The sequence below is a fragment of the Microbacterium aurantiacum genome (assembly GCF_002872075.1).
GTDB lineage: Bacteria > Actinomycetota > Actinomycetes > Actinomycetales > Microbacteriaceae > Microbacterium > Microbacterium aurantiacum_A.
Map to the genome: position 1 here is coordinate 15,804 of NZ_PGGU01000022.1, position 51,939 is coordinate 67,742.

At 68.8% G+C, this 51,939-nt stretch carries 55 protein-coding genes and 1 tRNA gene; 29 read left to right on the forward strand and 27 right to left on the reverse strand.

The window, feature by feature from the left end:
* The coding region (gene serC, locus CUR96_RS15255; RefSeq protein WP_245861349.1) for a phosphoserine transaminase at positions 1-845 on the forward strand (845 nt) is incomplete at its 5' end.
* 99 nt (positions 846-944) lie between these two features.
* Here the strand turns inward: serC and CUR96_RS15260 are convergent.
* Together CUR96_RS15260 and CUR96_RS15265 are read right to left on the reverse strand one after the other, a co-directional pair.
* Positions 945-1,523 (reverse strand): DUF3027 domain-containing protein, encoded by a 579-nt coding sequence (locus CUR96_RS15260; RefSeq protein WP_102194191.1) that lies wholly within the window; start codon positions 1,521-1,523, stop codon positions 945-947.
* Entirely contained in the window at positions 1,507-1,887 is a 381-nt protein-coding gene (locus tag CUR96_RS15265; RefSeq protein ID WP_102194192.1) for a cold-shock protein, read from the reverse strand. The genes CUR96_RS15260 and CUR96_RS15265 overlap by 17 nt, the downstream gene beginning before the upstream one ends.
* Before the next feature lie 110 nt (positions 1,888-1,997).
* On the opposite strand from CUR96_RS15265, the gene CUR96_RS15270 reads away from it, so the two are divergent.
* From CUR96_RS15270 to CUR96_RS15280, 3 genes are all read left to right on the forward strand, one after another.
* Positions 1,998-2,273 carry a multidrug ABC transporter ATPase gene (locus tag CUR96_RS15270; protein ID WP_102194193.1) on the forward strand — a complete coding sequence of 92 codons (276 nt, stop codon included), beginning with the start codon at positions 1,998-2,000 and terminating at the stop codon, positions 2,271-2,273.
* Positions 2,274-2,283: 10 nt separating this feature from the next.
* A complete protein-coding gene (locus CUR96_RS15275; protein ID WP_102194194.1) occupies positions 2,284-3,987 on the forward strand; it encodes a helicase-associated domain-containing protein in 1,704 nt (567 codons plus the stop codon).
* A 78-nt stretch (positions 3,988-4,065) separates the two neighbouring features.
* Positions 4,066-5,706, forward strand: a complete 1,641-nt coding sequence (locus tag CUR96_RS15280) for a DNA repair helicase XPB (RefSeq protein WP_102194195.1) — start codon at positions 4,066-4,068, stop codon at positions 5,704-5,706.
* Here the strand turns inward: CUR96_RS15280 and CUR96_RS15285 are convergent, their stop codons facing one another.
* Positions 5,707-6,618: an alpha/beta fold hydrolase gene (locus CUR96_RS15285; protein ID WP_102194196.1), complete on the reverse strand. Its 912-nt coding sequence runs from the start codon at positions 6,616-6,618 to the stop codon at positions 5,707-5,709.
* A 109-nt stretch (positions 6,619-6,727) separates the two neighbouring features.
* On the opposite strand from CUR96_RS15285, the gene CUR96_RS15290 reads away from it, so the two are divergent.
* From CUR96_RS15290 to CUR96_RS15305, 4 genes are all read left to right on the forward strand, one after another.
* Positions 6,728-7,264: a TetR/AcrR family transcriptional regulator gene (locus CUR96_RS15290; protein ID WP_102194197.1), complete on the forward strand. Its 537-nt coding sequence runs from the start codon at positions 6,728-6,730 to the stop codon at positions 7,262-7,264.
* 57 nt (positions 7,265-7,321) lie between these two features.
* Positions 7,322-8,014, forward strand: a complete 693-nt coding sequence (locus CUR96_RS15295) for a response regulator transcription factor (protein WP_102194198.1) — start codon at positions 7,322-7,324, stop codon at positions 8,012-8,014.
* 80 nt (positions 8,015-8,094) lie between these two features.
* Positions 8,095-9,777, forward strand: a complete 1,683-nt coding sequence (locus CUR96_RS15300; protein WP_102194199.1) for a sensor histidine kinase — start codon at positions 8,095-8,097, stop codon at positions 9,775-9,777.
* A 125-nt stretch (positions 9,778-9,902) separates the two neighbouring features.
* Positions 9,903-10,190: a WXG100 family type VII secretion target gene (locus CUR96_RS15305; protein WP_102194200.1), complete on the forward strand. Its 288-nt coding sequence runs from the start codon at positions 9,903-9,905 to the stop codon at positions 10,188-10,190.
* A 69-nt stretch (positions 10,191-10,259) separates the two neighbouring features.
* Here the strand turns inward: CUR96_RS15305 and groL are convergent, their stop codons facing one another.
* The 4 genes from groL to CUR96_RS15325 form a co-directional block, all read right to left on the reverse strand.
* Entirely contained in the window at positions 10,260-11,879 is a 1,620-nt protein-coding gene (gene groL / locus CUR96_RS15310; RefSeq protein ID WP_102194201.1) for a chaperonin GroEL, read from the reverse strand.
* Between the two features lie 112 nt (positions 11,880-11,991).
* The gene (locus CUR96_RS15315; RefSeq protein ID WP_245861352.1) at positions 11,992-12,567 is read right to left on the reverse strand and encodes a LytR C-terminal domain-containing protein; all 576 of its coding nucleotides are present in this window, start codon (positions 12,565-12,567) and stop codon (positions 11,992-11,994) included.
* Between the two features lie 67 nt (positions 12,568-12,634).
* Positions 12,635-12,892, reverse strand: a complete 258-nt coding sequence (locus CUR96_RS15320; protein WP_102194203.1) for a DUF3263 domain-containing protein — start codon at positions 12,890-12,892, stop codon at positions 12,635-12,637.
* 9 nt (positions 12,893-12,901) lie between these two features.
* Complete coding sequence (locus tag CUR96_RS15325) at positions 12,902-13,894, reverse strand: DUF2332 domain-containing protein (protein WP_102194204.1); 993 nt, start codon at positions 13,892-13,894, stop codon at positions 12,902-12,904.
* Positions 13,895-13,965: 71 nt separating this feature from the next.
* On the opposite strand from CUR96_RS15325, the gene msrB reads away from it, so the two are divergent.
* The gene (gene msrB, locus CUR96_RS15330; protein ID WP_102194205.1) at positions 13,966-14,370 is read left to right on the forward strand and encodes a peptide-methionine (R)-S-oxide reductase MsrB; all 405 of its coding nucleotides are present in this window, start codon (positions 13,966-13,968) and stop codon (positions 14,368-14,370) included.
* On the forward strand, positions 14,367-14,915 hold the full coding sequence (locus CUR96_RS15335) for a nitroreductase family protein (protein ID WP_102194206.1): 549 nt from the start codon (positions 14,367-14,369) through the stop codon (positions 14,913-14,915). The genes msrB and CUR96_RS15335 overlap by 4 nt, the downstream gene beginning before the upstream one ends.
* 18 nt (positions 14,916-14,933) lie before the next feature.
* Here the strand turns inward: CUR96_RS15335 and CUR96_RS15340 are convergent, their stop codons facing one another.
* Entirely contained in the window at positions 14,934-15,848 is a 915-nt protein-coding gene (locus CUR96_RS15340) for a DMT family transporter (protein WP_102194245.1), read from the reverse strand.
* A gap of 81 nt (positions 15,849-15,929) precedes the next feature.
* On the opposite strand from CUR96_RS15340, the gene CUR96_RS15345 reads away from it, so the two are divergent.
* From CUR96_RS15345 to CUR96_RS15370, 6 genes are all read left to right on the forward strand, one after another.
* Positions 15,930-16,583 carry an SOS response-associated peptidase family protein gene (locus CUR96_RS15345; protein ID WP_102194207.1) on the forward strand — a complete coding sequence of 218 codons (654 nt, stop codon included), beginning with the start codon at positions 15,930-15,932 and terminating at the stop codon, positions 16,581-16,583.
* Positions 16,584-16,602: 19 nt separating this feature from the next.
* Positions 16,603-16,986: an MmcQ/YjbR family DNA-binding protein gene (locus tag CUR96_RS15350; RefSeq protein WP_102194208.1), complete on the forward strand. Its 384-nt coding sequence runs from the start codon at positions 16,603-16,605 to the stop codon at positions 16,984-16,986.
* An 86-nt stretch (positions 16,987-17,072) separates the two neighbouring features.
* The gene (locus CUR96_RS15355; RefSeq protein WP_102194209.1) at positions 17,073-18,017 is read left to right on the forward strand and encodes an ABC transporter ATP-binding protein; all 945 of its coding nucleotides are present in this window, start codon (positions 17,073-17,075) and stop codon (positions 18,015-18,017) included.
* A complete protein-coding gene (locus CUR96_RS15360) occupies positions 18,014-18,829 on the forward strand; it encodes an ABC transporter permease subunit (RefSeq protein WP_102194210.1) in 816 nt (271 codons plus the stop codon). Before CUR96_RS15355 ends, CUR96_RS15360 begins: the two co-directional genes overlap by 4 nt.
* A 9-nt stretch (positions 18,830-18,838) precedes the next feature.
* On the forward strand, positions 18,839-20,092 hold the full coding sequence (locus CUR96_RS15365) for a sensor histidine kinase (RefSeq protein ID WP_102194211.1): 1,254 nt from the start codon (positions 18,839-18,841) through the stop codon (positions 20,090-20,092).
* Entirely contained in the window at positions 20,085-20,795 is a 711-nt protein-coding gene (locus tag CUR96_RS15370; RefSeq protein ID WP_102194212.1) for a response regulator transcription factor, read from the forward strand. The genes CUR96_RS15365 and CUR96_RS15370 overlap by 8 nt, the downstream gene beginning before the upstream one ends.
* Here the strand turns inward: CUR96_RS15370 and CUR96_RS15375 are convergent.
* The 3 genes from CUR96_RS15375 to CUR96_RS15385 all read right to left on the reverse strand — a co-directional run bounded on the left by CUR96_RS15375 (position 20,792) and on the right by CUR96_RS15385 (position 22,771).
* Entirely contained in the window at positions 20,792-21,643 is an 852-nt protein-coding gene (locus CUR96_RS15375; RefSeq protein ID WP_102194213.1) for a transposase, read from the reverse strand. The genes CUR96_RS15370 and CUR96_RS15375 overlap by 4 nt on opposite strands.
* 27 nt (positions 21,644-21,670) lie before the next feature.
* Positions 21,671-21,743 (reverse strand) — tRNA-Thr (locus CUR96_RS15380).
* A gap of 68 nt (positions 21,744-21,811) precedes the next feature.
* A complete protein-coding gene (locus tag CUR96_RS15385) occupies positions 21,812-22,771 on the reverse strand; it encodes a DsbA family protein (protein WP_102194214.1) in 960 nt (319 codons plus the stop codon).
* A gap of 224 nt (positions 22,772-22,995) precedes the next feature.
* On the opposite strand from CUR96_RS15385, the gene CUR96_RS15390 reads away from it, so the two are divergent.
* A complete protein-coding gene (locus CUR96_RS15390; protein ID WP_102194215.1) occupies positions 22,996-24,111 on the forward strand; it encodes an ABC transporter ATP-binding protein in 1,116 nt (371 codons plus the stop codon).
* Positions 24,112-24,181: 70 nt separating this feature from the next.
* Positions 24,182-25,483, forward strand: a complete 1,302-nt coding sequence (locus tag CUR96_RS15395) for a DUF4032 domain-containing protein (protein WP_102194216.1) — start codon at positions 24,182-24,184, stop codon at positions 25,481-25,483.
* A 9-nt stretch (positions 25,484-25,492) separates the two neighbouring features.
* On the opposite strand, the gene CUR96_RS15400 is transcribed toward CUR96_RS15395, so the two are convergent.
* The 5 genes from CUR96_RS15400 to CUR96_RS15420 form a co-directional block, all read right to left on the reverse strand.
* Positions 25,493-26,134 (reverse strand): NAD(P)-dependent oxidoreductase, encoded by a 642-nt coding sequence (locus CUR96_RS15400; protein ID WP_102194217.1) that lies wholly within the window; start codon positions 26,132-26,134, stop codon positions 25,493-25,495.
* Between the two features lie 28 nt (positions 26,135-26,162).
* Positions 26,163-27,167: a 23S rRNA (guanosine(2251)-2'-O)-methyltransferase RlmB gene (gene rlmB, locus CUR96_RS15405; RefSeq protein WP_102194218.1), complete on the reverse strand. Its 1,005-nt coding sequence runs from the start codon at positions 27,165-27,167 to the stop codon at positions 26,163-26,165.
* Positions 27,160-28,566 carry a cysteine--tRNA ligase gene (cysS, locus tag CUR96_RS15410; protein WP_102194219.1) on the reverse strand — a complete coding sequence of 469 codons (1,407 nt, stop codon included), beginning with the start codon at positions 28,564-28,566 and terminating at the stop codon, positions 27,160-27,162. The genes rlmB and cysS overlap by 8 nt, the downstream gene beginning before the upstream one ends.
* Before the next feature lie 82 nt (positions 28,567-28,648).
* Positions 28,649-29,857: a 2-C-methyl-D-erythritol 4-phosphate cytidylyltransferase gene (gene ispD / locus CUR96_RS15415; RefSeq protein ID WP_102194220.1), complete on the reverse strand. Its 1,209-nt coding sequence runs from the start codon at positions 29,855-29,857 to the stop codon at positions 28,649-28,651.
* 84 nt (positions 29,858-29,941) lie between these two features.
* Complete coding sequence (locus tag CUR96_RS15420; RefSeq protein ID WP_102194221.1) at positions 29,942-30,424, reverse strand: CarD family transcriptional regulator; 483 nt, start codon at positions 30,422-30,424, stop codon at positions 29,942-29,944.
* 136 nt (positions 30,425-30,560) lie between these two features.
* Between CUR96_RS15420 and CUR96_RS15425 the strand changes: the two genes are divergently transcribed.
* Positions 30,561-31,106 (forward strand): DNA modification methylase, encoded by a 546-nt coding sequence (locus CUR96_RS15425; RefSeq protein WP_102194222.1) that lies wholly within the window; start codon positions 30,561-30,563, stop codon positions 31,104-31,106.
* A gap of 81 nt (positions 31,107-31,187) precedes the next feature.
* On the opposite strand, the gene CUR96_RS15430 is transcribed toward CUR96_RS15425, so the two are convergent.
* Together CUR96_RS15430 and CUR96_RS15435 are read right to left on the reverse strand one after the other, a co-directional pair.
* Positions 31,188-31,871 (reverse strand): response regulator transcription factor, encoded by a 684-nt coding sequence (locus CUR96_RS15430; protein WP_102194223.1) that lies wholly within the window; start codon positions 31,869-31,871, stop codon positions 31,188-31,190.
* The gene (locus tag CUR96_RS15435) at positions 31,868-33,109 is read right to left on the reverse strand and encodes a sensor histidine kinase (protein ID WP_102194224.1); all 1,242 of its coding nucleotides are present in this window, start codon (positions 33,107-33,109) and stop codon (positions 31,868-31,870) included. Before CUR96_RS15435 ends, CUR96_RS15430 begins: the two co-directional genes overlap by 4 nt.
* 198 nt (positions 33,110-33,307) lie before the next feature.
* On the opposite strand from CUR96_RS15435, the gene phoU reads away from it, so the two are divergent.
* Complete coding sequence (gene phoU / locus CUR96_RS15440) at positions 33,308-34,006, forward strand: phosphate signaling complex protein PhoU (protein ID WP_102194225.1); 699 nt, start codon at positions 33,308-33,310, stop codon at positions 34,004-34,006.
* 58 nt (positions 34,007-34,064) lie between these two features.
* Here the strand turns inward: phoU and CUR96_RS15445 are convergent, their stop codons facing one another.
* The gene (locus CUR96_RS15445; RefSeq protein ID WP_102194226.1) at positions 34,065-34,814 is read right to left on the reverse strand and encodes a phosphoglyceromutase; all 750 of its coding nucleotides are present in this window, start codon (positions 34,812-34,814) and stop codon (positions 34,065-34,067) included.
* An 83-nt stretch (positions 34,815-34,897) separates the two neighbouring features.
* Here CUR96_RS15445 and CUR96_RS15450 point away from each other — a divergent pair, with 83 nt between their 5' ends.
* On the forward strand, positions 34,898-35,719 hold the full coding sequence (locus CUR96_RS15450; RefSeq protein ID WP_102194227.1) for a class I SAM-dependent methyltransferase: 822 nt from the start codon (positions 34,898-34,900) through the stop codon (positions 35,717-35,719).
* A 6-nt stretch (positions 35,720-35,725) separates the two neighbouring features.
* Here the strand turns inward: CUR96_RS15450 and CUR96_RS15455 are convergent, their stop codons facing one another.
* The 3 genes from CUR96_RS15455 to CUR96_RS15465 form a co-directional block, all read right to left on the reverse strand.
* Entirely contained in the window at positions 35,726-36,844 is a 1,119-nt protein-coding gene (locus CUR96_RS15455; RefSeq protein WP_245861355.1) for a YgfZ/GcvT domain-containing protein, read from the reverse strand.
* A 1-nt stretch (position 36,845) separates the two neighbouring features.
* Positions 36,846-37,448 carry an FABP family protein gene (locus tag CUR96_RS15460; protein ID WP_102194229.1) on the reverse strand — a complete coding sequence of 201 codons (603 nt, stop codon included), beginning with the start codon at positions 37,446-37,448 and terminating at the stop codon, positions 36,846-36,848.
* 148 nt (positions 37,449-37,596) lie between these two features.
* Positions 37,597-37,887 (reverse strand): hypothetical protein, encoded by a 291-nt coding sequence (locus tag CUR96_RS15465; RefSeq protein ID WP_102194230.1) that lies wholly within the window; start codon positions 37,885-37,887, stop codon positions 37,597-37,599.
* Positions 37,888-37,960: 73 nt separating this feature from the next.
* Here CUR96_RS15465 and CUR96_RS15470 point away from each other — a divergent pair, with 73 nt between their 5' ends.
* The 7 genes from CUR96_RS15470 (at position 37,961) to pstB (ending at position 46,099) form a co-directional block, all read left to right on the forward strand.
* Positions 37,961-38,644, forward strand: coding sequence for a response regulator transcription factor (locus tag CUR96_RS15470; RefSeq protein ID WP_180969063.1), 684 nt, complete (start codon positions 37,961-37,963; stop codon positions 38,642-38,644).
* 52 nt (positions 38,645-38,696) lie between these two features.
* Positions 38,697-40,862 (forward strand): RNA degradosome polyphosphate kinase, encoded by a 2,166-nt coding sequence (locus tag CUR96_RS15475; RefSeq protein ID WP_102194232.1) that lies wholly within the window; start codon positions 38,697-38,699, stop codon positions 40,860-40,862.
* Positions 40,859-41,854 carry an NUDIX hydrolase gene (locus CUR96_RS15480; RefSeq protein ID WP_102194233.1) on the forward strand — a complete coding sequence of 332 codons (996 nt, stop codon included), beginning with the start codon at positions 40,859-40,861 and terminating at the stop codon, positions 41,852-41,854. Before CUR96_RS15475 ends, CUR96_RS15480 begins: the two co-directional genes overlap by 4 nt.
* A gap of 154 nt (positions 41,855-42,008) precedes the next feature.
* Positions 42,009-43,112, forward strand: a complete 1,104-nt coding sequence (locus CUR96_RS15485) for a phosphate ABC transporter substrate-binding protein PstS (RefSeq protein ID WP_102194234.1) — start codon at positions 42,009-42,011, stop codon at positions 43,110-43,112.
* 114 nt (positions 43,113-43,226) lie between these two features.
* The gene (gene pstC / locus CUR96_RS15490; RefSeq protein WP_102194235.1) at positions 43,227-44,204 is read left to right on the forward strand and encodes a phosphate ABC transporter permease subunit PstC; all 978 of its coding nucleotides are present in this window, start codon (positions 43,227-43,229) and stop codon (positions 44,202-44,204) included.
* Between the two features lies 1 nt (position 44,205).
* Positions 44,206-45,288 carry a phosphate ABC transporter permease PstA gene (pstA, locus tag CUR96_RS15495; protein WP_102194236.1) on the forward strand — a complete coding sequence of 361 codons (1,083 nt, stop codon included), beginning with the start codon at positions 44,206-44,208 and terminating at the stop codon, positions 45,286-45,288.
* A 31-nt stretch (positions 45,289-45,319) separates the two neighbouring features.
* The gene (gene pstB / locus CUR96_RS15500) at positions 45,320-46,099 is read left to right on the forward strand and encodes a phosphate ABC transporter ATP-binding protein PstB (protein ID WP_102194237.1); all 780 of its coding nucleotides are present in this window, start codon (positions 45,320-45,322) and stop codon (positions 46,097-46,099) included.
* A 63-nt stretch (positions 46,100-46,162) separates the two neighbouring features.
* Here the strand turns inward: pstB and CUR96_RS15505 are convergent, their stop codons facing one another.
* The 5 genes from CUR96_RS15505 to sigK form a co-directional block, all read right to left on the reverse strand.
* Positions 46,163-47,860: a long-chain-fatty-acid--CoA ligase gene (locus CUR96_RS15505; protein ID WP_102194238.1), complete on the reverse strand. Its 1,698-nt coding sequence runs from the start codon at positions 47,858-47,860 to the stop codon at positions 46,163-46,165.
* Between the two features lie 53 nt (positions 47,861-47,913).
* Positions 47,914-48,798: an aminodeoxychorismate lyase gene (locus CUR96_RS15510; RefSeq protein ID WP_102194239.1), complete on the reverse strand. Its 885-nt coding sequence runs from the start codon at positions 48,796-48,798 to the stop codon at positions 47,914-47,916.
* Positions 48,799-48,954: 156 nt separating this feature from the next.
* Positions 48,955-49,584 (reverse strand): DNA-directed RNA polymerase subunit beta, encoded by a 630-nt coding sequence (locus CUR96_RS15515; RefSeq protein ID WP_102194240.1) that lies wholly within the window; start codon positions 49,582-49,584, stop codon positions 48,955-48,957.
* A 28-nt stretch (positions 49,585-49,612) separates the two neighbouring features.
* Positions 49,613-50,353: an anti-sigma factor gene (locus CUR96_RS15520; protein WP_102194241.1), complete on the reverse strand. Its 741-nt coding sequence runs from the start codon at positions 50,351-50,353 to the stop codon at positions 49,613-49,615.
* Positions 50,350-50,937 carry an ECF RNA polymerase sigma factor SigK gene (gene sigK / locus CUR96_RS15525; protein ID WP_102194246.1) on the reverse strand — a complete coding sequence of 196 codons (588 nt, stop codon included), beginning with the start codon at positions 50,935-50,937 and terminating at the stop codon, positions 50,350-50,352. The genes CUR96_RS15520 and sigK overlap by 4 nt, the downstream gene beginning before the upstream one ends.
* A gap of 209 nt (positions 50,938-51,146) precedes the next feature.
* Here sigK and CUR96_RS15530 point away from each other — a divergent pair, with 209 nt between their 5' ends.
* Positions 51,147-51,809: a fasciclin domain-containing protein gene (locus tag CUR96_RS15530; protein WP_102194242.1), complete on the forward strand. Its 663-nt coding sequence runs from the start codon at positions 51,147-51,149 to the stop codon at positions 51,807-51,809.
* Positions 51,810-51,939 lie beyond the last annotated feature (130 nt).

Sequence of the window (51,939 nt, forward strand, 5' to 3'; positions counted from 1 at the left end):
TCGAACGTCGCAGCCAGAACCTCGTCTTCGGGGAGTTCGGCGGCAAGTTCGCCGCTGCGGCAGGTGCTCCGTGGCTCGAAGCGCCGGATGTGCGCAAGGCGGAACCCGGTTCGCGCGCGTCGGCCGAGATCGCCCAGGGCATCGACGTCTACGCCTGGCCGCACAACGAGACCTCCACCGGAGTGGCGGCTCCCATCGAGCGGGTGCCCGCGGACGGCGCCCTGACGGTCATCGATGCGACGAGCGCCGCGGGCGGCATCGACTTCGACCCGACCCAGGCCGACGTCTACTACTTCGCTCCGCAGAAGAACCTCGGCTCGGACGGCGGCCTGTGGTTCGCGGTCGTGTCGCCGGAGGCCATCGAGCGGATCGAGCGGATCGCCGCATCCGACCGCTACATCCCGGAGTTCCTCAGCCTGAAGAACGCCGTCGACAACTCCCGACTCAACCAGACGCTGAACACCCCGGCGTTGACGACCCTGCACCTGCTGGACAGCCAGCTCGGCTGGATCCTCGCGAACGGCGGTCTGGAGTGGGCATCCGCCCGTACTGCGGAGTCGTCTGCGGTGCTGTACGACTGGGCCGAGGCATCAGCTGTCGCGACCCCGTTCGTCACCGACCCCGCGCACCGCTCCCCCGTCGTCGTCACCATCGACTTCGACGACAGCGTGGACGCTGCGGCCGTCGCGAAGACGCTGCGTGCGAACGGAATCGTCGACACCGAGCCGTACCGCAAGCTCGGCCGCAACCAGCTGCGCGTGGCGACGTTCGTCTCGATCGAGCCGGACGATGTGCGTCAGCTGACGCGGGCGCTGGACTACGTGCTGGCGAACTCCGGGGCGTAACTCCGGTTCACCGGCGTCCGGCGCGTCACCGGTCGAGGACAGCACCGTCACCGGCGCATCGCCGGACGCGAGTCAGCGCGCCGTCACCGGCGCGAGCTGCTATTCCTCGTCGTCGGCGTCCGCGGAGTCATCCGCGTCGTCGTCGTCATCATCGTCGTCCTCGTCGAAGCCGACGGCAGAATCGTCCAACTCATCGATGTCGACGCCGTCGAGGTCTCCGGCGTGCAGGATGTCCGCTTCCTGGTCGTCGTCGAGCTCGTCGTCGTCTTCGAGCTCGTCCTCGACGTCGTCGTCGGCCACGAACTCGTCGACCTCGTCGGCGTCGAGCGCAGCTGCGGCAGCCTGCTCGGCGAGCTCGACCTGGTGCGCACGGTATTCGGCGAGGCGCTCGACCCAGGGCACCCATTCCGGTGCCAGCAGGGCGCCGTCGCCGGGGAGGAGCTCGATCTCCAGGACCGTCGGCTCCGCGTCAGCGACGCGGGCGACCGTGACCGTCCAGTGCCAGCCGGGGTACCCCGGAAGCCGGTTCTCGAAGCGCAGCGAGACCGAGCCGTCGTCCTCGAGGAGGTAGCCCGCCGCGGGGCCGATGGTCGACGCCGGAGTGATCTCGCGCAGGGCATCCAGCGCGAGATCGTGTGCTCCGAGGAGACGCTCGTCGGCGTCAGGCTTCGAGGTCATCGGCTACCTTGCGCAGAACTGCTGCGATCTTGCGGCCGTGGCCGGAGGACGGGTAACGGCCACGACGAAGGTCGCCGCCCATCTCGTCGAGGAGCTTCACGAGATCCTCGACGATGATCGCCATGTCGTCGGCCGGCTTGCGCTGCGCCTTCGCCAGGCTCGGCGGCGCCTCGAGGACGCGCACCGAGAGCGCCTGCAGGCCGCGCTTGCCGTCGGCCACGCCGAACTCCACCCGCGCACCGGCCTTCACGGCAGCACCAGCGGGAAGGGCGGAGGCGTGCAGGAACACGTCCTGGCCGTCATCGCTGGCGATGAAGCCGAAACCCTTGTCGTCGTCGTAGAACCTGACCTTGCCGGTGGGCATGGGAGTACCTCGCTATAGAAATCGAACAGAAGGCGCGCCGAGACGCATCCGCCCTCAGCCTACCGGGACCGCGCGGATCCCGGCACCGCAGTGCGAGTAGGCTGGGGCAGATGAGCACGCATAGTTCCGGACCGGAGGTCTCCGTCCGTCCGGTCGACCGGATCCTGGCATTCAGCGCGCTCGGGCTCGCCGCAGCGTCCGTGCTGTGCTTCTTCGCGATCATCATCGGCAGCGGCATGGGCATGGATCAGGCCGCGTTCGGTGAGGGACTCTGGCCGATCGTCGCAGTCATTCCGCTCCTGGGCCTTCCTGTCGCCTTCGTGATGATCATCTCGCTGCTCGTGATGAGCTTCGTCCGCAAGGGACGCGCGGCTTCGCGGTCCTGAGGCACTCGACATGAGCACTCACGCGCGTCCGCTTGCTGATTGGCTGGCCGCGTCGAGCGATGCGGAGCTGGCAGCGCTGTTCACCGCACGCGGCGTGCGGACGGATGCCGGGTGGAACGACTACTTCGACGCCGCGGAAGCACTGCTCGAGCCGGCATCGCTGGCCCGGATGCTGCCACGGCTGACCCTCCGCGAGGCGGCCGCGCTGCGGATCGCCGTCGACGGCGGCGACGCAGGCGCGGAGCGTGCCGGGCTGACCGCGTTGGGGCTGCTCCGTCCGGACGGCACGCCGTACCCGCCCGTGCTGGCCCTCGTGGCCGGCCGCTCGGTCCCCGACGGCGTCGCGGGAGAGCCGCGCTCGCCCGCATCTGAGGAGAGCGCCGCACGAGCGGCAGAGAGCGCCTTCACGACGGTGACCTCCTTGGCCGATCTGCTGCTGCACGCCCGGGAGACGCCTCTGGCGCTGCTCGCCGGTGGCGGGGTCAGCGCCGGCGAGAAGCGCCTGCTCGCCGAGTCCGGTGTGCCGGCGGAGTCCATCGATTCCCTGCTGGCGATCGCCGTGGACGCGGACCTGGTCAGGGCGGACGGGAGACGGCTCCGCGTCTCCGCCGAGACCGAGCACTGGCTGCACGCCGGCGTCGGCGATCGCTGGGAACGCCTGGCGGAGGGTTTCCTCCAGGCGCTGCCCCGCGGTCTTCGACAGGATGCCGGCGGCTGGCCCGAACTGTCCTCCTGGCCGCAGGCGCATCCATGGGATCCGTCCTGGCCCGAGCGCTGCGCAGCATTGATGGAGCGCGCCCGTCTGCTCGGTCTGGTCGCGGACGACGGCACTGAGCCCGAATGGACAGTGCCACTGCGCGAGGGCGGACAGGTCGACGCCGGCCCGCTGACGGCCCTGCTCCCCGCGGAGGTCGATCGCATCTTCCTGCAGAACGATCTCAGCGCGATCGCGCCCGGCCCGCTCGCTCCGGCACTCGACGTGCGTCTGCGGACCATCGCCGCTCGGGAGTCGGCGGCTCAGGCCTCGTCCTATCGCTTCACGGTGGAGTCGATCGCGCATGCGCTGGCCGCCGGCGAGACCGAGGAATCGATCCTCGAGTTCCTCGGATCGCTTTCGCTCACCGGCATCCCGCAGCCTCTGAGCTACCTCATCGTCCAGACCGCTCAGCGCCACGGGCTGGTGCGGGTGTCGACGGATGCCGAGAGCGGGCGCACCCGCATCGACAGCATCGACCGACACCTGATCGACGCGATCGCCGTCGACCAGGCCCTGCGTCCCCTCGCTCTCAGCCGGATGGAGGCATCGCTGACCTCCCGCGTGGGACGTGACACCGTCTACTGGGCGCTCACCGACGCCCGCTACCCCGCGACGCTCGTCGACGCCGACGGCACGGTCCTCATCGCCGACCGGAACCCGGCGACGACGGGACCCGTCTTCGTGGTCCCGGATTACACGCCGCTGCTGGTGCGTCTGCGCGCGCAGCAGGGGCCGGATGCCGACGCCGCGTGGCTCGATCGAGAACTGGAAGCGGCGGTCCGTGCGAAGGCGGTGCTGCAGGTGACCGTGGGCATGCCGGACGGATCGACCCGCGATCTGCTGCTGGAGGCGACGGGGCTGGGCGGCGGACGACTGCGCGGTCGGGATCGCGCCGCCGATGTCGAGCGGACCCTTCCGGTCTCCAGCATCCGCGCCGCCGTCGTCGTCGAGCAGTGAGCCGGATGCGCGGCGGAGCGCATCGGCCGTCATGCGACCGACCCCCGGTGCGATCGCACGACGATAGACTGGACAGCTATGTCTGATGGCCCCCTGATCGTCCAGAGCGATCGCACCGTGCTCCTCGAGGTCGCCCACGCCGATGCCGAGAGCGCCCGCCACGAACTGGCGATCTTCGCCGAACTCGAGCGCGCACCAGAGCACATCCACACATACCGCATCACCCGTCTGGGCCTGTGGAACGCCCGTGCCGCCGGCCACACGGCCGAGGACATGCTGGAGACGCTCGACCGCTGGTCGCGCTTCCCGGTGCCGCCGTCGGTGGCCGTCGACCTGCGCGAGACCGTGGGCCGATACGGACGGCTGGTCATCGAGCGCGACGACGAGGGCACCCTCATCCTGCGCTCCTCCGACCCTGCTGTGCTCACCCAGGTCGCGAACAACAAGCGCATCCAGCCGCTTCTGATCGGCCACCCCGCTCCCGACACGTTCGTGGTCGACGCGTGGGCGCGCGGTCAGATCAAGCAGGAGCTCCTGAAGATCGGATGGCCGGCCGAAGACCTTGCCGGCTACACGCCGGGAACGCCCCATCCGATCGAACTCGCCGAGGACGGGTGGCAGATCCGCCCGTACCAGCAGGACGCGGTCGACGCGTTCAGCAAGGACGGCTCCGGCGTCGTGGTCCTCCCCTGCGGCGCCGGCAAGACCATCGTCGGCGCCGGGGCGATGGCCGCGACGAAGACCACCACCCTGATCCTGGTCACCAACACCGTCTCGGCGCGGCAGTGGCGCGACGAGCTGCTCAAGCGCACGAGCCTCACCGCCGAGGAGATCGGCGAGTACTCCGGCCAGGCCAAGGAGGTCAAGCCGGTGACGATCGCGACGTACCAGATCCTCACCGCGAAGCGGAAGGGCCAGTACGCCCATCTCGCGCTTCTGGACGCCCTGGACTGGGGCCTCATCGTGTACGACGAGGTGCACCTGCTGCCGGCCCCGGTCTTCAAGCTGACCGCCGATCTGCAGGCTCGACGCAGAGTCGGCCTCACCGCGACCCTGGTGCGCGAGGACGGGCGCGAGGGCGACGTGTTCAGCCTGATCGGTCCGAAGCGATTCGATGCGCCATGGAAGCAGATCGAGGCGCAGGGCTTCATCTCCCCTGCCGCGTGCTACGAGGTGCGGGTCGACCTTCCGCCGAGCGATCGCCTGGAGTACGCCGCAGCGACCGACGACGAGCGCTACCGGCTCGCGGCGTCCGCACCCGCGAAGATCGACGCCGTGAAGGACCTGATCGCCAAGCACCCGGGCGAACGCATCCTCGTGATCGGACAGTACCTGGATCAGCTCGAGACGCTCGCCGAGTCGCTGAACGCGCCGTCGATCACGGGAGCGACGCCGATCGAGGAGCGCGAGGAACTGTACGCGAAGTTCCGCGAGGGCGAGATCTCGCTGCTCGTGGTGTCGAAGGTCGCGAACTTCTCGATCGATCTGCCGGAGGCCTCCGTCGCCATCCAGGTCTCCGGTTCGTTCGGCTCCCGCCAGGAGGAGGCTCAGCGCCTCGGCCGGCTTCTGCGCCCCAAGCAGTCCGGGCACACCGCGAGCTTCTACACGCTCGTCGCCCGCGACACGATCGATCAGGACTACGCGCAGAATCGCCAGCGGTTCCTCGCCGAGCAGGGCTACAGCTACACGATCATGGATGCGGACGCCCTGGCCGCCTGACTAGGCGGCCCCTCCCTCACATTCGAACCAATCGATCGCGAGCCGGACGACGGCATCCGGCGCATCGTCCGTGATGAAGTGAGCCGCATCGTCGACGAATGCGAGTTCGAAACGGTCGGCGTGCTCCGCATGCTTCCGGCAGATGCGGCGGGCCGTCGGCTCGGCGAACGGACCGTCCTCGAGTCCGAAGACGACCAGGGTCGGCGGGTGCAGCCGCATCCGCTTGTAGATCCCCCTCATGATGCGGAAGGAGACGGGGATCACCAGGCCCCGGTACAGCGCCCGCACCGCTTGTTCGACCTCGGGGCGCTGGTGCACGCGAAGGTACGCGTCGATCGTCGCGTCCGTCATCGGGTGCGCCATGTAGCGCGGACTGAAGAGGTAGCGCAGTGACCGGCCCGGGCGATGCCCGAGCAGCGCCGGCATGTGCGCGAAAGCGGGCATGATCTTCGGTGTGAACTCCATGAACCCGGGTGGCACGGCGAGCTCGACCATCGTGCGCACGCGCTCCGGATGCAGGTACGAGAGCTGCATCCCCGAGATCGCCCCCATGTCGTGGCAGACGAAGTGCGCCCGCTGGATGCCGAGTGCGTCGAGCACGGCCACGACGTCGTCCCGCTGCGAGTCCGGACCGAATCGCGGGTCCGCGGCCTCCGTCCACCCGGAGCCGCGCAGATCGGGGCAGATCACCCGATACCCGTGGGCTGCGATCGCCGGCGCGATGACATGCCACTGCCACCAGTGTCCCGGAAAGCAATGCAGCATCACGACGGGATCCCCCTCGCCGATGGACGCGACGTGCGTGCGAAGCCCGGGGGTCTCGATCATCGCGTGCTCGAAGCCGGCGGCCTCGGGAAGCGGAGGGGACCACTCCCTTCGGGAGGATTCCTGAGGGGATGCCGGTATGTCCATGACGAGACCTCCAAGTCGCTGCATTCTCCGGGTCGACTCGGCCCTGCTCACAGATTACTACTTTCATAGTTTCTTGTCACTAAGTTCGTAGTACCTCTAGTCTCGGAGCGTGAGCAGCACTCGAGAACGCGCCCTGGATGCCGCAGTGATCCTCGTAGGGACCGAGGGTGTGCGCGCGCTCACGCATGGACGAGTGGATGCCGCAGCGTCTCTCCCGCCCGGTTCGACCTCGAATCACTTCCGGACCCGAGCAGCTCTGGTCGCCGGCGTGATCGAATGGATCGCCATGCAGGAACGCGCGGACGCGGGCGTCCCCGAGATCCACAGCCGCGCCCAGCTCATCGCGGCGCTGACCCGGATGATCGAAGCGCAGTCCGGTCCGCTCGCTGCTCGCACCCGCGCCCGGTACGCCCTGTTCCTCGAGGCCGATGACGAGGCAGTCGTTCCACTGCGGTTGCAACGCGCGGGCATGGAGCAGTGGGTCCGCAGCATCCTCTTCGACCTCGGCGGCGAGACCGCAGCGGTGCATACCGCGTTCCTGATGGCAACCGGCGACGGGCTGCTGCTGCACCGCATCACGGTGGATCCGGAGGCGCCGATCGAGGGCGCGATCAGCCAGGCGGTCGACGCCGCACTACGGGCGTGAACCGCCGCTCCGGCGGATAATCAGCCTGCTCATCGCGGAAGTCACCATAATGGGGACATGACTGCAGCGCGCATCCTGGTCGTCGATGACGAACCCAACATCCGCGACCTCCTCTCCACGGGGCTGAGCTTCGCCGGATTCTCGGTCAAGACGGTCGCCAACGGCGCCGCCACCATCTCGGCGGTGCTGGAGGAGGAACCCGACCTCATCATCCTCGACGTGATGCTGCCGGACATGAACGGCTTCAGCGTCACCAAGCGCCTCCGCGGTGCGGGTTTCACGGCACCGATCCTGTTCCTCACCGCGAAGGACGGCACCGACGACAAGATCGAGGGCCTGAACGCGGGCGGCGACGACTACGTCACGAAGCCCTTCAGCCTCGATGAGATCGTGGCGAGGGCCCAGGCGATCCTGCGGCGCACGATGCAGGCCGACGAGGAGTCGATCATCCGTGCCGGCGAACTCTCGATGGACCAGGACACGCACGACGTGCACGTCGGCAAGGAGCCGATCGAGCTGAGCCCGACGGAGTTCAAGCTGCTGCGCTACCTGATGCTCAACCCGAACCGCGTGCTCTCCAAGGCGCAGATCCTCGATCACGTCTGGGAGTACGACTTCAACGGCGATGCGGGCATCGTGGAGAGCTACATCTCCTATCTCCGCCGCAAGATCGACCCGCACACCGAGGAGTCGCTCATCCAGACCAAGCGGGGCTTCGGCTACATGCTGAAGGTCGGCAAGTCGATCTGAGGCGATCCCCACCGCCGGCTACTCGGCCGGCGATCCATTCGCCGCCGGGCCGGCGGCACGACGTCGCACGGGAGGACCGCATGGCGCACAAGCCGGATGCGGTCACCCACTGGTGGCGAAGCATCAGCCTGCGTGCGAAGGTCACCGGCGTCACCGTCGCGGTACTCGCCCTGGGACTCCTGATCGCGGGGATCGGGACCGTGCCGATGCTGCGCAACTCCCTCATCGCGAACATCGACGCACAGCTGCCTTCGCTGGTCTCCAGCGATCTCACCGGCCGCTTCTTCGAGATCACCACGCAGGACGGCGTGACCACCTATTCGCAGGTCGAGATGCCGCGGGATTTCTCCTTCGCCGTCTACGATCACCACGGACGACTGGCGGCCACGGCGGGCAGCGGTCCCTCGCCGGACTTCCCCACGAAGTACTCGCTGCAGCGCGCCACGGCGGACCTCGACCTCCGGTTCACCCTCGACGGGGAGGGCGGCAGTTCGTTCCGTGCCGCGGTCGCCGTGGTGGAGGGCGATGACGGCGCCTATCGCGTGCAGCTCGCCGCAATGCCGCTCGACGAGGTGGATCGGATCATCGGGCAGTACTTCGGCATCTACACGACCGTCGCACTGATCACCATCTTCATCGCCGCCCTGCTCACCCGGGGGCTCGTGACGCTCACCTTCCGCAGGCTCGGGCAGGTGGAGTCCACGGCGATGTCGATCGCCGCCGGCGACTTCAGCCAGCGTCTCACCGATCTCGAGCCGACCACGGAGGTCGGCCGGCTCAATTCCGCCATCAACACGATGCTCGACCGCGTCGACGGATCGCTCGCTCAGCGGGATCGAACGGTGCGGCATATGCGCCGCTTCATCGGAGACGCCAGCCACGAGCTGCGCACGCCGCTCGTCAGCGTCCGCGGCTACGCCGAGCTGTATCGCATGGGTGCCATCCGCGGCGACGAGGACACCGCCCGCGCCATGGAGCGCATCGAGAAGGAGGCGATCCGGATGGGCGTGCTCGTCGAGGACCTCCTCGCTCTCGCCCGCCTGGACGAGGAGCGCGAACCCGAGATCGAACCTCTCGACCTCCGCCCGATCGCACGCGACGCCGCGCTCGATCTCCGCGCCGCAGCTCCCGGGCGGACCGTCACCGTGGTCGACCTGACCGGCGAGGCGGCCGCCGCACCGCCCACGTACACCGTCACGGTGCGCACCGACACGCACTCAGCGGCGCCCCGAGGACTCGCCGGAGCCACACTCGCCCGGCTGCGCCGGAAACCGCGCACTCCCTCCGGGGAGGTGCCGGCGATCGACTTCACCGAATCGGCAGACCTCCCCGTGCGCACGCCGCCGATCGTCCTCGGCGAGGAGAACAAGGTGCGCCAAGTGGTGACGAACCTGCTCGGCAACGCTCGCCGGTTCTCCCCGGAAGACAGTCCGATCGAGATCGTCGTCGACGCCGATCGTGTGCGCGGCACCGGGAGCATCGCGGTCGTCGACCACGGCGAGGGCATCCCCCCGCAGATCCGCGAGCAGATCTTCGAACGGTTCTGGCGAGCGGACACGTCTCGCGCCAGGGAGACCGGCGGCTCAGGCCTCGGCCTGGCGATCGTCTCGTCGATCGTGAAGGCGCTGCACGGTTCCGTCGCCGTCACCGAGACCGCGGGCGGCGGCGCCACCTTCACCGTCACATTGCCCCTCGCCCCCTCCCGGGCGACGCCCGCTCACCTGATGGAGGACACGCAGCCCCTCGATCGGCTCGAGCTGTAACGAAGTCGTCCTGCACCGTTCCTCGACTCCGCGGCTTGTGCACAACACGCGGGGACGGCCGCGTCTTCGACCCGACAGCGGACCGGTCGGCGAATAGGTTCGGAACTCCATCGAGAGGAGTTCCCATGTCCGTCTTCACCGTCGACACCGAGGCCGTGCAGGCCGCGAACGGCGCGGCTCACGCCACCATGGCCCGCCTGCAGAGCGAGTCCACCACCCTGATGGCTCAGCTCAACCAGTTGCAGTCGTCCTGGACCGGCAGCGCGTCCACCGCTTTCCAGACCTGCAGCGAGCAGTGGCGCGGCGCGCAGCTGCACGTCGAGCAGGTTCTGGAGTCGATCGGCACGGCCCTCGGCGCTGCCGCCATGCAGTACGCCGACGCCGACCAGTACTCGGCCAGCCTGTTCCGCTGATCCCCCTCCGCGGAACGCAGAAACGCCCCGGCCGAGAGGCCGGGGCGTTTCTGTGCGAGGAAGCGGGACTCAGAAGTCCATGCCACCAGACGGGTCGCCCATCGGAGCGCCGGCCTTCTCAGGCTTGTCGGCGACGACGACCTCGGTGGTGAGGAACAGAGCCGCGATCGAGGCGGCGTTCTGCAGCGCGGAGCGCGTCACCTTGGCCGGGTCGATGATGCCCTGTGCGAACAGGTCACCGTACTCGCCGGTCGCGGCGTTGAGGCCGTGACCTGCAGGCAGGCCGGCGACCTTGTTCGCGACGACACCGGGCTCGAGACCGGCGTTCAGCGCGATCTGCTTGAGCGGAGCCTCGATGGCGACGCGGACGATGTTCGCGCCGGTCGCCTCGTCACCCGTGAGCTCGAGCGTTGCGAGTGCCTTGGTGCCGGCCTGGATCAGCGCGACGCCACCGCCGGGGACGATGCCCTCTTCGACGGCAGCCTTCGCGTTGCGAACGGCGTCCTCGATGCGGTGCTTGCGCTCCTTGAGCTCGACCTCGGTCGCAGCCCCCGCCTTGATGACGGCGACGCCACCGGCGAGCTTGGCGAGACGCTCCTGGAGCTTCTCACGGTCGTAGTCGCTGTCGGTGTTCTCGATCTCGCGACGGATCTGGGTGACGCGACCCTCGATCTGGTCAGCCTCGCCCGCACCCTCGATGATGGTGGTCTCGTCCTTGGTGACGATGACCTTGCGCGCACGGCCGAGCAGGTCGAGCGTGGCGTTCTCCAGCTTGAGGCCGACCTCTTCGGTGATGACCTGAGCGCCGGTGAGGATCGCGATGTCCTGCAGCTGCGCCTTGCGGCGGTCGCCGAAGCCGGGAGCCTTGACGGCGACCGACTTGAAGATGCCCTTGAGCTTGTTCAGCACCAGAGTCGCGAGAGCCTCACCCTCGACGTCCTCGGCGATGATGACGAGCTCCTTGCCGTCCTGGATCACCTTGTCGACGATGGGCAGAAGGTCCTTGATGTTCGAGATCTTCTGGTTCGCGATGAGGATGTACGCGTCCTCGAAGACCGCCTCCTGGCGCTCCGGGTCGGTGACGAAGTACGGGTTCAGGTAGCCCTTGTCGAAGCGCATGCCCTCGGTGAGCTCGAGCTCGGTGCCGAAGGTCTGCGACTCCTCGACGGTGACGACGCCCTCCTTGCCGACCTTGTCGATCGCCTCGGCGATGAGCTCGCCGATCGCGGGGTCGGCGGCGGAGATGGATGCCGTGGCGGCGATCTGCTCCTTCGACTCGATCTCCTTGGCGCTGGAGAGCAGCTCCGCGGTGATCGCGGCGACGGCCTTCTCGATGCCGCGCTTGAGCGAGATCGGGTCTGCGCCGGCTGCGACGTTGCGCAGCCCCTCGCGGACGAGGGCCTGAGCGAGGACGGTGGCGGTGGTGGTTCCGTCACCGGCGACGTCGTCGGTCTTCTTGGCGACCTCCTTGACGAGCTCCGCACCGATCTTCTCGAACGGGTCGTCCAGCTCGATCTCCTTGGCGATGGACACGCCGTCGTTCGTGATCGTGGGGGCGCCCCACTTCTTCTCGAGCACGACGTTGCGGCCGCGCGGGCCGAGGGTCACCTTGACAGCGTCGGCGAGGATGTTCAGGCCACGCTCGAGGCCGCGGCGGGCCTCCTCATCGAAAGCGATGATCTTTGCCATGAGTTTTGTCGTCCCTCCTGGACGTAGACGTTGGGTTTAGCACTCAGACTGAGAGAGTGCTAACGCCATTCTGGCACTCGACCCCTTCGAGTGCAAGCTGCGAGGAGGGGTACTACTCCGCGGGAGTCTCGGTCGGCTCCGGAGCGGTCGTCGACCGATCGAGCCCGATCACCACGGTGAGCTGCTTCTGATCCGTCACCGTCTCGCCGGCATAGAAGTCGCTCTGCTGCACGGCGGCGCCCCCGATCAGGTTCGCCAGCCCGATGGCTGCGAGCTCATCCGCCTCGGCGACGTAATACACCGTGGTCGACGCGAAATCCTGGCTGCTGCTGTCGCCGGCCGAGACGTTCTCGGCGGGCCAGCCGCTGGTCAGCAGCACATCGCGCATCTGCGCGGCCAGGCTCTCCTCTGCGGTGCCGTTGAGGATCATCACCGCGTACGTCGTGTCGACGATCCCGGTCTCCACCGGGGTCGGAGCGACGGTCGGCTCTGGTTCGGGGAACAGGGTGATGCGTCCCATCATGACGAGCGCGACGAAGATGCCGCCGATGATGAGCACCAGTGCGGCGACGAACGACCACAGCAGCACGACCCAGCCGTTCATGCCGGGGGCTTCGGCGCGGTGCGCTCCTACGCGTCCGGAAGAACGGGGGACGTCATCGAAGCGATCTCGAGTGGGCTTGGACACCCCTCGATGCTAGCGGCACCCGTCTGCGAATCCGCATCGTGCCGACCCCGGCCGGGCGACCCGGGCGTCAGCTCACGAAACCGGGAACGCGTGCGGCGCGACGTGCGGCGCGGGAGTCGCGGATGCGACGGAGCCGCCGCACCAGCATCGGGTCGTACTCCAGGGCGATGTCCGAGTCGATCAGTCGCGACAGCAATTGGTAGTACCGGGCCGCGCTCATCCCGAGCTGCGTGCGGATGACCTCTTCCTTCGCACCGCCGTGCCGCGGCCAGGCGGCCTCGAGCGCGAGGATCGCGCGATCGCGCTCCGTCAGGTCTCCGAGCATGGGTCCAGGCTAGGACGGATCGGCCGGATCGCCCGCGCGCCACTCCCACCATCGGCCCAAGGGATCGGCGGACGCACGCACCGCACCGTCGAGGGCGACCACGAAGCCGGGCCACGACTCCGCATCGACGGCCGGTTCCCACACGTCGAGCAGGCCGGGAGGATCGATGGTCACCCACCTCGCTCGCAGCCGGCGGATCTGCCCGACGAGCGCGAGCCGATCGGCACGCGGGATGTGGATGAGAACGCCCGGTGTGGTGATCACCAGCGTCGCGCCGGTCGGGGCCTCGGCCGCGAGCACGTGCAGTCGATCCCGCGCATCACCGGCGACGAGCAGCGCCGGTTCGGACGCGGCGATGTCGAGAGCCGCCGCGATACGCTCCTCCCGCCCCTCTTCCCCCGGCCAGACCAGTCCCCGGAGCCAGCGACGATCGCGATCATCGCCGGCGTCCAGCGGTGCGAGGTCGATTCCCGCACGCCAGACGACCTCCGGCATCCGCAATCCGGGAATCGGGCCGTCGGTGATGCTCTCGAGCACGACGGGCGACGGCCCGTCAACCGGGTCGAGCGCCGCGCGCAAGGAGCCGTTCGAGCCGGAGAAGCGGTAGGAGTAGCGGTCCGGATACAGGCAGAGCCCCGCGGCCGCCCCCACCTCGAGCAGGGCGATGGGGCCGGCGATCTCCGACAGCACGGGCAGCAGCGGGGCGAGCCGGAGCGGCTCGTTGGTCTGGAGCTGCCTCCGCGAGCACTCTGCGACGACCTCGTCGGCGTGTGCGAGTACGAAGGCGCGCCAGAGAGGATAGTCCGCGAGGGCGGCACCGAGCATCCGGGTGACCGCGAAGACCAGCGGCGGCTGACGGCGGGTCTCGGGGATGCGCGCGAGGAGGCTCTGCATCTCCGGGTCGCCGGCGACGCCCGACGCCCACTCGACGTACAGCTCGCTGCGACCGGGAGCCTCCTCCCGCGCGAAGCGCAGGAAGCGCTGGCGCACGGCATCCGTCATGCTCCCATTCTCACCCGCGTGGCCCGCCACGACCGCAGACGCGAGAGAATGGGAGGGACACAGGAGGACTCATGCCGTACAGCGTGGACAAGACCGAAGACGAGTGGCGCCGAGAGCTCGGCGACGAGCAGTACGCGGTGCTGCGTCAGGCCGCGACGGAGCGTGCCTGGACGGGCGAGCTGCTTGACGAGAAGCGCGCGGGTCTCTACACCTGCGGCGCGTGCGGTGCCGAGCTGTTCAAGAGCGGCACCAAGTTCGACTCGGGATGCGGATGGCCGAGCTTCTACGAGTCGATCCGTCCGGACGCGGTCCAGCTGATCGAGGACGCGACCCTCGGAATGGTGCGCACAGAGGTGCGCTGCGCGAACTGCGGATCCCACCTCGGCCACGTGTTCCCGGACGGATTCGGCACGCCGACCGGGGACCGGTACTGCATGAACTCGATCGCGATGAACTTCACGCCGGACGAATCGTGAGCGTGCTGGACGCCGTCCGTTCACGGCAGTCCTGGTCGAAGGTCACCGACGACGCGCCCTCGCACGAGGAGCTGCTGACCCTGGTGTCCGCGGCGGGTCGCGTCGCCGATCATTCGTCGCTGCGCCCGTGGCGACTCATCGAACTGCGCGGCGGCGACCGCGAGGCGCTGGCAGCGGCGATCGCGAAGGCCGAGGGCGACAAGTCGCCGTCTTCGAAGCCGCTGCGCGCCCCGCTGCTGATCGCCGTGGTCGCCAGTTACCGCAAGAGCAAAGTGCCGCGCTGGGAGCAGGAGGCCGTCGCCTCCGGCGTCGCACACACGCTGAGCCTGCTGCTGGACGACGCGGGGTGGGGTGTGTTCTGGCGCACGGGGCACTACACGCGATCGAAGGCGGTCGCCAAGGCGCACGGCCTGACCAAGGACGAGGAACTGCTGGGCTGGCTCTACGTCGGCGGCAAACCGGCGGGGAAGAAGGCGGGGCGGCGCAAGCCCGTCGACGCCCGACGGCTCGTCACGCGGATGCCGAAGAAGGCGAAGAAGAAGTAGCCGACGCCAGGACCCGTATCAACGGCGGCGACGCCACCACGGGATCGCGACGACGACGGATGCCGCTGCCACGGCCACCATCGCGATGAGCTGCCACGGGGCAGGCCCTGCCGTCGCCGGCCAGAGCAGATCGATCACGACCGATGCGCTCAGCTGTCCGAGCACCGAGCCGAGACCCATCAGGAGCACACCCGTGTGCGCGACGATGAACGCACCGAGCAGGATGTAGGCGAAGCCGAGGAGTCCGCCGAGGTACAGCCACGGCTCCGCCGGGAGCGCATTCGGCAGGCCGCGGAAGGCGACGCTGATCGATGCCGCCGCCGCGAGCGCGATCGTCCCCGCGATGAAGCTCATCAGTGTGGCGGCCATGGGCGAGCGCACCCGCTGGGCGAGCCGGCCGTTGGTCGCCGCCTGCCAGGCGATTCCGACGCCGGCGGCGAAGGGCAGCAGCAGCATCCACAGCGGTGCGGTCGCAAGCACGTCACCGCCGAGCGATATACCGACCGCGGCGAGCGCGAGCGCGCCGCCGAGCACACGCCCGGGTGTGACGGCGACCACGCCGGCCGGACCGAAGCCCATCCTGTCCAGGACCAGTCCGTGCAGGGTCTGCCCGGCGACGACCCCGACCGTGAACAGTGACACCCCGAGCACTCCGGCGGTGACGCCCTGGGTGGAGACGGTGAGGGCGCCGCAGGCGCCGCCGAGCAGCATCCAGAACGGGATCTCCTGCCGGCGGATGCCGCTCCACAGCCGCGCGGTGCCTGCACGGGCGGAAGGGATGCACGGGATCACGACGACGAGCACGAGGAGACCGACGGCGAAGGAGAGGAATCCGGCGACGATGCCGTCGTCGACCCGCACCCCGAGGACGCCGTTGATGCGGGCCTGGATCGCGGTCATCGCGCCGATCGCGACGGCTCCGCCGAGCGCCACCGGGGCGGGGAGCGCGCGCTTCTCGGTCACGGGTCCGACCCTACCCGAGCGGATGTCCGGGGTCGGCGCTACCCTGTCTGCATGTGCGCGAGCTACGGTCTGGATCCCCGGTTCACCGATGCGGAGCTCATCTCCGCCGTCGATGAGGAGATCCTCGACGGCCTGCGCGCGTGGGCTCGCGAGAACGCCGGCGAGACGCTGAGACCGACGGGCAAGAACCTCCGCAACCTCAATCCGGTCATCATCGATGCCGACGGCGAGACCGCGGTGGAGCCCGCGTGGTGGGGGTTCCTGATCGACGGCGCCCCCTCGCGGTTCCCCTCGATCAACACGCGCTCGGAACGGCTGCAGGAGCGACCGGGCAGCCTGCGCTCGCGTGCGATCGTCCCGGCGACCGGCTGGTACGAGATGAAGAAGCCCGAGCGGGTATGGCATGAGTTCGGCCTCGACGGCGGCGGCCTCTTCGGCATGGCCGCCGTCACTCAGCGAGGACGCACCGCCGACGGCGAATGGTTCACCTGCTACTCGATCGTCATGCGCCCGGCACCCGCGCACCTGGCCGGCGTCCACGACCGCATGCCCGTGCTGATCCCGACGCCGTTCGCGCGCGACTGGCTGAGGGCGCAGGGCGACCGTGAGCTCATCGACGCGGCGCTGCTGGCCGCGGCATCGCTCGACGAGCGCGTGATCGCCGTACCCCGCGCCGACGACAAGGGCACGGATCGGCTCTTCTGAGCATCATGGATCGAGCACCATGGATGCCGCAGACCTGACCTCGCTCGCCTCGGCACGCGCCGAGGAGCTCCCCGGATCCGAGCGGGAGAACCCGTTCGGCCCTGAATGGGACGTCTTCAAGGTGCGCGGCCGGGTCTTCCTGCTGACGCCTCTGGACGGGACCGGCCGAGTGACCCTCAAGTCACACCCCGACGATGCCGTGGCGCTGCGTGAGACGTTCCCCGACATCGTCCCCGGGTACCACATGAACAAGAAACACTGGATCACCTTGATGCCGGGAAAGACACTCGACGCCGATCTGATCGCAGAGCTCGTGACCGAGTCGTACCTTCTCGTGGTGGAGAATCTCCCCCTCAGGCTGCGCCCGGTCGACCCCGCGCTCTTCGGGCGTCCACCGGCCTGACCGCCCGCCGCAGGAGGAATCCCCGCGGCGAGAAACGGTACCTGCGGAGGACGCGAGGGACCGATGCCCCCTCCTAGCGTGGAAGCATGATCACAGCAAAAGGCCTCACGAAGAGGTTCGGAGACAAGACCGCCGTCCAGGACGTGTCGTTCACCGTCAGACCGGGGAGCGTCACCGGCTTCCTCGGGCCGAACGGTGCCGGGAAGTCCACCACCATGCGCCTGATCGTCGGCCTCGACCGGCCGACCGCCGGTCGCGCCACGATCGGCGGCCGCGAGTATCGCCGCCTGCGCGCGCCCCTCACCGAAGTCGGCGTGCTCCTCGACGCGAAAGCCGTGCACACCGGTCGCACCGCCCGGAACCACCTCCGCGCGATGGCGGCGACTCACGGCATCCCCGCATCCCGCGTCGACGAGGTCATCGACCTCGCCGGCATCGGCTCCGTGGGGAACAAGCGCGCCGGAAAGTTCTCGCTCGGCATGGGCCAGCGTCTCGGCATCGCCGCCGCCCTCCTCGGCGATCCGCACACGCTGATCCTCGACGAGCCGGTCAACGGCCTCGACCCCGAAGGAGTGCTGTGGGTGCGCCAGTTCGTCCGCCAGGCGGCTTCTGAGGGACGCACGGTTCTGCTCTCCAGTCACCTGATGAGCGAGATGGCGCAGACAGCCGATCACGTGATCGTGATGGGCCGCGGCCGGGTGCTCGCCGACGCGCCTCTGGACCAGCTGGTGCACGACTGGACCCGCAGCACGGTGCGCGTGCGCACTCCCCGCCCCGCCGACCTCGCCGCCGCCGTGAACGGTGCCGACGTCGAGATCGTCAGTGTCGAGCCCGACCTGCTCGAGGTCGTCGGGCTCGCCGCCGCGCGCATCGGCGACCTCGCCGCGGATCGCGGCATCCCGCTGCACGAGCTGACCCCGACCAGGGGCTCGCTGGAGGACGCATATCTCGCGCTCACCGGCGACTCCGTCGAATACCGCACCCGCACCGCGCCCGAAGCCGGCGCCCTGCTCGAGGAGGTCGTGGCATGACCGCCGCAGCCCAGCTCACCCGTTCCAGCCACGTGGCAGCCGACCGCCGTCGCGTGACGTTCCTCCGCCTGCTCCGCTCGGAGTGGATCAAGATCGCCACCCTGCGCTCGACCTGGTGGTCGATCGCGATCACCGGCGTGCTCACGGTCGGCATCGCCGCCCTCATCGCGGTCTCCGCCGATGCGCCCGGCTTCGACGCGATCAGAGCCGTGGTCAGCCCGATCCAGTTCACGATGCTGCTGGCCGGGATCCTCGGTTCGATCGCCGTCACCGGCGAGTACTCCACCGGCATGATCCGCTCCACTCTCGCCGCCAATCCGGTGCGCGGAGCCGCGCTCGCGTCCAAGGCGGTCGTGATCGCCGCGTTCCTGCTCGTCGCGTCACTCGTCATCTTCACGATCGCCGCCTTCGTCGTGAGCGCTGTCGGCGCCCCGAACGACATGGTGATCGATTGGTCCGACCCGGAGGCATCGGCGCTGCCGATTCTCGCGGCTTCCCTGGCGATGGCCGTGTTCGCGCTCATCGGCGTCGGGTTCGGGTACATGCTGCGCTCCGGTGCCGGTGCGATCGCAGCCACGGTGGGCGTGCTCTTCGTGCTCCCCATCGTCGCCAGCATGTTCTCGTTCGGCGGCGAGAGCTGGAAGTGGATCACCGACCTCGCGAACTACCTGCCGATGGTCGCAGCGCAGAGCGCGATCCTCCCCGGCGAGGGCGCGGCACTCGACACCCCCGTGGCGTATGTGACCCTCGCCGCCTGGGTCGTCGCCAGCATGGTCGGCGCCTGGGCGGTGCTGCGCACCCGTGACGCGTAGAGTCTCGTCGTGACCTCCCCGCGCAGCCGCAGCGACTCGATCCGTGAGGACGAGGAGCTGCGGCTGCCGCGTACGCCCGGCGTTCTCCGCCGGTTCTGGGCACGCCATCCGCGCCTCGCCGACATCCTGATCGCGCTGTTCTGCCTGCTCGGTCAGCTCGGACCGATCGGGTTCGTGATCCGCGAGACGCCGGTTCCGGCGCCGTTCGTCGTGGCGGCGCTGCTCGTCGCAGCGAACACGACACTGCTGCTGCGGCGCTCGCGTGCCCTGGTTCCGTTCATCGCGGCTTTCACCGCCGAGGCGATCCTGCTCCCGCTCGAGCTGGGCGGCGGATCGCCCCTGGTCGTCGTCGCCTCCTATTCGATCGCCGTTTACGTGTCGAATCGGGCGGCGTGGACGTCCTTCGGCATCGGGCTCGGGGTGCTCGCGGTATATGCGACGGCCCTCGTGCTCAGCGACGGCCTCACCCTGCAGGACGGCATCAACAGCCTGCTGGGGACCACCGTCCTCAGCCTGATCGGCACCCTGATCGGCGCCAACGTCGGCGAGCGCAGACGATACCTCGCCGCCCTCATCGATCGCTCCCGTCAGCTGCTGGTGGAGCGTGACCAGCAGTCGCTGCTCGCGGCAGCCGCCGAACGGGCCCGCATCGCCCGCGAGATGCATGACATCGTGTCGCACTCGCTCACGGTGATCGTGGCGCTGTCGGAGGGCGCGGCCGCCACGCCGGACGCGGAACGCGCCAGGACAGCAGCCGAGGCGACGGCGACGACCGCACGCACCGCGCTCAGCGAGATGCGAGCGATGCTGGGAGTGCTCCGCGACGACTCCGCCGGAGCGTCTCCTCTGCCTCTCGCTCCGCTGCAGGCGCCTTCGCCCCTGGAGACGGTGTCGGCGGCGCAGCGCGCCGGATACCCGGTGACGCTCAGCGTGTCCGGGGCGGCCTCCGAGGGTTCCACCCTCACCCATGCGGTCTCCCGGATCGTGCAGGAGGGCGTCACGAACGCGATGCGCCATGCGCGCCAGGCGACCAGGATCCACGTGCGCATCGACCACGCCGCCGACGAGGTCTCGATCGAGATCACCAACGACGGCGTCTCCCCCACCGACGGCGAGGCCGGCTTCGGACTGCATGGGCTCTCCGAGCGCGTCGCACACGCGGGCGGCCGGCTCGAGTTCGGGCCGACGGCCGGCGGAGGATGGATGCTGCGTGCCGCGCTGCCCGCGCAGACGCCCGATCAGAGAGGGAATACCGATGCCTGAACCGATCAGGGTTCTGCTCGTCGATGACCAGGAACTCATCCGGGTGGGATTCCGCATGGTACTGGAGGCCGAGACCGACATCGCCGTCGTGGGAGAGGCGAATGACGGTACTTCGGCCATCGCGCAGGCCGGGGCGCTGCATCCGGACATCGTCCTGATGGACATCCGGATGCCGGGGCTCGACGGCATCGCCGCCACCGAGGCGATCGTGCGCCGGCATCCGTCCACCCGCGTGCTAGTGCTGACGACGTTCGACCTCGACGAGTACGCCTTCGGTGCGATCCGCGCGGGTGCCAGCGGGTTCCTGCTGAAGGATGCACAGCGCCACGAACTGACCTCTGCGGTGCGGGCCGTGCACCGGGGCGATGCTGCTCTCTCGCCTCGGATCACCCGGATGCTGCTGGAGCACGTCTCTCCCGGCCTGGGATCGCCCGCCTCCGACGCGGTCGTCGATCCCGCCACCGGCCTGATCGCGACTCTCACCGACCGTGAGCGCGACGTCTTCCTCGCGATCGGCCGAGGGCAGACCAACGCCGAGATCGCGGAGACGCTGTACGTGAGCGAGTCCACGGTGAAGACGCACGTCGGACGCGTGCTGGCCAAGCTCGGCGCCCGCGACCGCATCCATGCCGTCATCCTCGCGCATCGTCTGCACTACGTCGGTGACGCCGCCACGCCCGAGCAGGCACCACCCGCGCTCTAGAGCCGATCGAGCGTCTTGCGGGCATCGTCGATCGCACGCCCCGCGGTCACGACGCGCTCCTGCGCGGTGTCCCGTCTCTCCTTCGCGCGGACGATCTCCTCTCGCGCCTTCTCGACCTGATCACGCACACGAGCGAGTTCGGCCTCGAGCTCCGCGACCTGAGCGGTCAGCTGATCGGCGCGCTCCGAGACGTCACGGAACGCGCGGTCGGCCTTCGCGTGGTCGCGTTCGGCGCCTGTAGCCTCCCGCTCTGCGGCCTGGACCGCCTGCACGGCCTGCCGGCGCTCGCGTCGCGCCCTGACCTCGTCGACGGGCAACGGCGGAGCCGGAGGGGAACCGGCCAGTCCACCGGCGACCGACGAGGCCGGATCGATGGGAATAGACGGTTCCAGCTCGCGGATGAGCCGGCCGGAGGCGACGGCGCGCGCCGCATCCTGGTCGAAGAAGGCGGCGGTGATCGTCTGCCGGATGGCCTCGAGGGTGCTCGCGGAGATCTGGGCAGCGCGCGCCGTGGCCAGTTCCGCCGCGCGTTCTGCGAGTCGCCCGGTGAGCGCGCGGCGCTGGCGTCCGAGCATCGCGAGAGCCGATGCATCGAGATCGGCCTGCGCTTCCCGGAGTTCCTCTGCGAGCTGGAGGGCTTCGCCGAGTTCGTCCTTGCGCTCGCCGGCGAAGACGTTCACAGCCCAGGCGGCGATCGACGGCTTGCGCAGCGCACGCACCTGTGCGGCGAGCTCGCCGTCATCGGTCTCGGATGCACGTGAGTTCCGAGCGGCGATGAAATCGGCGGGCGGAACGGCGTAGAGATCGGTCGCGATCCGGGCGAGCGTCGCGTCGGGTTCGGTCTCCATTGCTCCGCTCCTGCCGAGGGATGTCAGAGCCGACTGCGGGGTTCGAACCCGCGACATCCTGTTTACAAGACAGGTGCTCTACCAGCTGAGCTAAGTCGGCGAGCGGCGCGCTGGGCCGTTGCGTCACCGAGTCTACGACAAGCGACGCGGCCCGAGCGGCCGGGGGCGTTACGGCGCGGGGGTCTCCGTCGGGGCCGGTGTCTCGGTCGAATCCGGCGCAGGGGTCGGCGTCGCGTAGTACGCGTCGCTGGCGACGGTGAGGACGAACTGCGAGAACTCGGCAGGGTCCTTGAGCGCTCCGACGTAGGCCTCGCCGTTCGCGACGATCATCGGGGCAGACGTCAGGACGAGATCGTCGGAACCCGCGAGGGGTCCTTCGAGTGCCCGCGCGGTGGCTTCCTTCGCCCAGGTCACGAAGTCCTGGTCCTCGATGCAGGAGCGCACGGCCTTGGCGTTGTCGACCCCGACAGCGCCCGCGAGGTCGGCCAGCTGCACGTCGGAGAGCCCGTCGCTGTCGACCGCCGGCTGGTCGCCCAGCAGTTCGTGGTTGAACGTGTAGAACTGCTCCGGCGAATGGGTGGCCACGCACGCCGCGGCCGCGGCGGCCCGAAGCGAGTACTTGGTGCCGTTCGAACTGGCGGTGAGCAGCGAGACGGGGTGGTAGGTCACGGTCACCGCGCCTTCGGAGATCCAGCTCGCCAACTGCCGGGCGTTCGCACGCTCGAACTCGCCGGCACCCGGGGACAGGTAGTCGACGTAGATGTGGATGTCGACCTGTCCGGAGGCGGACGGGGCCGGAGTGGGCGTCGCGGTCTCTCCCGCTTCGCCGGGCGCGGGCGTCGGCGTCGCCGCCGCATCCGATGCCGAGGAGGCGCTGACCGAGGTGACGGCCACGCCGTCGCCCTCCATGCCGCTCGGGGTCAGTTGCGGCTTGCTCACAGTGGAGTTCACAGCCATCGTGACGGCGGTGCCGATCGCACCGACGGCGACGAGCGCGACGGCACCGATGATGATGCGTCGCATCACGCGCGCCCTGCTCTGCTGGGCGTGCACTTGCTGTGCCTTCTCCCGAACGGCCTCGCGCGAGTTGCGGGTCGTGGGGACGTTCGGCGTTTCGTCGCTCGACATCGTTCCTCTTGAGTCTCGTGGGGGCGGGACCCCGATCGCCGTACGGGGCGGCGATCGCCGCGCGCAGGCGGCCGGTTTCGATGTTAACCAGGCTGGCTGGGAAATACCCAGGTGCGCCGATCCATGTCATACTGATCGCGACCCGAAGAAGGGTCACGGTGGGTCATTCCACCGCTTCCATCACAACGGATCGTCCGGCACGTACCTGCCGGTGAGGAGAAACAATGGCATCTGTAACGTTCGACGACGCGACCCGCCTGTACCCCGGCGGCACCCGTCCCGCAGTCGACAAGCTGAACCTCGAGGTCGGAGACGGCGAGTTCCTCGTTCTCGTCGGCCCCTCGGGTTGCGGTAAGTCCACGTCCCTCCGCATGCTCGCCGGCCTCGAAGAGGTCAACGCCGGCCGCATCCTCATCGGCGACCGCGACGTCACCGATGTGCCCCCGAAGGACCGCGACATCGCGATGGTCTTCCAGAACTACGCTCTGTACCCGCACATGACCGTCGCCGAGAACATGGGCTTCGCGCTCAAGATCGCCGGCGTCAACAAGGACGAGCGCGCGACGCGCGTTCTCGAGGCAGCCAAGCTCCTCGACCTCGAGGACTACCTGACGCGCAAGCCGAAGGCCCTCTCGGGTGGTCAGCGTCAGCGCGTCGCCATGGGCCGCGCGATCGTCCGCCAGCCGCAGGTGTTCCTCATGGACGAGCCGCTGTCGAACCTCGACGCCAAGCTCCGCGTGCAGACGCGCACGCAGATCGCATCGCTCCAGCGCCGTCTCGGCGTCACCACGGTCTACGTCACCCACGACCAGACCGAGGCCCTCACCATGGGCGACCGCATCGCGGTCCTCAAGGACGGTCTGCTCCAGCAGGTCGGCACCCCGCGCGACCTGTACGAGAAGCCGAACAACGTGTTCGTCGCCGGCTTCATCGGCTCGCCCGCGATGAACCTGTTCAGCGCCGACCTCGCCGAGGGCGGCGTGCGCTTCGGAACCGAGGTCGTTCCGCTCGAGCGTGACACCGTCGGCCGTGCGCACGGCAGCCAGGTCACCGTTGGCGTGCGTCCGGAGGACATCGTCGTCGGACCGGCAGACGGCAAGGGCCTGTCCGTCGTCGTCGACCTCGTCGAGGAGCTCGGCGCGGACGGCTACCTCTACGGCCACACCGAGATCAACGGCAAGCGCGCCGACCTCGTCGCTCGCGTCGACGGCCGCAGCCACCCGAACGCAGGCGACACGGTCACGCTGGCCGCGTCCGCAGGGCACGTGCACGCGTTCGACATCGAGACGGGCGAGCGCCTGAACGACAAGCCGATCATCTCTTCGGCTTCGGCTTCCTGAGTTCCACACCCTCGCGGCGCGGGCGACCCTCTGGTCGTCCGCGCCGCGTCGTTTCACCCCGGGAGAGCACATGCAGGACGCGCTGAGGATCACCGCGAGCACCGTCGACCCGGGCCTGCTGGCGCTGCCATGGTCGACAACACTGGCGAAATGGCCCTCCGAGCACATCGTCTCGCTCCCGAAGGGGCTGTCGCGTCACCTTGTGCGGTTCGCCGATCTGTCGGGTCGCGTCATCGCCGTCAAGGAGACGACGGCCGAGATGGCGCAGCGCGAGTACGACATGCTCGGCAACCTGTCCCGCCTCGACGTGCCGTGCGTCGATCGTGTCGCGGTGATCGCCGGCCGGACGGATGCCGGAGGCGAGCCCCTCCCCGCGGCACTGGTCACCTCGCACCTGCGCTTCTCCATGCCGTACCGCGCACTGTTCACCCGCGTGCTCCGTCCCGACACCGCGACCCGGCTCGTCGACGCTCTCGCACTGCTCCTCGTCCGCCTGCACAACGTCGGTTTCTACTGGGGCGACGTGTCGCTGTCGAACACCCTCTTCCGGCGTGACGCTGGCGCATTCGCCGCCTATCTGGTGGATGCCGAGACCGGTGAGCTGCACGAAGAGGGGCTCACCGACGGGCAGCGATCGTACGACCTGGACATCGCCAGGACGAACATCGCCGGCGAGATCATGGATCTCGCCGCCGGCGGTCGCCTCGAGCACGGTGTCGACGCCGTCGCGATCGCCGACGGCCTGGTGTCGTCCTATCGCTCGCTGTGGGCAGCGCTCACGGCAGGGGAATCCTTCGCTGCATCCGAGACGTGGCGCATCACCGAGCGCGTGGAACGGCTCAACGCGCTGGGGTTCGACATCGACGAGATGTCGATGTCGACGACCGCCGACGGCGCCGTCGTCGAGATCCAGCCCAAGGTGGTGGATGCCGGACACCACCAGCGCCGCCTGATCCGGCTCACCGGTCTCGACGTCGAGGAGAACCAGGCACGTCGGCTGCTGAACGACCTGGACGAGTTCCGGGCACGATCGACCAAGCAGTGGGCTGACGAGGAGATGTACGCGCACGAGTGGCTGACGCGCGTGTTCGAGCCCGTCGTGCGCGCCATCCCCTACGAGCTGCGCGCGAAGCTGGAGCCGGCCGAGGTGTTCCATCAGGTGCTGGAGCACCGATGGTACCTCTCCCAGGCGCAGGGCCGCGCGGTGCCTCTCGCCGAGGTGCTGACGAGTTACATCAACGAGGTGCTGCGGCACCGCCGCGACGAGGCCACGATCATGGGTCCTCCGACCGAGACGATGAGCCTGCCGGTCATCACCGGTCCGAACCGCGTCTCCGACGAGGAAGACGTCGACTGGCGCGATCTGGTCTGACCGGGCGGGTCAGTACCCGACCGTGAAACGCCCGCGGTGGTGCTTCGGCTGCTCGATCTCGTCGACGACCGCGATCGCGAAGTCCGCACCCGAGATGAACGACTGACCCTCCGCGTCGCGGACGATCACGTCGCCGCCGTCGCGGTAGCGGCCGGTGCGCTCGCCCTCGGCCCACGGCCCGAAGACCTCGGCCGGGTGGATGAAGAACCAGTCCAGCCCGGGCTCTGACCGTTCCAGAAGCGCCAGCGAATCGATGCCCACCTGGGCCTCGTGCTTGTACTCCTCGGGGAAACCCTGGTCGAAGAGCCGGGGCCCGCCCGGTGCGACCAGACTGCCCCCGGCGCCGCCGACCACACCGAGTCTGGTGGATGTGCCGGCGAGCTTCGCGATCAGACCCTCCAGCGCCCCGAGCACCTCGTGCTCCATGTCGCCGCGCGGCGAGAGAGTCGAGACGACGGCATCCGCGTGGTCGAAGACGTCGCCGAGCGAAGCCAGATGCAGCACCGAGCCCTGCACGCTCAGCGCCCCGTCCACCGGATTCGTCGGCACCGACCGTGACACCGAGATCACCTCGTGCCCGCGACTCACCGCCTCGAAGACGATGTGGCGGCCGGCATAGCCGGTTCCTCCGAGGACGACGATACGAGCCATGCGGTTTCCTTCCTGGGCGGCTGCGCTGCTAGCGGGCGGCGCGGATCGTTGCGACCTGGTAGAGCGCGACGGAGGTCGCGATGCCGGCGTTCAGCGACTCGGTCGCCGCGTTGATCGGGATCGAGACGATCTGGTCACAGGTCTCGGTGACCAGGCGGGAGAGCCCCTTGCCCTCGGAGCCGACGACGATCACGACGGGCCGATCGGCGAGCTGGAGGTCGGGGAGCGCGACGTCGCCGTCGCCGTCGAGGCCGAGCACGAAGACGCCCTGCTTCTTGAACTCCTTGAGCTGGGTCGTCAGGTTCGTCGCGAGCGCGACGGGAATGCGCGCCGCCGCTCCGGCGCTCGTCTTCCACGCGGCGGAGTTGACACCGGCCGAGCGACGCTGCGGGAGGATGATCCCCTGGCTGCCGAACGCGGCGGCCGAGCGGATGATCGCGCCCAGGTTGCGCGGGTCGGTGACACCGTCCAGCGCGACGAACAGCGGCACCTGCCCTCGGCTGATGACCTTCTCGAGCAGGTCCTGCGGGTGCGCGTACTCGTACGGCGGCACCTTCAGGGCGACGCCCTGGTGCACGCCGTCGAAACCTGCCATCCGGTCGAGTTCCTGCCGGGTGACCTCGAGCACCGGGACGTTGCGGTTCGTCGCGATCGACAGCATCTCCTTGACGCGGTCGTCCATCTCCACGCGCTGCGCGATGTAGAAGGCGGTCGCCGGGATCTTCGCGCGCAGTGCCTCGAGCACCGAGTTGCGCCCGGTGACCGTCTCGGTGTCGGAGGTGTTGTCCTTCGCACGGGCGGACCGGTTCGGGCTGCCGCCGGACGACGCGCGCCCGCCGGGCTTGCCTTTTCCTCCGGATGCCGCGTAGCGCTCGGCCGCGGCCTTGCGCTTGCCGGCGGGATGCCAGGCACGGTCCTCCGCCTTCGGGGTGGGGCCGCGCCCTTCGAGCGCCTTGCGGCCGAGGCCGCCGGTGCCCTTCAGCGGGCCCTTCTTCTTGCCGTTGCTCGCGCCGGGGCGCTGTGGCTTAACCATCGATACTCCAATGTGTTCCGTCCGGGCCGTCTTCGAGCGTGATGCCCGCCGCCGCGATCGCGTCGCGGATGCGGTCAGCCGCGGCCCAGTCCTTGTCTGCGCGTGCCTGTGCACGCTGGGTGATCATCGTCTGCACGAGGGCGTCGAGAGCGGGCGCCTCGGCCGAGGCGCCGCCGTTCCTGGAGGAAGCCGGGGTCAGCCCGAGGATGGACGTCATCGCCATGACAGCGCGCGCGGCATCCAGGGCGGCATCCGTGTCTCCGGCGTCGAGCGCCGAGTTGCCGGCCCGCACCGTCTCGTGCAGAACAGCGAGCGCCTGCGGCACGCCGAGGTCATCGTCCATCGCCGCGGAGAACTCCCGCGGGAGGCTCTGCGAGGCGAACCCTCCCAGCCCTCCGCCGGCGGCACGCGCCGCGCGCTGCTGGAACGTGTCGATCCGTCCCAGCGCAGCCTCCGCCTCGGCCCACGACGAATCCGACAGGTCGATGCTCGACCGGTAGTGCGCGGCGGCGAGCGCGTAGCGCACGACCAGCGGGTCATGCGCGGCGAGTACATCGGCGGCGAAGGTGAAGTTGCCGAGCGACTTCGACATCTTCTGCCCGTCGACGTTCACGAGACCGTTGTGCACCCAGTACCGGGCGAAGCCGTCGCCGGACGCCGTGGACTGCGCGAGCTCGTTCTCATGGTGCGGGAAGCGCAGATCGAGCCCGCCGCCGTGGATGTCGAACTCCGCGCCCAGGTAACGCTTCGCCATGGCGGAGCACTCGATGTGCCAGCCAGGGCGACCGCGGCCCCAGGGCGAGGCCCAGACCGCATCCGCCGGCTCTTCCGGCTTCGCGCCTTTCCAGAGTGCGAAGTCCTGAGGGTTGCGCTTGCCCCGCGGATCGGCATCCTCGGCGGCCTCCATCGCGTCGACCGACTGGTGGGTGAGCGAGCCGTAGTCCGCCCATGAGCGCACATCGAAGTACACATCGCCCGAGTCATCGATCGCCGGATAGGCGTGACCGCGCTCGATGAGCGTCGCGATGATCTCCTGCATCTGCGGCACCGATGCCGTCGCTCTCGGCTCATAGGTGGGCGGAAGGATGCCTGCGGCGGCATACGCCTCGGTGAACTCGCGCTCCATCCGGTAGGCCAGCGCCCACCAGGGCTCCGCCTCCGTCGCGTTCGCGAGCACCTTGTCGTCGATGTCTGTGACGTTGCGGACGAACGTGACCCGCCCGTACCGGTGCGTGAGCCATCGACGCAGAAGATCGAAGCTGAGCGCCGCCCGGACGTGACCGATGTGAGGCCCGGACTGCACCGTGGGTCCGCAGACGTACATCGTGATGTTCTCGGGATCGAGAGGCACGAAGTCGCGCAGCAGGGCAGCGCGGGTGTCGTAGAGGCGGAGAGTCACCGCTCAAGACTACTCGGCGACGGCTGAGCAGCAGCCGCCAGACGAGGGTTGTGACGATCCGCTGCCCGATCGGCCGGGATCGTCAGCCGATCGTCATGTTGCGGGAACCGTCGGGCACGACCATCGCGACGGCCGTGACGGAGATCCCCTCCCCGCGGCCGGCGAACCCGAGCCCGTCGGTCGTCGTGGCGGTGATCGAGACCGGCGCTCCACCGAGCGCGGCGGAGAGCACCTGCTCGGCCTCGGCCCGGCGAGCGCTGAACCGCGGGCGATTGCCCTGGAACTGTGCGGAGACGTTGCCGATGGCGAATCCCGCGTCCGTCAGCAGCTCACGGGTGCGGGCCAGGAACACCGCCGCATGCGCACCCGCGAACTCCGGATGCGCCGTTCCGAAGTGCTCGCCGATGTCGCCGAGTCCGGCGGCTCCCAGCAGTGCATCGACGATCGCGTGCGCGACCGCGTCGCCGTCCGAGTGCCCGGAGAGCGGCTCTTCGCCGGGCCATTCGAGACCGGCGAGCCAGAGGCTCCCCTCGCCGCCGAAGGCGTGCACGTCGGTTCCGATCCCGACCCGCGGGCCCTGGAAGCCGCTCGTCGGGGACGCCAGCAGGTGCCGCGCGCGCGCGAGATCAGCCGGTGTGGTGATCTTGAAGGCGCGAGCGGCTCCGTCGATGCGACGGACCGCGTGCCCCGCTGCGGCGAACAGCGCCGCGTCGTCGGTGTACTCGACATTGGAGGCCAGTGCCGCGGCGTACGCGGGCTCGAGGTACCTCCTCGGAAAGCCCTGTGGTGTCTGCGCCGCGGCGAGTTCCGATCTGTCGACCGCGGCGATGACCGAGCCGCCATCGACCTTCTTGAGCGTGTCGACCACCGGAAGCGTCGGGATGATCCCGGTGTCGTCCGTCACAGCAGCGGCGACCGCATCGATCAGCGCCGGCGGGGTCAGCGCACGCGCCGCATCGTGCACGAGCACGGTCGTGATGTCGCCCCAGAGCGCAGCGAGTCCCGCCGCCACCGACTGCTGACGCGTGCCACCACCGGTGACGACGCGGCCGAGGTCGCTCCTCGAGCCCGCAGCGGCACGCAGCTCGGTCTCGGCGTCCCCCTCGAAACCGGCGGGGGCGACGACGATGACCTGCGCAGGCGCTGCCGCGAAGACGCCGTCGAGCGCATGCCGCAGGATCGGCCGGGCGTCGATGCCGACGAAGGCCTTGGGCGCACCCGCGTCGAGGCGAGTGCCGGAGCCGGCTGCGACGACGATGATCGCGACGTGAGGGACGGGAAGCAGAGTCACACGCTCACGTTACCGGCGGCCACCGGAAACGACGAAGAGGACGGATGCCGAAGCATCCGTCCTCTTCGAGAAGAGTCCCGACCGTTACGAGGCGAGAACCTCGTCGAGCACGGCACCGGCCTTGTCCTCGTCGACCTTCTCGGCGAGAGCGAGCTCGGAGATGAGGATCTGGCGAGCCTTCGCCAGCATCCGCTTCTCACCCGCGGACAGGCCGCGGTCCTGGTCACGACGCCAGAGGTCGCGCACGACCTCGCTGACCTTGATCACATCGCCGGAGGCGAGCTTCTCAAGATTCGCCTTGTACCGGCGCGACCAGTTCGTCGGCTCCTCGGTGAACGGAGCACGCAGCACCTCGAACACGTGGTCGAGGCCCTCCTTGCCGATCACGTCGCGGACGCCGACGAGGTCGACGTTCTCCGCAGGAACTTCGATGATCAGGTCGCCCTGCGTGACGTTGAGCTTCAGATACTTCTTCGTCTCGCCCTTGATGATGCGATCCTTGACCTCGATGATGGTCGCGGCCCCATGGTGCGGATAGACGACTGTTTCGCCAACCTCAAAAAGCATAAAAAAGTGTCCTTTCGGCAACCTCAAGGATACCACAGGGGATATGCGCTAAGGTTCGCGCCTCATCGTCCCCGACCGCCCGCGCGCATACCCGTAGAATGGATCGCGGATACCCCGCCGGACCTCAGGAGGACCTGTGAAATCGCGCCTTGTCGCCTCTGCCGCCATCAGCGCCCTCGTTCTTCTCGGCGCAACGGGGTGCACCTTCATCACGCCGCAGGCGACGACGATCGAATACCCCTCGTCCGACGGCGTGAACGTCTCCGACGCCGATGGCCCCCTGGACGTCCGCAATGCCTTCATCGTCGCCACCGAGGACGGATCGGTCGGCAACTTCGTCGGCGCGGTCGTGAACCCCACCGAGGAACGCGCCACCCTGACGATCACGATCGCCGGTATCGCCCCGTTCGTGGTCACCGTATCGCCCGGCGAGACGGTGAGCTTCGGCGCGGATGAGGAGCCGCTGCGCATCGTCGACCTCGACAGCCTGCCGGGTTCCACCATCGAGATCCACTTCCAGTCCGGTGACTCCACCGGCACGAAGGCCGAGATCCCGGTCCTCGACGGATCCCTCCCCTACTACGCCGACCTGGTGCCGACCGAGCCCAAGCCGGTCATGGTGCCGGAGAGCACCCCGATGCCGGTGCCGACCGACACGGCGACTTCCGCACCCTCGAGCTGATCTCGACGAGAGAAGAGGCCGGCACCCATGGGGTGCCGGCCTCTTCTCGTCGAACCGGGCATCCGCCGCGGTCGAGCGATCTCAGCCCTCGAAGCGGTACCCGAGCCCGCGCACGGTGACGAGCATCACCGGCTCGCCGGGGTTGACCTCGATGCGCGAGCGGATGCGCTTGATGTGGACGTCGAGCGTCTTCGTATCGCCGAAGTAGTCGCTCCCCCATACCCGGTCGATCAGCTGTCCGCGGGTGAGCACGCGTCCGGAGTTGCGCATCAGCACCTCGAGCAGCTCGAACTCCTTGAGCGGCATGTTGATCAGGTCGCCGGCGACGGTGACGGTGTGGCGGTCGATGTCCAGAGACACGCGCCCTCCGTCGAGCACGCGTTCGTCGAGCTCGCTCTCTGCCTGCACCACGCGGCGGAGCACCGCCCGCATCCGTGCGAGCAGCTCGCGCGAGGAGTACGGCTTGGTGATGTAGTCGTCAGCGCCGAGCTCGAGCCCGACGACGATGTCCACCTCCGAGTCCTTGGCCGTGAGCATGATGATCGGCACGGCCGACGTCGAGCGGATCTGCCGGCACACCTCGGTGCCGGGCATCCCGGGGAGCATCAGGTCGAGCAGGATGATGTCGGCGCCGCGCTCGCGGAAGGCGGTGAGCGCCCCGGGGCCGTCCTCCGCGATCTCCACCTCGTACCCCTCGCGGCGCAGCAGATATGCGAGCGGGTCGGCGAGGTCGGGCTCGTCCTCGACGAGAAGGATGCGGGTCATGTGAGTTCTCCGTTTCGGGTGCGCGCGGATGCCGCCGCTTTGGCGACCTTGACCGCCTTGCGAGCCTGCTTCTTCTCGCGCTTCTTGCGCTTCAGGTCCTGGTCGACGAACTCCGGCGCGTCGATGCGCGGCAGCCGGATGGTGAAGGTGGAGCCGCGCCCCGGTCGCGACCAGAGGAGAACCTCGCCGCCATGGCGCTGCGTCGCGTGCTTGACGATCGACAGGCCGAGGCCGGTGCCGCCGGTGCGACGGGACCGAGCCTCGTCCGCACGATAGAAGCGCTCGAAGATGCGTTCGCGATCGGTCTCCGAGATGCCGATGCCCTGATCGGCGACGGCGATCTCGACGATGTCGCCGTCGGCCTTCACGCCGACCCCGACGCGCGAACCGCGAGGCGAGTAGACGATCGCGTTCGCGATGAGGTTGCCGATCGCCTCGATGAGGATCTGCGCATCGCCGCGCACCCACACGCCGCGGTCGCCGCCGCGCGCCAGCTCCACCCCGGCGGAATCGGCCTGCACGCCGTGCGCCTCGATCGACGCCGTGATCACCTCGTCGATCGCGACCGGATTCACCTCGGCGAGACCGTCCGCCGCCTGTAGCCGGGACAGGCTCATGATGCGGCCGGTGAGCTGGCCGAGCCTGGTCGCCTCCGCGAGGATCCGAGCGGCGAAGATCCGCACCTGGGCGGGGTCGTCCGCGGCGGATTCGATGGCTTCGGCGAGGAGGCTGACGGCGCCGACCGGAGTCTTCAGCTCGTGGCTCGTGTTCGCGACGAAGTCGGTGCGCATCTGATCGAGGCGCTCCTGCTCGGTGACGTCTCGGATGATCAGCAGCATCAATCGCGAGCCGAGCACACTCGCCCTGGCCGAGACGAGGCGCGGATCGAGACTGAGACCTCCACGGGTGATCCGCATCGTCTCGGTATCGGTTCCGCCCGTCGAACGGACGCTGCGGACCAGCTGGCGCAGCTCCTGATTCTCCAGGTTCGAGCCGACGTCGATCCCGAAACGCGTCGCTGCATGCGACCTCGCCAGCACGAGCCCGGACGTGTCGACGACGCAGGCCGCGTCATCCATGCTGTTCAGCACGTCGGCGACGCCGTCGGGGATGGCGGCCGACGTCTCATCCTCCGCGCGGGCCCTGGCGCGGTACGCCCACACCACGATCATCGACAGGCCGACGCCGATGACCAGGCCGATGGCCAGTGCGATCAAGGCGATCTGCGGCGTGCTCATGGCTCAAGCGTAGAGTGTGTTCACCGGGCCGCCGACGGGTTCCGGGGCCATGAACGCACACGGAGAAGTACTGTTCATATTCTGGGCACCGTTCGTTAACCTTCGAGGCCCAGAATCGCCTCGGGCCTGTGCGGCAGCTCAGCCCGTCCTCTCGACCGGATGACCCCCGTCGAGACAAGAACGAAAGGTTGCGCCGCCATGCGCGAAGTCTTCCACCAGTCCCTCGAAGATCTGCAGTCCAAGCTCGTGGAGATCGCGGACCTCGTCACGATCTCGATCGACAAGGCGACCCGCGCGTTCGCGACGAGCGATGTCGGGCTGGCCGAAGAGGTCATCGCCGACGACGCCGACATCGACGCCCTCGCCATCACGCTCGACGAGCAGGCCATCGAGATCCTCGCCCGTCAGCAGCCGGTCGCGCGCGACCTGCGCATCGTGGTGACCGCGCTCCGGGTGAGCGCCTCGCTGGAGCGCATGGGCGACATGTCCGAGCACATCGCACAGCTGGCCCGTCTGCGCTTCCCCGAGCGGGCCATCCCGAAGGGCCTCAAGGGCACCTTCACCAAGATGGGCGAACTGGACGTCGAGATCTCCCGGACTCTGTCGCAGCTGTTGCGCACCCAGGACCTCCGCTACGCCGACATCATCCGCAATGCGGACGACGACGTCGACGAGCTGCACGCCACCGTCTTCGAGAAGGTCCTCAGCGACAACTGGAAGGGTGAAGCGACGGCGACCGTCGATGCGACGCTCGCCAGCCGCTATCACGAGCGCTTCGCCGACCACGCAGTCGCCGTCGCCAAGAAGGTCGTGTACCTCGCCACCGGCGATTGGCAGGTCGACGAGCACGACATCCCGCTGGCCGTCGAGCACCAGCAGGAACTCGGACACGCGTAGTCACGCAGGTACGAAGGAGGGGGCGGATGCACAGCATCCGCCCCCTCCGTCGTAGAGGCTACTTCTTGCCCTGCGAGGCGACCGCAGCGGCGCCGGCAGCGGCGGCCTCGGGGTCGAGGTAGCGGCCGGGGCCGGTGGGGACGTTGTTCTCGTCGAGTTCGTACACGAGCGGGATGCCGGTGGGGATGTTGAGCTCGGCGATGTCTTCATCGCTGATGCCCTCGAGGTGCTTGACGAGGCCGCGCAGCGAGTTGCCGTGCGCGGTGACGAGAACCGTCTTGCCCGCTTCGAGGTCGGGGACGATCGCGCTCTCCCAGTAGGGCAGCATGCGGTCGATGACCAGCTTGAGCGACTCGGTGCGCGGCACCTCTCCGTCGATCCCGACGTAGCGGGGGTCGTTCACCTGGCTGAACTCGCTGTCGTCGTCGAGAACGGGCGGCGGCACGTCGAAGGAACGACGCCAGAGCTGGAACTGCTCCGGACCGAACTCCTCGAGGGTCTGCGCCTTGTCCTTGCCCTGCAGCGCACCGTAGTGGCGCTCGTTGAGACGCCACGATCGCGTCACCGGGATCCACAGGCGGTCGGCGGCGTCGAGCGCGATGTTCGCGGTCTGGATGGCGCGGCTGAGCAGCGAGGTGTGCAGGACATCGGGCAGGATGCCGGATTCGACGAGCAGCTCGCCTCCGCGGCGGGCCTCGGCCTCGCCCTGCGCGTTCAGACGGACGTCCACCCAGCCGGTGAAGAGGTTCAGTTCGTTCCACTCGCTTCGGCCGTGGCGGAGCAGGATCAGGGTACGCGTCGCAGTCATGCGGTCAGTTTATCGACGCTTCGATGAGCTCAGCGACCCCGAATCGGACGGCATCAGTGCTCACGGGCTGAAAGGATCGACTCATGGCGTCATCTCCGCTCGGCCGCGCGACACGAGGCACCACCGGCACCAACCGCCTGCGCAGGAGCGATCGCTGGATCGCGGCCAGCGACGCGTTCCTCGGCGCGTCCGATCCCCTCATCGTCGACCTCGGCTACGGAGCGAGCGGGGTGACGGCATTCGAGCTCGCCGCGCGATTGCAGCGCGTGCGCCCGGATGTCGAGGTGATCGGCCTGGAGATCGATCCGGTGCGCGTCGCCACGGCTCGCGAACAGCTCGCCGATGTGCGCGCCGGCCGTACGCCCTTCCCGTCCGGCATCCCGGTCTCCTTCGCCCGAGGGGGCTTCGAGACGCCACTGCCCGACGGACGACGTGCCGCGGTCATCCGCGCGATGAACGTGCTGCGCCAGTACGACGAAGAGCACGTGCCCAGCGCCTGGCGCACGATGGCGGCGCGGCTGGCGCCGGGCGGCCTGCTCGTGGAGGGGACCTGCGACGAGATCGGCCGGGTGGCCAGCTGGGTCGACGTCGGGCCGGACGGACTGGCGGCGCGATTCACGATCTCACTGCGCCTGGCCGAGCTCGAGCGTCCGAGCATCGTCGCCGAGCGCCTGCCGAAAGCCCTGATCCACCGCAACGTCCCCGGTGAGCGCATCCATACGCTGCTCGCCGACCTCGACCGAGAGTGGATCCGAGCCGCTTCGCTGTCGACGTTCGGCGCGACTCAGCGCTTCCTTGCCACCGTGACGGCGCTTCGCGATCAGGGCTGGCCGGTGCGCGGCGGCCGCGCACGCTGGCGCCTCGGGGAGCTCACACTGCCCTGGGACGCGGTGGCACCGCTCTGAGACGGCTCAGTTGTCGCGGGGATCCGGTGCCGACGGGCGACGAGAGAGCCGGGTGAGCCGCGGGATGTCCGCCGTGGCTCCGGCATCCGCCGGAACGATGACCTGCTGTGCAGCGGCGACGTCGATCCCTTCTGCGCGGACGACGAGGTCGCCGACCGGAGCGCGCCGGGAGAGGATGGCGAGGGCGATCGGGCCCTCCTCGTGATGGCGGGCGGAGGAAGTGATGTGTCCGACCTCGTCGTCACCGGCGAACACCGGCGAACCGGGCTCAGGGAGCACGTCGTCGCTGCCGTCCAGGTGCAGCGCGGCCAGCCGTCGCGGCGGGTGCCCGAGATTGTGCACCTTGGCGACCGTCTCCTGCCCGCGGTAGCAGCCCTTGTTCAGGTGCACGGCGCTTCGGATCCAGTCCGACTCGTGCGGAAGGGAGCGCTCGTCGACCTCGGCGGCCCAGCGCGGTCGCCAGGCGGCGACCCGCAGCGCCTCGGCCGCGAGCATGCCGGCCGCGTCGTCACGCCCGAGGGTGGCGGCGAGAGCCTCGGCGGCCTCCGCCTCGAGGATCGCGACCCGCCAGCCCAGTGCGGCTCCCGGGTGCTCCGCGATCTCGGCGTACTGGTGCCCGCCGGCGCGAACATGCTGCCAGGGATCGGACCATACCAGCGGAGCGCCGTACGGAGCGAAGGCTGCCGCCGTGGCCGTGGCGGCGGCCGTTCCGCCGTCGACGAAGCCGAGCAGCACGAGGTCCGAGCGTACGGCGACCGTGACCTGCGAGCGGAAGACCATGCGTGAGAGCCAGGCCCCCAGCGGCTCCGCATCTGCGGCGTCGGCGATGAGCCAGGTCGATGTGCCGTCGTCGAGTACCCCTGCGGCATGCTCGACGCGGCCCAGCGGGTCCAGGACGAGCAGTTCCGTGCTCTCTCCGGGAGCCAGCCGCGCCACGGACTGGGAGGTGATCGAGTCCAGCCAGGTGAGACGCTCCGGCCCCGAGACCTCGAGGACGACGCGATCTCCGAGCGGCGCGGCCGCTGTGCCTCCGACGAGCCGGCGCTGCTCGCGGATCGGATCGCCGAAGTGCGCGAATCCTCCGTCGCCGGCGACGGCACCCGCGATGTCCGCGAAACCCGCCACGTCAGACCTTCGCCAGCCGCGCGGACGCATGCGAACCGAGACTCGTGCCGAGAGCCGCGACATCCCAGGCCCACAGCAGGTGCCCGTCCACGAGCCCGTACATGCGCGAGGCAGCCGCGTACTCCTTGGCGCCCGCGCCGCGCACGATCGCGTCGGAGGCGATGTCGATTCGCGGTCCGTTGATCTCGCCGAAGTACAGCTCGAGCGTGCCGTCGGCGTGCGCCAGCGACACCTCGATGGGAAAGCCGCCGCCGTCGCTGCGCAGTTCTTCCACATCATCGACGGTGCGCGTGGTGACCGGCGCGAGGGGCGGCAGGAGGGCGGGGCCGGCATCGGCGTCCGTCGCCGCACGGGACAGCCGCCAGAAGCCGACCTCGGCGATCAGCTGGACCGGGTCGGAGTCGTCGTCGGCGGTGAACGTCGCTGTGCCGGAATAGTTCAGGAAGGGGCCGCCGTCATGGCTGAAGCTCACACGGTGAGCGAACTCGCCCTGAAGACGGCGCTCCCCGACCGTGTAGTCGATGACGCCCGAGCCCTCCCAGACGCCGAGAAGCCAGGAAAGGGGGACGATGTCAGCCGGAAGATCGGTGGGGAGGTCGAGCACGACGATCCGCTCAGCGCTGGCCGCGGAAGAGATTCAGCAGCACGACACCGGACACGAAGACGATCGCGAGGCTCGCCAGCCCCAGCAGGCCGATGAAGAAGAGTTCGAGCGCCAGGAGATCCATGTCTCCCACATTACCCCCACCCGGTCAGGAGGGGATGAGCGCGGCGAGACCGAACCCGACCGAGATCAGCCCCATCAGCAGCAGCGCCCCGGTCACGCTGCCGGCGACCCGGAAGATGAACCCCTGCGTGCGGCCGTACCAGAGCTGCACGGCGAAGGAGAGCAGCACGACACCGCCGAAAGCGACGAGCATCCACGGCACCCGCCACTCCTCCGGCACGAAGATGCCGACCGCGACGGTCGCGATGAAGGCGGCCGCCCACACGCCGATCACGCCGATGAACGCGTTGCGGGGGGCGAGTGCCGGTTCGGACATGGCTCCATTGTTGCGCATCCGGTGCCGGTATCATGGCCCCACGGCGTCGACCGTCGTCTCGGAAGGATTGTGCGTGGCCCTGCTGCTGGTTCTGACCAATGCTCCGGATTCGGAGGAGGTCCTCCCCGCGCTCGAACTGCTCAGCCATCGGGTGCGACAGATCCCCGCCGAACCCGCGCGGCTCATCAACGCGCCCGAGTACGACATCGTCATCGTCGACGGCAGGCAGGACCTCGCGGCGGCGAAGTCGCTGTGCCGTCTGCTCCGGGCCACCGGCCAGGACTCCCCCCTGCTCCTCGTCGTCACCGAGGGCGGCATGAGCGCCGTCTCGGGTGAGTGGGGAATCGACGACGTGCTGCTCTCGACCGCCGGCCCAGCCGAGACCGACGCCCGCATCCGCCTCGCCCTCGCGCGACGCGACGATGCCGCCGCTCCCACCCGCGTGCAGGCGTCCGGCATCACCATCGACGAGCAGTCGTATTCGGCGAAGCTGCACGGCAAGCCGCTGGATCTCACCTACAAGGAGTTCCAGCTGCTGCACTTCCTGGCCACGCACCCGTCACGGGTGTTCACGCGGGAGCAGCTGCTCAGCGAGGTGTGGGGATACGACTACTTCGGCGGCACCCGCACGGTCGATGTGCACGTGCGGCGTCTGCGGGCGAAACTCGGCGACCAGGAGCAGATCATCGGAACCGTGCGGAACGTCGGCTACCGCTTCAACGTGTACGACGACGAGTCGCTCGCCGCGGCGCGGTGACGAAGCGTCTCCGTTCACGCGCGCGTCACCTCACGGTGCTTAGATGTACCCCATGATCGATCCCGCACTCGCCGACGCCGGCCTCGGTGACGCTGAAGACGACGACTTCGACGCCGTCGAGTCTCCGGACGCACTGCTCCCGGACCACCGCTACCTGGATCGCGAGATCAGCTGGCTCGCGTTCAACAAGCGCGTCCTGGAACTGGCGGAGGACCCCTCCCTTCCCGAGCTGGAGCGGGCGAATTTCCTCGCGATCTTCGCGAGCAATCTCGACGAGTTCTTCATGGTGCGCGTCGCGGGCCTCAAGCGCCGCATCATGACCGGCCTGGCGGTGCCGACCAACATCGGCCGCTCCCCCGCCGATGCCCTCGCGGACATCTCCCGCGAGGCGCATGCGCTGCAGCTCCGCCATGCGGACGCCTGGACTTCTCAGGTCCGCCCCGCTCTGGCGGATGCCGGAATCGAGATCACCGAGTGGTCCGAACTCACCGATGACGAGCGCGCACGCCTCTCGGAGTACTTCCAGCTGCAGGTCTTCCCCGTCCTGATGCCGCTGGCCGTCGACCCGGCGCACCCGTTCCCGTACATCTCCGGTCTCTCGCTGAACCTCGCCATCCGCATCCGCAACGCCCGCACCGGACGGCAGGAGTTCGCGCGCCTCAAGGTGCCGCCCATGCTGCCCCGTTTCGTCGAGGTGCCCGGTGCCGGAGAGATCCAGCGCTTCCTGCGCCTGGAGGAGCTCATCGCCAACCACCTCGGCGACCTCTTCCCCGGCATGGAGGTGCTCGATCACCATGCGTTCCGCCTCACGCGCAACGAGGACATGGAGATCGAGGAGGACGAGAGCGAGAACCTGATCCAGGCCCTAGAGGCCGAGCTGCTGCGGCGCCGTTTCGGTCCGCCCATCCGCCTCGAGATCACCGACGACATGGATGACGTCACGATGGGCCTGCTGGTCAGGGAGCTCGACATCACCGATCTCGAGGTGTACCGCCTTCCCGGCCCGCTCGACCTGCGCGGCCTGTTCGACCTCGGGCGCATCAAGCGCCCCGACCTGCGGTTCCCGCCGCACCTGCCGACAACGGCCGTGGCATTCCAGCCGGCGGGTTCGAGCAGTCGCTCCGACATCTTCAAGGCGATCCGCAAGGCCGACGTGCTCGTCCACCACCCGTACGAATCGTTCACCACGAGCGTCGTCGCGTTCCTGGAGCAGGCGGCCCGCGACCCGCATGTCCTCGCCATCAAGCAGACGCTGTACCGCACGTCCGGCGACAGCCCGATCGTCCAGGCGCTCATCGACGCGGCCGAGGCCGGCAAGCAGGTTCTCGCCCTGGTCGAGGTCAAAGCCCGATTCGACGAGGCGAACAACATCGTCTGGGCTCGCAAGCTGGAGAAGGCCGGCGTGCACGTCGTGTACGGTCTGGTCGGACTGAAGACGCACTGCAAGCTCGCTCTGGTCATCCGCGAGGAGGACGGGACGCTGCAGCACTATTCGCACGTCGGCACCGGCAACTACAACCCGAAGACCAGCCGCATCTACGAGGACTTCGGCCTGTTCACCGCCGACGCGCAGGTCGGCAAGGATCTCACCCGCCTGTTCAACGAGCTCAGCGGCTACGCGATCGAGAAGAAGTTCAAGCGGCTTCTCGTCGCTCCGCTGCACCTGCGCAAGGGGCTCGTCCGGCAGATCGACAACGAGCGCAAGAACGCCGAAGCGGGAAAGCCGGCGCACATCCGCATCAAGGTGAACTCGATGGTCGATGAGGAGATCATCGACGCGCTCTACCGTGCGAGTGCGGCCGGCGTGAAGGTCGATGTGTGGGTGCGCGGCATCTGCAGCCTCCGGGTCGATCTCGACGGCATCAGCGACAACATCACCGTGCGCAGCATCCTGGGCCGCTACCTGGAGCACTCCCGCATCTTCGCCTTCGAGAACAACGGCGACCCGCAGGTGTACATCGGCAGCGCCGACATGATGCACCGCAACCTCGACCGTCGCGTCGAGGCCCTGGTGAAGGTCACCGACCCCTCGCATCTCAAGGAGCTGCTGACGTTCTTCGACCTCGCGCTCGACCCCGGCACGATCTCCTGGCACCTCGGAGCCGACGGCGCGTGGGAGCGCCACGCCGTGGATGCGAACGGCGATCCGCTGATCGACCTGCAGGATCAGACGATGGGGTTGATCCAGAAGCGACGCCGCGCCCGGTCGGTGCGATGACCGCTCGCCAGGCGCAGGAGACCGAGCACTCGCAGAGCCTGGCGCGCCGGAAGGCCGTGGAGAAGGCCGTCTACGCAGCCGGCGCGGTCGTCTGGCGCATCGTCGACGGCAAGCTGCGCATCCTGCTCATCCACCGCACGAAGTACCGCGATGTCACCCTGCCGAAGGGAAAAGTCGACCCGGGTGAGATGCTCGCCGAGACCGCGGTGCGCGAGGTGCACGAGGAGACCGGTATCCGTGTCTCGCTGGGTGTCCCCGTCGGCGTCAGCCGCTACCACCTGCCCTCGACGAAGCAGAAGGTCGTGCACTACTGGGCCGCGGAGGCCACCGAGGACGCCATCCGCGCCTCGACCTTCGTCCCCAACCGCGAGATCGCGGCGATCGAATGGGCCAGCATGAAGAAGGCGCGTGCGCGCCTGAGCTATCCGGTCGACCTCGAGATCCTGGACTTCTTCGAGCACCTCGTCGACGACGGCGTGCTGTACACCTTCCCCATCATCGCGCTGCGGCACGCGAAGGCGCTCTCGCGGGCGGAATGGGACGGGGCGGATGCTGCGCGTCCCCTCAGCGAGCGCGGACGCCAGCAGGCGAGGTCGATCGTCGGGCCGCTCCGCGCCTTCGGCGCGCGCAAGATCGTGACCAGCGACGCCACCCGTTGCGTCGAGACGGTGAAGCCGCTCGCGAGATCCCTCGAGCGCAAGACCGTGCAGACGGAGTTGCTCAGCCAGGATGCCTGGGAGGACGGCACGGCCGATCTCCGCTCGATCGTCGGTAAGCGCGTGCGGTCCGGAAAGCCCGCGGTCCTATGCAGTCACGGCCCGGTCCTGCCGGGCATGCTGGCCGAGATATCCCTCGCCACCGGAACGATCCAGGGCTCCTACCTCTCCAGCGCCGCCGATCTCGAGCCGGCCGCATTCTCCGTCGTGCATCTATCCGCGACGAACCCGGGGTCCGGGATCATCGCGATCGAGACGCACATCCCGAAGGTCTGAATCTCCCTTCTCCCGGCCTGAGGCCACCCCAGAGGGTTGCCGGTCGTTCACCTCCCGTTCACCTGTGCGGGAGAGTCTCGTTAACCGCCGCGTCTAGCGTCACTGTGTGCCCTGCACCGGGCCTCTACCTCATCCACGATCGAACGGATCCACAGTGAAGATCTCCCGAATCGCACGTATCGGCGCCATCGGCGCCGTCGCCGCTCTCGCGCTCGCCGGCTGTGCCGCGAACGAAGGCGGCACCGGCGGCACCGCCGAGGAGCCCACCGAGTCCACCCTCTCCGGCACCATCGACGCCACAGGCGCATCCTCGCAGGCCTCCGCACAGGAAGCGTGGGTCGCCGAGTTCCAGACCGCGAACCCGAACGTCACGGTCAACTACGAGCCCACCGGATCGGGCACGGGACGTGAGAACTTCCTCGAGGGCGGCAGCAACTTCATCGGCTCCGACCGCGCGTTCAACGACGACGAGGTCGCCGCCGGCGGTTTCGGCGCCTGCACCAGCGACGCCATCGTCGAGGTCCCGCTCTACATCTCGCCGGTCGCCGTCGCGTTCAACCTCGAAGGCATCGACACGCTGAACCTCGACGCCAAGACGATCGCGGGCATTTTCGCCGGCACCATCACGAAGTGGAACGACGGCGCCATCGCGACGCTGAACCCGGACGCGAAGCTCCCCGACCTGGCGATCTCGCCGGTCCACCGCTCCGACCCCTCCGGCACGCAGGAGACCTTCACCAAGTACCTCCAGGCCACCGCGCCCGACGTGTGGACGCACGAGCCCGCTGACGTCTGGCCGATCGAAGGCGGCGAAGCCGCTCAGGGCACCTCGGGTGTCGTCCAGGCCATCACCGCCGGCAACGGCGCGATCGGCTTCGCCGACGCCTCGCAGGTCGGCGACCTCGGCCAGGTCCACGTCGGCGTCGGCGAAGAGTTCGTCGCGTACTCCGCCGAGGCGGCATCGAAGCTCGTCGAGAACTCGCCCCTGGTCGAAGGCCGCGGCGACGGCGACCTCGTCTTCGACGTCGACCCGGCCTCGGCCAGCGACGGCGCCTACCCCATCGCCCTGGTCAGCTACCTGATCGGATGCGAGGAGTACGAGGACACCAACGTCGCAGCACTCGTGAAGGCGTACTTCCAGTACATCGCGAGCGCTGAGGGACAGGACGCCGCTTCGGAGAACGCCGGCAGCGCGCCGATCTCCGACGGTCTCCGCGAGCAGGTCCTCGCCGCGATCGATCTCATCAAGGTCAGCTGATCCAGCCTTGACGGCTGAGCGCTGACCTCGTCGCCCCCGCGTCCGAACAGGGCGCGGGGGCCTCGATGAGTCAGCACCCCGATCCACCCCGATTCCGCCCGAAACAGGGAGACCATGAGCACGATCGCGCAGGCACCGACTCCGGCGCCGACACAGGCGCCGCCCGCCCCGATCAAGGCCAAGCAGCGACTCGGCGACCGGGTCTTCTCCGGCACCGCGCTCGGAGCGGGGACCATCATCCTCGTCGTCCTCGCCGCGGTGGCCGCCTTCCTCCTCATCCAGAGCCTCCCGGCGTTCCAGCTGGACACGAGCGACAACCACATCCTCAAGGGTGAGTCGTTCTGGGTCTACGTCTGGCCGCTCGTCTTCGGCACCCTCTGGGCCTCGTTCATCGCACTGCTGATCGCTGCCCCGATCGCCATCGGCATCGCCCTGTTCATCTCGCACTACGCCCACCGCCGCCTCGCCTCGATCCTCGGCTACATCATCGACCTTCTCGCGGCCGTCCCGTCCGTGGTCTTCGGCCTCTGGGGCGGCCTCGTGCTCGCCCCGCTGCTCCAGCCGGTATACGCATGGCTGAGCACCCACGCCTCCTGGGTGCCGTTCTTCGGCGGCCAGGTCTCCTCGACCGGCAAGACGATCCTCACCGCGGCCCTCGTGCTCGCGGTGATGTGCATCCCGATCATGACGGCGATCTGCCGCGAGGTGTTCCTGCAGACTCCGAAGCTCCACGAGGAGGCCGCCCTCGCGCTGGGGGCGACACGCTGGGAGATGGTGCGGATGGCCGTCCTCCCGTTCGCCCGAGGCGGCATGGTCTCCGCCGCGATGCTGGCCCTCGGCCGCGCACTCGGCGAGACGATGGCCGTGACCATGGTGCTCTCGCCCTCGGCCGTCGTCAGTTTCCTGGTGCTGACCGCCACGAACCCGACTCCCATCCCGGCGAACATCGCCCTGGCCTTCCCCGAAGCCCACGGCACCGGCGTGAACACCCTGATCGCGACCGGCCTCATCCTCTTCGTCGTGACCTTCGTGGTCAACGCGTTGGCGCGCTGGATCGTCGCACGCCGCGCCGAGTTCTCGGGAGCGAACTGACATGACCGTCCTCACCGCACCCGCCCCCGCGGCGACTCTCACTTCCGGCAAACTGCCGAAGTGGGCTCCGTGGGCCCTCCTCGCCGCATCCTTCGTGATCTCCTTCGCCGTGTTCGGCGTGGCGGCGATCGGAGCGGATCTCGCCGACTTCAACATCACCGGGGCCGCTGTCGTCGGCATCCTGCTCTACATGGTCCTGATCACGGTGATCTCCTCGATCGCCGAGAGCCGGCGCAAAGCCGTCGACAGGCTGATGACGGCACTCGTCGCCACCGCCTTCCTCATCGCGCTGCTGCCACTGGTATCACTGCTGTGGACCGTCGTCGCGAACGGGATCCAGCGCTTCGACGCCGAGTTCTTCAGCTTCTCGATGCGCAACGTCGTCGGCGACGGCGGCGGAATCGTGCACGCGATCTGGGGCACCCTCCTGATCACCCTCACGGCGACGGTCATCTCGGTGCCCGTGGGCCTGATGACGTCGATCTACCTGGTCGAGTACGGTCGGGGCAAGATCGCGAAGGCGATCACCTTCCTCGTGGACGTGATGACCGGAATCCCGTCGATCGTGGCCGGACTGTTCATCTACGCGGTGTTCGCCCTGCTCGTCCGCCCCGGCATCTCGATGGGCATGATGGGCGCGCTCGCCCTCGCTGTGCTGATGACGCCGGTCGTGGTCCGCGGAAGCGAGGAGCTTCTGAAGATCGTCCCCAACGAGTTGCGCGAGGCGTCGTATGCGCTGGGCGTGCCGAAATGGCTGACGATCCTCAAGGTCGTGCTGCCCACGTCGATCGCCGGCATCACGACCTCGGTCATGCTCGCCATCTCCCGCGTCATCGGCGAAACCGCACCTCTGCTGCTGACGGCCGGGTTCACGCAGAGCCTGAACACGAACATCTTCAACGGCCAGATGATGACCCTGCCGGTGTTCGCGTACAACCAGTACATGAACCAGGGCACCAACCCCGAGGCATCCCTCGATCGGGCCTGGGCCGCCGCCCTCACCCTGATCCTCATCGTCATGGTGCTGAACCTGCTCGCGCGCCTCATCGCGAAGTGGTTCTCCCCGAAGACCAACGGCCGCTGAGCCTCCCGACTCCATCCGTAAGGAAACAGAAGTGTCCAAGAGCATCGAAGTCAACGACCTCAACGTCTACTACAGCGACTTCCTCGCCGTGGAGGGCGTCTCCCTCGAGATCCAGCCGCGCAGCGTGACGGCCTTCATCGGTCCGTCCGGCTGCGGCAAGTCCACCTTCCTGCGCACGCTGAACCGCATGCACGAGGTCATCCCGGGCGCGCGCGTCAAGGGCGAGGTGCTGCTCGACGGCAAGGACCTGTACGGGCCCGGAGTCGACCCGGTGCTCGTGCGGCGTCAGGTCGGCATGGTCTTCCAGCGTCCGAACCCGTTCCCGACGATGTCGATCAAGGAGAACGTGCTCGCGGGTGTCAAGCTGAACAACGCCCGCATGTCCAAGAGCGATCAGGACGCACTCGTCGAGAAGTCGCTGATCGGTGCGAACCTGTGGAACGAGGTCAAGGACCGGCTCGACAAGCCCGGCTCCGGCCTGTCCGGCGGCCAGCAGCAGCGGCTCTGCATCGCCCGCGCGATCGCCGTCTCGCCCGAGGTGCTCCTGATGGACGAGCCGTGCTCCGCGCTCGACCCGATCTCCACCTACGCGATCGAGGAGCTGATCGGCGAGCTGAAGAACGAGTTCACGATCGTCATCGTCACGCACAACATGCAGCAGGCTTCACGCGTGTCCGACAAGACGGCCTTCTTCAACATCGCCGGCACCGGCAAGCCCGGCAAGCTCATCGAGTTCGACGACACCAAGGCGATCTTCACGACCCCGTCCGTGCAGGCCACCGAGGACTACGTCTCAGGTCGCTTCGGATAAGCAGGAACGCAGCGACGAGGTGGGGCGATCCATGCGGATCGCCCCACCTCGCTGCATGTGCGGCTATGCCGAGAGCATCCGCTCCCGCACCTCGCGCCGGAGAACCTTCCCGATCAGGGAGCGCGGCAGGTCATCGACAGCAGTGATGCGCTTGGGCACCTTGTAGGGAGTGAGCCGCGTCCGGCAGAAGTCCCGCAGGGCCCCCGCATCGAGTTCCGCGCCATCGCGGAGCACCACCGCCGCAGCGACATCCTCACCGCCGCTGGATCGCGGAAGGCCGATGACAGCGGCGGCGACCACGTCCGGATGTGCTTCCAGAGCGTCCTCGACCTCGCTGGGCGACACGTTGAAGCCGCCGGTGATGATGAGTTCCTTGAGCCGGTCGACGATGGTGACGAAGCCGTCCGCTGAGACCTCGGCGATGTCTCCCGTTCGCAACCAGCCGCCCGCGAGCAGCGTTGCGGCCGTGTCACCGGGGCGGCCCCAGTAACCCTGGAACACCTGCGGCCCGCGGATGAGCAACTCGCCTCGCTCACCGGCGGGCATATCGGCGGAGGGATCGGCAGGGTCGACGACCCGGATCTCCGTGCTCGGGAACGGCACCCCGACCGTGCCGGGGCGCCGGGTCCTGCCTATCGGGTTCCCGATCGCGACCGGCGAGCTCTCGGTCATCCCGTAGCCGTCCACGAGCAGTCCTCCTGTGGCCTCCTCCCAGCGCTCCACCGTCGCGACCGGCAGACTCATCGCACCCGAGATCGCGAACCGGACGGTCGTGAGGTCAAGCGTCCCGCGCGACGCCGCGCGGGCGAGCTGATCGTAGATCGGCGGCACGGCGGGGAGGAACGTGGGCGGACTCGTGCGCGTCGCGTCGGTCACCAGGTCGAGATCGAAAGCCGGGAACAGGACGAGCTTCGCGCCGATGCTCATCGCGAAGGTGAGGCAGAGCGTCATCCCGTAGGCGTGGAACAGCGGCAGCACCGCGTAGAAGGTCTCCTCGCCGTCGACCAATCCGGGCACCCAGGCGCGGCCCTGCATCGCATTGGCACGCAGGTTCGAGTGCGTGAGGATCGCACCCTTGGGGTCTCCGGTCGTGCCGCTCGTGTACTGCAGCAGAGCGGTGTCGCCGAGCACGGGACCGGGCGTTCGGCGGGAGAGCCGGCGATGATCGAGCAGCTTCTTCCAGGTCAGCGGATTGCGCGCCTTCGGCGTGCCCGTCAGCCTCCCTCTCGATGCGCGAGCCTTGGGCAGGGGCAGGCGCAGTGCCAGACGCTTGCCGAAGGGCAGCGCTGCGGTGATGTCGACGCTCACGATGCGGTCGAGCGTGAGATCTGCGGGGAAGCCGGCGACCGTGTCGAAGACCTTGTCCCATACGATCGCGAAGCGGGCGCCGTGATCCTCGAACTGATGCCGCAGCTCTCGTGCCGTGTAGAGCGGGTTGTGCTCGACCACGATCGCGCCGAGCCGCAGCGCTGCATAGAACGCCACGACGTGCTGAGGGCAGTTGGGCAGCACGAGCGCCACCCGATCCCCTTTCTCGACTCCGAGACGCCGGAGGCCCTCGGCCGCGCGCTCGATCTGCTCCCCGAGCTGGTGGTAGGTCGTGACCGCACCGAAGAACTCGAGAGCCGGTCGTCGCCCGTACGCCTTGACGCTCGCGAACATCATCTCCGGGAGTGTCTGCGTCGGCTCCGCGATATCGGCGGGGACTCCCTCCGCGTAGGAACTGAGCCATGGCCGGGATTCGTGCGGGTTGACGGGCATCTTCCCATCCTGCCGCGAACGACGCTCTTTGTCAGACGCGCGGCGAGGTCCGCCTAGTCGCGCGGCGAGAGGAGGTACTCGTTGAGCTCCGCCGTGAGGGCGTGATCCACCGGCAGCGGCGCGCCGTCGACGGCGGTGATCGGAGCGGCGAGCCGCACGCTCGACACCAGCCAGGCGGCGTCCGCTCGAGGCAGGTCGGACGCCTGCACCTGGGCGTATCCGACGTCGAAGCCTCGTGCGGCGAGGTGCTCGTAGACGCTGAGCTGCGTGGTGCCGTGCAGGATGCCTCCATTCGGCGCCGGGGTCACGAAGCGGTCGCCGAAGCGGAGGATGAGCGATGCGGTCGGCGCTTCGAGCACGAATCCGTCGCTGGAGAGGAAGATCGCATCATCGGCGCCGCGACGATGCGCCTCGCGCAAAGCGGCCATGTTCACCGCGTAGGAGAGTGTCTTCGCGCCCAGCAGCAGCCACGGCGCGCGCTCCGCGGCGCGCAGGTCGTAGCCGCGGTCGAGCGTGACGACGCTGATCCCCTGCTCGCGCGCCGCTGTGAAGTCGGATGCCGGCGCGGCCGTCACCCATGCCGTGGGTGTCGGGCCGTGCTCGACGCCGCGACTGAGGATGAGCTTGATGACCGATTCTCCGGCCGGGCACTGAGCCGCCGCTCGATCCACCGCCTCGCGCCACTGGGCGAGATGGGGAACGGGCAGGTCGCACAGCTGCGCCGAGTGGGCCAGGCGCTCCAGATGCGGCACCACCTCCTGCGCGTGGGCATCGATCACGCCGATCGACTCGAAGACGCCGTCTCCGCGCTGGGTGCTGAGTTCACCGACGCTGAGGGCCGGGGCTGCCGCATCCACCACCGTGAACGTGTCGCCGAAATCGGCCCGTTCCTCATCGGCGGCGACGGGATCGATCATCAGAGCGAAGCGCCAGTTCATGAGAATGAGCCTAGAGGTCGGGAATACCCGCCGCGGTATCGCGTTACAATTATTCGGCCGGGCCGCATAACCCCGGGCTCCAATTTTTGCCGCTTTGAGCGGCCTTCCGCCGAGAGGCGTTCTTGCGGCCCGGTCCTTCTTGTTTCAGCGTCGGCTTCACGCCAGCGCGCCGGACCGCCACAGGACGGCCGACGCCGCCAGATCCTGCGCGTAGCTGCTCAGCCTCAGCGCCCGCGTCGTGAGTTCACTCGCCCTCGCCGGCTCGGTCGACTCATAGTCGTCCGCCGTGTGCGTTGCACCGGATGCCTGCACCCGGCAGAACGCGGCGGCGCGGTCGAGCGCCACTGCGAAGTCGCCGCGGAACGCGCCGCGAAGGATCGTGTCGATGAGCGCGACGAGCTCGTCCGGGTTCGCCGGAACCGGGGCGCCCGCGATCACCGCATCCGCCGACAGCAGCTCGACGCGTCCGCGTTCGTAGAGCAGTGCCGCCGTCTGCGGGTCGCCGTGGATCGCGAGCTGGAGGAGATACAGCCGCCAGAGCGCGCCGGGAAGAGTGCGCGACGGCGCCTTCGACCAGAGCTCGGCGATCTCGTCGATGCCGTGCTCCGCCGTGAACGCCACCAGCCGCTCGGCGCTCACACCGCTCTCGTCGGCGCGAACGCGGGTGAGCAGAGCGGATGCGGTGGCGTGAGCCACCCTCGTCTCCTCGGCCGGGTCGTGGGTGCCGATGAGGTTGTCAAAGGCGCTGGTCGGACGACGCACGGGTCGGGAGTGCTGCTCGGGCATCGAACAAGGCTACCCGTGATGCACGGCGTCAGGCCGTCGGGATCACGATCACCGGATCGCTGGTCGGCTGTCCGGTCGGCGAACCGCCGGCCGGTTCGACGGTCACCGCGATGACGTCGCCCGCATGCATCTCGCCCTGCAGCGCCGCCGTCGCATCGCCGCTCTCGACGGCGAAGACGCCGGCGGAGACCGGCTTCTCTCCTCGGACGAACCAGAGCTCGTACGTCTCGTCGTTGCTCGTCGACTCGATGCCGTCGGTCACGAGCACGGCTGATCCCAGCGATGCCGACCAGTACGCCGTGGCCGTGCCCCCGGATTCGAGCTCGACGCTGGCGTGCTCGGCATCGTCGGCGGACCGGATCTGCTCGAGGGCGACGACCGCCGCTGGGCGGTTCAGCAGACCGTTGATGGCGACCGCACCGATCCCGACTCCCACCAGCAGCGCCAGGCACGCGGCGAGCGCGAGCATCGAGCGGCTCCAGCGACGCCCGAGCTGCGGCTTCTCCGCGGTCTCGGTCGGGTTCACCACAGACACCGCGCCTTGCGGAGTGTCCGCGATCTGTGCCAGCAACGATGCCCGGATGTGGTCCGGCGGCGTGGACGCGGGAGCGGCCTCGGCAAGGCTCGCGGCCGCCTCGGCATCCGCCTCGGCGATTCCCCCCCACTCGGGGTGAGCGACCAGAGCCTCGCGGAACCGCTTCTCGTCGTGAGGAGACAGCGCGTCGAAGGCGGCACCGGCCGCGAGCTCAGCGAACTCGTTCTCGTTCATGCCGTCACCCCCATCGCAGTACGGAGACGGGTGAGCCCGTCTCGCATCCGAGTCTTGATCGTTCCCAGCGGTGCTCCGATGAGCACCGATATCTCGTTCTGACTGTAGCCACCGAAATAGGCGAGGACGAGCGCTTCGCGTTGCGCCTCGGGGAGGCCGCCGAGCGCTGCCACCACCTTCTCGCCGTCCATCCCCAGCTCCACCTGCTCGGCCACGCTGTCATGGGCGACGCCGATATCGCGCAGCCCTGCTCGCACGTCGCGGTCGGCACTGGACTGCGATGCTCGCACCCGGTCGACGGCCCGACGATGTGCGATCGTCATCACCCACGTTCTTCCCTGTCCCTTGTTCGGAGCGAACCGGGATGCGGATTGCCAGATCTCGAGGAAGACCTCCTGCAGCACCTCTTCGCTCTGCGCGCGGTTCACGAGCACGCGGCGGATCAGGCCGAAGACGCGTGGAGAGAGCGTGTCGTACAGTTCGGCGAAGGCTCGCTGGTCGCCGTCGGCGGTGCGCAGGAGGAGCTCGGCGACAGCGTCGCCCGCCGTTCCGTCCTCCGGCACGTCCATTCCGTCGATGACCATCTCCCCCAGCATGCCGTACTTCCCCGCGATCGCGTGCGTGCGTCACCCGAATGTGAAGGAGTAGACCTCGAGGCGCTCGCGGGTGCTGAAGACACGGATGCACGGTGGATCTCAGGAAATCGAAGATTCCTCCCATCCGATCCGGGGCGGGCTCCGAACAGATGTCGACGCCACGGAGATGCCGTGGCTCGATCTCCGGAGGTAGAGAGATGTTCAGCACCAAGAAGAAGATCACCGCAGCTCTGTCGCTCGGCTTCGCCAGCGTTCTCGTGCTGTCGGGCTGTGCCATGGGCAACGACCCCGCCGATGAGTCGGCCGAGCCGAAGGCTCCGGAGACCTCGGAGGAGTCCGATGCTCCCGAGACGATGGACCCGGCAGCGAACCTCGTCGGTCCCGGCTGCGCCGCATACGCCGAAGCGGTTCCGGACGGCGCCGGCTCCGTGCAGGGCATGTCCCAGGACCCGGTCGCAGTCGCGGCATCCAACAACCCGCTGCTGAAGACGCTGGTCGCCGCGGTGAGCGGACAGCTCAACCCGGATGTGAACCTGGTCGACACTCTGAACGGCGACGAGTTCACCGTCTTCGCACCGGTCGACGAGGCCTTCGCGAAGATCGACCCCGCCACCATCGAGGCGCTCAAGACCGACAGCGCCACGCTGTCGTCGATCCTCACGTACCACGTCGTCCCGGGCCAGATCGAGCCGGCCGACATCGCCGGCACGCACACCACGGTTCAGGGTGCAGACCTCGAGGTCACCGGCAGCGGCGACGACTGGATGGTCAACGACGCCATGGTGATCTGCGGTGGAGTGCAGACCGCGAACGCCACCGTGTACCTGATCGACACGGTGCTGATGCCGCCCGCTCAGTAGCAGCGGGTCCGCCGAGTGGGGATTCTCGGCGACTGATCCTCGTGCGGATCGGGGGATCCGCGCCAGGATCGGACGTGGCCGCCGACGACATGTGTCGTCGGCGGCCACGTCTGTGGGCCCTGGATGAAGT

Excerpts from the sequence above, each read along its gene's own strand:
- CUR96_RS15260 (WP_102194191.1), bottom strand. The coding sequence starts at position 1,523 with ATGACCTCGAAGCCTGACGCCGACGAGCGTCTCCTCGGAGCACACGAT.
- CUR96_RS15265 (WP_102194192.1), bottom strand. The coding sequence starts at position 1,887 with ATGCCCACCGGCAAGGTCAGGTTCTACGACGACGACAAGGGTTTCGGC.
- CUR96_RS15270 (WP_102194193.1), top strand. The coding sequence starts at position 1,998 with ATGAGCACGCATAGTTCCGGACCGGAGGTCTCCGTCCGTCCGGTCGAC.
- CUR96_RS15275 (WP_102194194.1), top strand. The coding sequence starts at position 2,284 with ATGAGCACTCACGCGCGTCCGCTTGCTGATTGGCTGGCCGCGTCGAGC.
- CUR96_RS15280 (WP_102194195.1), top strand. The coding sequence starts at position 4,066 with ATGTCTGATGGCCCCCTGATCGTCCAGAGCGATCGCACCGTGCTCCTC.
- CUR96_RS15285 (WP_102194196.1), bottom strand. The coding sequence starts at position 6,618 with ATGGACATACCGGCATCCCCTCAGGAATCCTCCCGAAGGGAGTGGTCC.
- CUR96_RS15295 (WP_102194198.1), top strand. The coding sequence starts at position 7,322 with ATGACTGCAGCGCGCATCCTGGTCGTCGATGACGAACCCAACATCCGC.
- CUR96_RS15300 (WP_102194199.1), top strand. The coding sequence starts at position 8,095 with ATGGCGCACAAGCCGGATGCGGTCACCCACTGGTGGCGAAGCATCAGC.
- CUR96_RS15305 (WP_102194200.1), top strand. The coding sequence starts at position 9,903 with ATGTCCGTCTTCACCGTCGACACCGAGGCCGTGCAGGCCGCGAACGGC.
- groL (WP_102194201.1), bottom strand. The coding sequence starts at position 11,879 with ATGGCAAAGATCATCGCTTTCGATGAGGAGGCCCGCCGCGGCCTCGAG.
- CUR96_RS15320 (WP_102194203.1), bottom strand. The coding sequence starts at position 12,892 with ATGCTCGGAGACCTGACGGAGCGCGATCGCGCGATCCTCGCGCTCGAG.
- CUR96_RS15325 (WP_102194204.1), bottom strand. The coding sequence starts at position 13,894 with ATGACGGATGCCGTGCGCCAGCGCTTCCTGCGCTTCGCGCGGGAGGAG.
- msrB (WP_102194205.1), top strand. The coding sequence starts at position 13,966 with ATGCCGTACAGCGTGGACAAGACCGAAGACGAGTGGCGCCGAGAGCTC.
- CUR96_RS15345 (WP_102194207.1), top strand. The coding sequence starts at position 15,930 with ATGTGCGCGAGCTACGGTCTGGATCCCCGGTTCACCGATGCGGAGCTC.
- CUR96_RS15350 (WP_102194208.1), top strand. The coding sequence starts at position 16,603 with ATGGATGCCGCAGACCTGACCTCGCTCGCCTCGGCACGCGCCGAGGAG.
- CUR96_RS15355 (WP_102194209.1), top strand. The coding sequence starts at position 17,073 with ATGATCACAGCAAAAGGCCTCACGAAGAGGTTCGGAGACAAGACCGCC.
- CUR96_RS15360 (WP_102194210.1), top strand. The coding sequence starts at position 18,014 with ATGACCGCCGCAGCCCAGCTCACCCGTTCCAGCCACGTGGCAGCCGAC.
- CUR96_RS15370 (WP_102194212.1), top strand. The coding sequence starts at position 20,085 with ATGCCTGAACCGATCAGGGTTCTGCTCGTCGATGACCAGGAACTCATC.
- CUR96_RS15375 (WP_102194213.1), bottom strand. The coding sequence starts at position 21,643 with ATGGAGACCGAACCCGACGCGACGCTCGCCCGGATCGCGACCGATCTC.
- CUR96_RS15385 (WP_102194214.1), bottom strand. The coding sequence starts at position 22,771 with ATGTCGAGCGACGAAACGCCGAACGTCCCCACGACCCGCAACTCGCGC.
- CUR96_RS15390 (WP_102194215.1), top strand. The coding sequence starts at position 22,996 with ATGGCATCTGTAACGTTCGACGACGCGACCCGCCTGTACCCCGGCGGC.
- CUR96_RS15395 (WP_102194216.1), top strand. The coding sequence starts at position 24,182 with ATGCAGGACGCGCTGAGGATCACCGCGAGCACCGTCGACCCGGGCCTG.
- CUR96_RS15400 (WP_102194217.1), bottom strand. The coding sequence starts at position 26,134 with ATGGCTCGTATCGTCGTCCTCGGAGGAACCGGCTATGCCGGCCGCCAC.
- rlmB (WP_102194218.1), bottom strand. The coding sequence starts at position 27,167 with ATGGTTAAGCCACAGCGCCCCGGCGCGAGCAACGGCAAGAAGAAGGGC.
- CUR96_RS15420 (WP_102194221.1), bottom strand. The coding sequence starts at position 30,424 with ATGCTTTTTGAGGTTGGCGAAACAGTCGTCTATCCGCACCATGGGGCC.
- CUR96_RS15430 (WP_102194223.1), bottom strand. The coding sequence starts at position 31,871 with ATGACCCGCATCCTTCTCGTCGAGGACGAGCCCGACCTCGCCGACCCG.
- CUR96_RS15435 (WP_102194224.1), bottom strand. The coding sequence starts at position 33,109 with ATGAGCACGCCGCAGATCGCCTTGATCGCACTGGCCATCGGCCTGGTC.
- phoU (WP_102194225.1), top strand. The coding sequence starts at position 33,308 with ATGCGCGAAGTCTTCCACCAGTCCCTCGAAGATCTGCAGTCCAAGCTC.
- CUR96_RS15445 (WP_102194226.1), bottom strand. The coding sequence starts at position 34,814 with ATGACTGCGACGCGTACCCTGATCCTGCTCCGCCACGGCCGAAGCGAG.
- CUR96_RS15450 (WP_102194227.1), top strand. The coding sequence starts at position 34,898 with ATGGCGTCATCTCCGCTCGGCCGCGCGACACGAGGCACCACCGGCACC.
- CUR96_RS15465 (WP_102194230.1), bottom strand. The coding sequence starts at position 37,887 with ATGTCCGAACCGGCACTCGCCCCCCGCAACGCGTTCATCGGCGTGATC.
- CUR96_RS15475 (WP_102194232.1), top strand. The coding sequence starts at position 38,697 with ATGATCGATCCCGCACTCGCCGACGCCGGCCTCGGTGACGCTGAAGAC.
- CUR96_RS15480 (WP_102194233.1), top strand. The coding sequence starts at position 40,859 with ATGACCGCTCGCCAGGCGCAGGAGACCGAGCACTCGCAGAGCCTGGCG.
- pstC (WP_102194235.1), top strand. The coding sequence starts at position 43,227 with ATGAGCACGATCGCGCAGGCACCGACTCCGGCGCCGACACAGGCGCCG.
- pstA (WP_102194236.1), top strand. The coding sequence starts at position 44,206 with ATGACCGTCCTCACCGCACCCGCCCCCGCGGCGACTCTCACTTCCGGC.
- CUR96_RS15505 (WP_102194238.1), bottom strand. The coding sequence starts at position 47,860 with ATGCCCGTCAACCCGCACGAATCCCGGCCATGGCTCAGTTCCTACGCG.
- CUR96_RS15510 (WP_102194239.1), bottom strand. The coding sequence starts at position 48,798 with ATGAACTGGCGCTTCGCTCTGATGATCGATCCCGTCGCCGCCGATGAG.
- CUR96_RS15515 (WP_102194240.1), bottom strand. The coding sequence starts at position 49,584 with ATGCCCGAGCAGCACTCCCGACCCGTGCGTCGTCCGACCAGCGCCTTT.
- CUR96_RS15520 (WP_102194241.1), bottom strand. The coding sequence starts at position 50,353 with ATGAACGAGAACGAGTTCGCTGAGCTCGCGGCCGGTGCCGCCTTCGAC.
- sigK (WP_102194246.1), bottom strand. The coding sequence starts at position 50,937 with ATGGTCATCGACGGAATGGACGTGCCGGAGGACGGAACGGCGGGCGAC.
- CUR96_RS15530 (WP_102194242.1), top strand. The coding sequence starts at position 51,147 with ATGTTCAGCACCAAGAAGAAGATCACCGCAGCTCTGTCGCTCGGCTTC.